At 68.3% G+C, this 55,776-nt stretch carries 48 protein-coding genes, 1 tRNA gene and 10 pseudogenes (1 of these 59 only partly in view); 31 read left to right on the forward strand and 28 right to left on the reverse strand.

The features are described 5' to 3' along the window. Nucleotides 1–3: 3 nt before the first annotated feature. Nucleotides 4–114, reverse strand: a pseudogene (locus tag IPZ69_RS47830) (hypothetical protein); the annotation flags it as partial. On the opposite strand from IPZ69_RS47830, the pseudogene IPZ69_RS18010 reads away from it, so the two are divergent. Continuing rightward, nucleotides 108–401: pseudogene (locus IPZ69_RS18010) on the forward strand (MarR family winged helix-turn-helix transcriptional regulator); the annotation flags it as partial. The pseudogenes IPZ69_RS47830 and IPZ69_RS18010 sit on opposite strands and share 7 nt — an antisense overlap. On the opposite strand, the gene IPZ69_RS46975 reads toward IPZ69_RS18010, so the two are convergent. From IPZ69_RS46975 to IPZ69_RS18025, 4 genes are all read right to left on the reverse strand, one after another. After that, nucleotides 402–527 (reverse strand): hypothetical protein, encoded by a 126-nt coding sequence (locus IPZ69_RS46975; RefSeq protein WP_268834720.1) that lies wholly within the window; start codon nt 525–527, stop codon nt 402–404. It abuts the pseudogene before it with no gap. A gap of 273 nt (nt 528–800) precedes the next feature. After that, complete coding sequence (locus tag IPZ69_RS18015; RefSeq protein ID WP_235455160.1) at nt 801–1,364, reverse strand: MBL fold metallo-hydrolase; 564 nt, start codon at nt 1,362–1,364, stop codon at nt 801–803. 80 nt (nt 1,365–1,444) lie between these two features. Beyond that, nucleotides 1,445–3,094 carry an amidohydrolase gene (locus IPZ69_RS18020; RefSeq protein ID WP_235455161.1) on the reverse strand — a complete coding sequence of 550 codons (1,650 nt, stop codon included), beginning with the start codon at nt 3,092–3,094 and terminating at the stop codon, nt 1,445–1,447. A 64-nt stretch (nt 3,095–3,158) separates the two neighbouring features. Further along, a complete protein-coding gene (locus tag IPZ69_RS18025) occupies nt 3,159–4,589 on the reverse strand; it encodes an APC family permease (RefSeq protein WP_235455226.1) in 1,431 nt (476 codons plus the stop codon). A 268-nt stretch (nt 4,590–4,857) separates the two neighbouring features. Here IPZ69_RS18025 and IPZ69_RS18030 point away from each other — a divergent pair, with 268 nt between their 5' ends. Together IPZ69_RS18030 and IPZ69_RS47835 are read left to right on the forward strand one after the other, a co-directional pair. Next, nucleotides 4,858–5,568: a TetR/AcrR family transcriptional regulator gene (locus IPZ69_RS18030; protein ID WP_235455162.1), complete on the forward strand. Its 711-nt coding sequence runs from the start codon at nt 4,858–4,860 to the stop codon at nt 5,566–5,568. 329 nt (nt 5,569–5,897) lie between these two features. Continuing rightward, on the forward strand, nt 5,898–6,515 hold the full coding sequence (locus IPZ69_RS47835; RefSeq protein ID WP_374293395.1) for a hypothetical protein: 618 nt from the start codon (nt 5,898–5,900) through the stop codon (nt 6,513–6,515). Here the strand turns inward: IPZ69_RS47835 and IPZ69_RS47840 are convergent. Then, nucleotides 6,406–6,837, reverse strand: a pseudogene (locus IPZ69_RS47840) (ATP-binding protein); the annotation flags it as partial. The gene IPZ69_RS47835 and the pseudogene IPZ69_RS47840 overlap by 110 nt on opposite strands. Between IPZ69_RS47840 and IPZ69_RS18045 the strand changes: the two are divergent. Continuing rightward, a complete protein-coding gene (locus IPZ69_RS18045; RefSeq protein WP_235455232.1) occupies nt 6,812–7,009 on the forward strand; it encodes a hypothetical protein in 198 nt (65 codons plus the stop codon). The pseudogene IPZ69_RS47840 and the gene IPZ69_RS18045 sit on opposite strands and share 26 nt — an antisense overlap. Here IPZ69_RS18045 and IPZ69_RS18050 read toward each other — a convergent pair. Together IPZ69_RS18050 and IPZ69_RS18055 are read right to left on the reverse strand one after the other, a co-directional pair. Next, nucleotides 6,973–7,257: pseudogene (locus IPZ69_RS18050) on the reverse strand (amino acid transporter); the annotation flags it as partial. The gene IPZ69_RS18045 and the pseudogene IPZ69_RS18050 overlap by 37 nt on opposite strands. 319 nt (nt 7,258–7,576) lie before the next feature. After that, nucleotides 7,577–8,107: a hypothetical protein gene (locus tag IPZ69_RS18055; protein ID WP_235455163.1), complete on the reverse strand. Its 531-nt coding sequence runs from the start codon at nt 8,105–8,107 to the stop codon at nt 7,577–7,579. Nucleotides 8,108–8,757: 650 nt separating this feature from the next. On the opposite strand from IPZ69_RS18055, the gene IPZ69_RS18060 reads away from it, so the two are divergent. The 5 genes from IPZ69_RS18060 (at nt 8,758) to IPZ69_RS18080 (ending at nt 13,905) form a co-directional block, all read left to right on the forward strand. After that, on the forward strand, nt 8,758–9,255 hold the full coding sequence (locus tag IPZ69_RS18060; RefSeq protein ID WP_235455164.1) for a DUF1877 family protein: 498 nt from the start codon (nt 8,758–8,760) through the stop codon (nt 9,253–9,255). Nucleotides 9,256–9,794: 539 nt separating this feature from the next. Then, a complete protein-coding gene (locus IPZ69_RS18065; RefSeq protein ID WP_235455165.1) occupies nt 9,795–10,421 on the forward strand; it encodes a hypothetical protein in 627 nt (208 codons plus the stop codon). A gap of 1,564 nt (nt 10,422–11,985) precedes the next feature. Beyond that, complete coding sequence (locus tag IPZ69_RS18070; RefSeq protein WP_235455166.1) at nt 11,986–12,498, forward strand: hypothetical protein; 513 nt, start codon at nt 11,986–11,988, stop codon at nt 12,496–12,498. Nucleotides 12,499–12,817: 319 nt separating this feature from the next. Beyond that, on the forward strand, nt 12,818–13,594 hold the full coding sequence (locus tag IPZ69_RS18075; RefSeq protein ID WP_235455167.1) for a heavy metal-responsive transcriptional regulator: 777 nt from the start codon (nt 12,818–12,820) through the stop codon (nt 13,592–13,594). Next, nucleotides 13,591–13,905, forward strand: coding sequence for a hypothetical protein (locus tag IPZ69_RS18080; protein WP_235455168.1), 315 nt, complete (start codon nt 13,591–13,593; stop codon nt 13,903–13,905). The genes IPZ69_RS18075 and IPZ69_RS18080 overlap by 4 nt, the downstream gene beginning before the upstream one ends. 148 nt (nt 13,906–14,053) lie before the next feature. Here IPZ69_RS18080 and IPZ69_RS18085 read toward each other — a convergent pair whose 3' ends face one another. Together IPZ69_RS18085 and IPZ69_RS18090 are read right to left on the reverse strand one after the other, a co-directional pair. Next, on the reverse strand, nt 14,054–14,803 hold the full coding sequence (locus tag IPZ69_RS18085) for a hypothetical protein (protein ID WP_235455169.1): 750 nt from the start codon (nt 14,801–14,803) through the stop codon (nt 14,054–14,056). Between the two features lie 349 nt (nt 14,804–15,152). Next, complete coding sequence (locus tag IPZ69_RS18090) at nt 15,153–16,133, reverse strand: quinone oxidoreductase family protein (protein WP_235455170.1); 981 nt, start codon at nt 16,131–16,133, stop codon at nt 15,153–15,155. Between the two features lie 33 nt (nt 16,134–16,166). Here IPZ69_RS18090 and IPZ69_RS18095 point away from each other — a divergent pair, with 33 nt between their 5' ends. The 3 genes from IPZ69_RS18095 (at nt 16,167) to gap (ending at nt 20,087) form a co-directional block, all read left to right on the forward strand. After that, nucleotides 16,167–16,898 (forward strand): TetR family transcriptional regulator, encoded by a 732-nt coding sequence (locus IPZ69_RS18095; RefSeq protein WP_235455171.1) that lies wholly within the window; start codon nt 16,167–16,169, stop codon nt 16,896–16,898. Between the two features lie 1,126 nt (nt 16,899–18,024). Next, nucleotides 18,025–18,981: a GlxA family transcriptional regulator gene (locus IPZ69_RS18105; RefSeq protein WP_235455172.1), complete on the forward strand. Its 957-nt coding sequence runs from the start codon at nt 18,025–18,027 to the stop codon at nt 18,979–18,981. Nucleotides 18,982–19,088: 107 nt separating this feature from the next. Beyond that, complete coding sequence (gene gap / locus IPZ69_RS18110; protein WP_235455173.1) at nt 19,089–20,087, forward strand: type I glyceraldehyde-3-phosphate dehydrogenase; 999 nt, start codon at nt 19,089–19,091, stop codon at nt 20,085–20,087. A gap of 482 nt (nt 20,088–20,569) precedes the next feature. Here gap and IPZ69_RS18115 read toward each other — a convergent pair whose 3' ends face one another. Next, nucleotides 20,570–21,538, reverse strand: a complete 969-nt coding sequence (locus tag IPZ69_RS18115) for an alpha/beta hydrolase (protein WP_235455174.1) — start codon at nt 21,536–21,538, stop codon at nt 20,570–20,572. Nucleotides 21,539–21,749: 211 nt separating this feature from the next. On the opposite strand from IPZ69_RS18115, the gene IPZ69_RS18120 reads away from it, so the two are divergent. Next, nucleotides 21,750–22,196, forward strand: a complete 447-nt coding sequence (locus IPZ69_RS18120) for a Ku protein (protein ID WP_235455175.1) — start codon at nt 21,750–21,752, stop codon at nt 22,194–22,196. 306 nt (nt 22,197–22,502) lie between these two features. Here IPZ69_RS18120 and IPZ69_RS18125 read toward each other — a convergent pair whose 3' ends face one another. Beyond that, the gene (locus IPZ69_RS18125) at nt 22,503–22,772 is read right to left on the reverse strand and encodes a replication-relaxation family protein (RefSeq protein WP_235455176.1); all 270 of its coding nucleotides are present in this window, start codon (nt 22,770–22,772) and stop codon (nt 22,503–22,505) included. 292 nt (nt 22,773–23,064) lie between these two features. Here IPZ69_RS18125 and IPZ69_RS18135 point away from each other — a divergent pair. The 3 genes and pseudogenes from IPZ69_RS18135 to IPZ69_RS18145 form a co-directional block, all read left to right on the forward strand. Beyond that, nucleotides 23,065–23,112: pseudogene (locus IPZ69_RS18135) on the forward strand (hypothetical protein); the annotation flags it as partial. A 230-nt stretch (nt 23,113–23,342) separates the two neighbouring features. Further along, nucleotides 23,343–24,734: an amidohydrolase family protein gene (locus IPZ69_RS18140; RefSeq protein ID WP_235455177.1), complete on the forward strand. Its 1,392-nt coding sequence runs from the start codon at nt 23,343–23,345 to the stop codon at nt 24,732–24,734. Nucleotides 24,735–24,836: 102 nt separating this feature from the next. Beyond that, nucleotides 24,837–25,217 (forward strand): WhiB family transcriptional regulator, encoded by a 381-nt coding sequence (locus IPZ69_RS18145; RefSeq protein WP_235455178.1) that lies wholly within the window; start codon nt 24,837–24,839, stop codon nt 25,215–25,217. Nucleotides 25,218–25,416: 199 nt separating this feature from the next. Here IPZ69_RS18145 and IPZ69_RS18150 read toward each other — a convergent pair. The 4 genes and pseudogenes from IPZ69_RS18150 to IPZ69_RS18165 form a co-directional block, all read right to left on the reverse strand. Then, nucleotides 25,417–26,237: pseudogene (locus tag IPZ69_RS18150) on the reverse strand (MFS transporter); the annotation flags it as partial. Between the two features lie 92 nt (nt 26,238–26,329). After that, a complete protein-coding gene (locus IPZ69_RS18155) occupies nt 26,330–27,220 on the reverse strand; it encodes an alkaline phosphatase family protein (protein WP_235455179.1) in 891 nt (296 codons plus the stop codon). Between the two features lie 331 nt (nt 27,221–27,551). Further along, nucleotides 27,552–28,220: a TetR/AcrR family transcriptional regulator gene (locus tag IPZ69_RS18160; protein ID WP_235455180.1), complete on the reverse strand. Its 669-nt coding sequence runs from the start codon at nt 28,218–28,220 to the stop codon at nt 27,552–27,554. Continuing rightward, nucleotides 28,217–29,512 (reverse strand): PucR family transcriptional regulator, encoded by a 1,296-nt coding sequence (locus tag IPZ69_RS18165; RefSeq protein WP_235455181.1) that lies wholly within the window; start codon nt 29,510–29,512, stop codon nt 28,217–28,219. Before IPZ69_RS18165 ends, IPZ69_RS18160 begins: the two co-directional genes overlap by 4 nt. A gap of 186 nt (nt 29,513–29,698) precedes the next feature. On the opposite strand from IPZ69_RS18165, the gene IPZ69_RS18170 reads away from it, so the two are divergent. The 6 genes from IPZ69_RS18170 to IPZ69_RS18195 all read left to right on the forward strand — a co-directional run bounded on the left by IPZ69_RS18170 (nt 29,699) and on the right by IPZ69_RS18195 (nt 34,915). After that, a complete protein-coding gene (locus IPZ69_RS18170) occupies nt 29,699–30,457 on the forward strand; it encodes an ABC transporter ATP-binding protein (protein ID WP_235455182.1) in 759 nt (252 codons plus the stop codon). Then, nucleotides 30,454–31,260 carry an ABC transporter ATP-binding protein gene (locus IPZ69_RS18175; protein WP_235455183.1) on the forward strand — a complete coding sequence of 269 codons (807 nt, stop codon included), beginning with the start codon at nt 30,454–30,456 and terminating at the stop codon, nt 31,258–31,260. Before IPZ69_RS18170 ends, IPZ69_RS18175 begins: the two co-directional genes overlap by 4 nt. Continuing rightward, nucleotides 31,257–32,147, forward strand: a complete 891-nt coding sequence (locus IPZ69_RS18180) for a branched-chain amino acid ABC transporter permease (protein WP_235455184.1) — start codon at nt 31,257–31,259, stop codon at nt 32,145–32,147. The genes IPZ69_RS18175 and IPZ69_RS18180 overlap by 4 nt, the downstream gene beginning before the upstream one ends. After that, nucleotides 32,144–33,265 carry a branched-chain amino acid ABC transporter permease gene (locus tag IPZ69_RS18185; RefSeq protein ID WP_235455185.1) on the forward strand — a complete coding sequence of 374 codons (1,122 nt, stop codon included), beginning with the start codon at nt 32,144–32,146 and terminating at the stop codon, nt 33,263–33,265. Before IPZ69_RS18180 ends, IPZ69_RS18185 begins: the two co-directional genes overlap by 4 nt. A gap of 5 nt (nt 33,266–33,270) precedes the next feature. Then, entirely contained in the window at nt 33,271–34,548 is a 1,278-nt protein-coding gene (locus IPZ69_RS18190) for an ABC transporter substrate-binding protein (RefSeq protein WP_235455186.1), read from the forward strand. A 142-nt stretch (nt 34,549–34,690) separates the two neighbouring features. Next, nucleotides 34,691–34,915: a helix-turn-helix domain-containing protein gene (locus IPZ69_RS18195; RefSeq protein ID WP_235455187.1), complete on the forward strand. Its 225-nt coding sequence runs from the start codon at nt 34,691–34,693 to the stop codon at nt 34,913–34,915. Between the two features lie 153 nt (nt 34,916–35,068). On the opposite strand, the gene IPZ69_RS18200 is transcribed toward IPZ69_RS18195, so the two are convergent. Further along, nucleotides 35,069–36,082, reverse strand: coding sequence for an amidohydrolase family protein (locus IPZ69_RS18200; RefSeq protein WP_235455188.1), 1,014 nt, complete (start codon nt 36,080–36,082; stop codon nt 35,069–35,071). Nucleotides 36,083–36,456: 374 nt separating this feature from the next. Between IPZ69_RS18200 and IPZ69_RS18205 the strand changes: the two genes are divergently transcribed. Then, nucleotides 36,457–36,530 (forward strand) — tRNA-Met (locus IPZ69_RS18205). Nucleotides 36,531–36,912: 382 nt separating this feature from the next. Here the strand turns inward: IPZ69_RS18205 and IPZ69_RS18210 are convergent. Next, nucleotides 36,913–39,264, reverse strand: coding sequence for a discoidin domain-containing protein (locus IPZ69_RS18210; RefSeq protein ID WP_235455189.1), 2,352 nt, complete (start codon nt 39,262–39,264; stop codon nt 36,913–36,915). An 849-nt stretch (nt 39,265–40,113) separates the two neighbouring features. On the opposite strand from IPZ69_RS18210, the gene IPZ69_RS18215 reads away from it, so the two are divergent. After that, nucleotides 40,114–40,407, forward strand: coding sequence for a hypothetical protein (locus IPZ69_RS18215; protein WP_235455190.1), 294 nt, complete (start codon nt 40,114–40,116; stop codon nt 40,405–40,407). Nucleotides 40,408–40,556: 149 nt separating this feature from the next. Here the strand turns inward: IPZ69_RS18215 and IPZ69_RS18220 are convergent, their stop codons facing one another. Together IPZ69_RS18220 and IPZ69_RS47845 are read right to left on the reverse strand one after the other, a co-directional pair. After that, complete coding sequence (locus IPZ69_RS18220) at nt 40,557–40,829, reverse strand: hypothetical protein (RefSeq protein WP_235455191.1); 273 nt, start codon at nt 40,827–40,829, stop codon at nt 40,557–40,559. A 28-nt stretch (nt 40,830–40,857) separates the two neighbouring features. Further along, nucleotides 40,858–41,166 (reverse strand): annotated as a pseudogene (locus IPZ69_RS47845) (transposase); the annotation flags it as partial. A 626-nt stretch (nt 41,167–41,792) separates the two neighbouring features. On the opposite strand from IPZ69_RS47845, the gene IPZ69_RS18225 reads away from it, so the two are divergent. Further along, nucleotides 41,793–42,170, forward strand: coding sequence for a nuclear transport factor 2 family protein (locus IPZ69_RS18225; protein WP_235455192.1), 378 nt, complete (start codon nt 41,793–41,795; stop codon nt 42,168–42,170). Nucleotides 42,171–42,697: 527 nt separating this feature from the next. Here the strand turns inward: IPZ69_RS18225 and IPZ69_RS18230 are convergent. Both IPZ69_RS18230 and IPZ69_RS47420 read right to left on the reverse strand, forming a co-directional pair. Beyond that, a pseudogene (locus tag IPZ69_RS18230) lies at nt 42,698–42,811 on the reverse strand (AMP-binding protein); the annotation flags it as partial. A gap of 50 nt (nt 42,812–42,861) precedes the next feature. Then, nucleotides 42,862–43,110: pseudogene (locus IPZ69_RS47420) on the reverse strand (enoyl-CoA hydratase-related protein); the annotation flags it as partial. Between IPZ69_RS47420 and IPZ69_RS47425 the strand changes: the two are divergent. Both IPZ69_RS47425 and IPZ69_RS18245 read left to right on the forward strand, forming a co-directional pair. Then, nucleotides 43,012–43,293, forward strand: coding sequence for a hypothetical protein (locus tag IPZ69_RS47425; RefSeq protein WP_235455193.1), 282 nt, complete (start codon nt 43,012–43,014; stop codon nt 43,291–43,293). The pseudogene IPZ69_RS47420 and the gene IPZ69_RS47425 sit on opposite strands and share 99 nt — an antisense overlap. Before the next feature lie 619 nt (nt 43,294–43,912). Then, complete coding sequence (locus IPZ69_RS18245) at nt 43,913–45,793, forward strand: dynamin family protein (RefSeq protein ID WP_235455194.1); 1,881 nt, start codon at nt 43,913–43,915, stop codon at nt 45,791–45,793. 521 nt (nt 45,794–46,314) lie between these two features. On the opposite strand, the gene IPZ69_RS18250 is transcribed toward IPZ69_RS18245, so the two are convergent. From IPZ69_RS18250 to IPZ69_RS18260, 3 genes are read right to left on the reverse strand one after another with little or no spacing between them, the layout of a single operon-like run. After that, a complete protein-coding gene (locus IPZ69_RS18250) occupies nt 46,315–47,124 on the reverse strand; it encodes a class I SAM-dependent methyltransferase (protein WP_235455195.1) in 810 nt (269 codons plus the stop codon). Continuing rightward, nucleotides 47,121–48,137, reverse strand: a complete 1,017-nt coding sequence (locus IPZ69_RS18255; RefSeq protein ID WP_235455196.1) for an aminotransferase class I/II-fold pyridoxal phosphate-dependent enzyme — start codon at nt 48,135–48,137, stop codon at nt 47,121–47,123. The genes IPZ69_RS18250 and IPZ69_RS18255 overlap by 4 nt, the downstream gene beginning before the upstream one ends. Then, on the reverse strand, nt 48,134–49,474 hold the full coding sequence (locus IPZ69_RS18260) for a radical SAM protein (protein WP_235455197.1): 1,341 nt from the start codon (nt 49,472–49,474) through the stop codon (nt 48,134–48,136). The genes IPZ69_RS18255 and IPZ69_RS18260 overlap by 4 nt, the downstream gene beginning before the upstream one ends. A gap of 106 nt (nt 49,475–49,580) precedes the next feature. Between IPZ69_RS18260 and IPZ69_RS18265 the strand changes: the two genes are divergently transcribed. Continuing rightward, nucleotides 49,581–49,820: a hypothetical protein gene (locus IPZ69_RS18265; RefSeq protein ID WP_235455198.1), complete on the forward strand. Its 240-nt coding sequence runs from the start codon at nt 49,581–49,583 to the stop codon at nt 49,818–49,820. A gap of 53 nt (nt 49,821–49,873) precedes the next feature. Next, a protein-coding gene (locus tag IPZ69_RS18270; RefSeq protein ID WP_235455227.1) for an IS5 family transposase occupies nt 49,874–50,772 on the forward strand; the annotation gives its coding sequence in 2 pieces (ribosomal slippage) (nt 49,874–50,234 and nt 50,234–50,772; 900 coding nt in all). On the opposite strand, the pseudogene IPZ69_RS18275 reads toward IPZ69_RS18270, so the two are convergent. Together IPZ69_RS18275 and IPZ69_RS18280 are read right to left on the reverse strand one after the other, a co-directional pair. Next, a pseudogene (locus IPZ69_RS18275) lies at nt 50,769–50,957 on the reverse strand (mycothiol transferase); the annotation flags it as partial. The gene IPZ69_RS18270 and the pseudogene IPZ69_RS18275 sit on opposite strands and share 4 nt — an antisense overlap. A gap of 79 nt (nt 50,958–51,036) precedes the next feature. Then, complete coding sequence (locus tag IPZ69_RS18280; protein ID WP_235455199.1) at nt 51,037–51,774, reverse strand: SDR family NAD(P)-dependent oxidoreductase; 738 nt, start codon at nt 51,772–51,774, stop codon at nt 51,037–51,039. A gap of 84 nt (nt 51,775–51,858) precedes the next feature. On the opposite strand from IPZ69_RS18280, the gene IPZ69_RS18285 reads away from it, so the two are divergent. Further along, on the forward strand, nt 51,859–52,500 hold the full coding sequence (locus tag IPZ69_RS18285; protein ID WP_235455200.1) for a TetR/AcrR family transcriptional regulator: 642 nt from the start codon (nt 51,859–51,861) through the stop codon (nt 52,498–52,500). A gap of 209 nt (nt 52,501–52,709) precedes the next feature. On the opposite strand, the gene IPZ69_RS18290 is transcribed toward IPZ69_RS18285, so the two are convergent. Then, on the reverse strand, nt 52,710–54,746 hold the full coding sequence (locus IPZ69_RS18290; RefSeq protein WP_235455201.1) for a S8 family serine peptidase: 2,037 nt from the start codon (nt 54,744–54,746) through the stop codon (nt 52,710–52,712). Between the two features lie 694 nt (nt 54,747–55,440). On the opposite strand from IPZ69_RS18290, the gene IPZ69_RS18295 reads away from it, so the two are divergent. Then, nucleotides 55,441–55,776, forward strand: the 5' portion of a protein-coding gene (locus IPZ69_RS18295; RefSeq protein WP_235455202.1) for a LodA/GoxA family CTQ-dependent oxidase. Its footprint extends 1,686 nt past the window's final position; the window shows 336 of its 2,022 coding nt (coding positions 1–336); it begins with the start codon at nt 55,441–55,443; its stop codon lies beyond the right edge, outside the window.

Consider the following 55,776-nt stretch of genomic DNA (forward strand, 5'->3'; position numbering starts at 1 on the left):
GCCCTAGCGTTCGAGGACGAGGGCGAGGCCCTGGCCCACGCCGATGCAGAGAGTGGCGATACCGGTGCCGGAGCCGCGGCGGGCGAGCTGGTGGGCGACGGTGCCCGCGAGCCGGCCTCGACCGGTCGACCATCGCCGAGGTGATCAGCCGTCTGTCGCGCCGCGGACCCCTCGACAAGGTGCGCGACCCGCAGGACGGTCGGCGCTTTCTGCTACGCCTCACGGACGACGGGCTGCGCACCCACCGCAAGCTCACGGTGCGCACGGCTCGGACGAACCAAGTCTTCCTCGCCCCCCTCTCCGCCGAGGAACAGACGGTGTTCTTCGACCTGATCCGCCGGGTCTCGGACGCGGCGGAGGGGCTCCGCAATCCGGCGGAGTCCCTTGTCGGCCGGCCCTGATCAGTCCTTGGACTGCGCGAACATCACCCACACCTGGCCCTTGGCGAAGTTCATGCTGCCCCAGACGTCGGCGAACTCGGCGAACCGCTCCAGAGCGGCTTCCTCGGTCGGCGACGATGCCGTCACGGATCTCCTCGGCCCGGTGGGCCTGAACCTCTCCCGAGTCCCGTGGTGAGGACCTTGGCCGCCAGGGAGATGACCATCTCTGGTCCGCTGCTGCAACCGCCTGCCCGCGCCAGTCAGTTGCGGGCCCTCGGCCTGGACACGGCCCACCCGCTCGTCGATCAGCTGGTCGTCCCCGACCTGGCCGACGCCGACGCAGCCGACTCGACTGTGTCGGGCTCGTTCAGCTGCCCGTTGTCGACGACGACGCCCGTTGGAGTACCAGGTCGTGGTGAGTCAGATCGGGATGTGGGTGGTGGGGGTGAACGGTGCACCGTGGCCGGGGATGATCAAGGCGGGCTTCAGGTCGAGGATCGCGCGGCGGGAGTCGGCGAGCAGGCCGCGGTCGGTGGCGAAGGGGTCATCGGCGGGGCCTTCGGCGTGCCACCACAAGTGGGTGAGAACGACAAGGCCCTCGGCTGTGCCGGCGACGGTGCTGATGTCCTCGCTGGTGTGGCCGGGGGTGCGCAGCAGGTGGATGTGTTCGCTGATGCGGTACTGGTCGGCGTCGCGGTCCTCCCAGATGTCGTCTTTGTAGATGGCCATGTGGTCGTGGTAGCGCGCCGCGGGGAACAGCGCGGCGTTCAGGGTGTGGTCGGGGTGGTGGTGGCTGAAGACGACATCGGTGACCTGCTCGGGGCTGACGCCGGCGGCTTGCAGGGGCTGGAGGATGAGCCCTCGGTCGGCGACCATGCCGGGGTCGACCACGACGAAGGTGTTGCCGTCGCGCAGGAGGGTGACGGTGCTGGCGACGCGGTCGTCGGCGTAGCCGGTGGTCAGGATGTGGACGGTGGCGGGCACGGTCGGGCTCCTTGGGGCCGGAGGGGTTGGCGGTGTGCCGCAGGGGCTTGACTGCCGCCGGGGGTGATGGTGAGCCTGGGTCAGGCGTCGGGGGCGGCGTGAACTCGGCGCCCCGCGACGAAGGTCTGCTGGACGCGTGCGGCGGCGATCTCGTCGGCGGGGTGGGCGAAGATGTCACGGTCCAGGACGGCGAGGTCGGCCAGCTTGCCGACGGTGATGGTTCCGGTGTCGTCGAGGTGGTTCACGTACGCGCTGCCGACGGTGTAAGCGGTCAGCGCGGCGCTCAGGGTGATGCGCTGCTCGGGCAGGAAGACGGGCCGCTTCGAGCCTGGTTCACGCCGGTTGACGGCGGTGTGCAGGGCGGCGATCGGGTCGGGGCTGGAGACGGGCCAGTCACTGCCCGCCGCCAGGGTCGCGCCGCTGTTCAGCAAGTCCGCGAAGGGGTACTGGCGGGCGGCGCGCTGCGGGCCGAGGAACGGGATGGTCAGTTCGTCCATCTGGGGTTCGTGGGCGGCCCACAGGGCCTGGATGTTGGCGGTGGCGCCCAGTTCACGGAAGCGGGGAATGTCGGCGGGATCGACGACCTGGAGGTGGGCGAGATGATGCCGGTTGTCGGTCCAGCCGTTGGTGCGGCGCGCGGCGGCGACGGCGTCGAGGGCTTCGCGTACGGCGCGGTCGCCGAGGGCGTGGAAATGGACCTGGAAGCCCTCGCCGTCCAAGTGGGTGACGAAGGAGGCGAGCTGGGCGGGATCGATGAAGGAGATGCCGGTGTTGTCGGAGGTGCAGCCACAGGCGGTGAGGTAGGGGCTGAGCAGGGCGGCGGTGTGGTTCTCCGCGATGCCGTCCTGCATGATCTTGACGGTGTGGGCGTTGAGCCGACCGAAGGCGAACTTCTCTCGGCGCTCAAGGAGTTCGGGCAGTTGGTCGAGGCCGCGGGCCCGGTCCCACCACAGGGCGCCGCGGACCCGGGCGGTCAGCGTGCCGTCGTGTGCGGCGCGCAGGTAGGCGGGGGCCGGGTCGGCGGTGGAGGCGTGGTCGCCCAGGAGCGCGTCCTGCCAGGCGGTGACGCCGTGTGCGTGCAGCACGCTCTGCGCGCGCAGCAGACCGTCGAGCTGCTCGTCGAGGGTGATGGCGGGGATGTGGTCGGCGACCAGGCGCATGGCTCCTTCCTGGAGCATGCCGGTGGGGTGGCCGTCGGGGTCGCGTTCGATGCGCCCGTCGGCGGGGTCGGGGGTGTCGCGGGTGATTCCGGCGAGCTGTAGGGCACGGCTGTTGGTCCAGGCGCCGTGGTGGTCGCGGTTGACCAGGTAGACGGGCCGGTCGGGGACGAGGGTGTCCAGGAGGTGGCGGTCGGGTGTGCCGCCGGGGAATGCCTCCATGGACCAGCCTCCCCCGGTGATCCAGACGCGGTCGGGGTGCGTGTCGGCGTACGCCCGGATCCGGGCCGTGTACTCCTGTGTGCCGCTCGCGCCGGCGAGGTCGCACTGGCCCATTTCGATGCCTGCACCGACGGGGTGGGCGTGGGCGTCCTGGAAGCCGGGGATGAGCAGGCGGCCGTGCAGGTCGACGATCTCGGTCCTGGATCCGATCAGAGTGTGGACCTCGTCGTGGCCGACCGCGACGATCCGCTCGCCGCGGACGGCGAGGGCGGTGGCACGGGGGCGGACGGGGTCGACGGTGTGGATCGGTCCGCCGGTGAAGACCAGATCGGCGGCGGTGTCGGCGTGCATGTGTGGATCTCCGGGACATTCGGCGGGGGACGGGGGGTTGCTCACGAGGTGGGTCAGGTGGCGGTCAGCCGGTCTGGTCCATGGGCAGGGCGATGGCGTCGGCGTCCGTACCGCGGCCGGTGGTGAAGTAGGCGGAGCGGCGGCGCCACTTCGCGTAGCCGGCCGCGACCAGGCCGGTGATGATGAAGAGGGACGGGACCAGCAGCATGAACCAGCCGTTGTCCGGGGTCGCCTGGAAGTGGTCGCTCATGGTCGCGTACTGCCAGGCGAGGTAGACGCCGAGCCCGAACAGGACCAGCGCGCTCAGGGCCGGGACGATGACCGAGCGCAGCGCCTCAACCGGGCCTTCGCGCAGCGCGCCGCGGAACCGCACGGCGCAGGCCAGGGCCGTGAGCCCGTAGTACAGGGCGACGATCAGTCCGATGGAGTTGACGGCGGTCAGGATCATCAAGTTGATCTTCGGGATGCCCACCGCGAGAACCGCCACGGCAGCGGACAGGGCCATGATCACGATCGTGCCCACGGCCGGGGATCCGAACCTGGGGTGGATCTTCGTCCACATCCGTCCCAGCGTCCGGTCGCGGCCCATCGCGAGCGCACCGCGGGCGGTCGGGATGACGCTGGACTGCAGCGAGGCGAACGCCGAACACATCAGTGCGGCCAGCGGCAGGGACGCCCACGGTTCCGGAGAGAGCTTGCCGCCGAGGAAGGAGAGCGCCTGCGGGCCCTGGGCGATCAGTTCGCCGTTGTCCATGACACGCTGGAAGGAGATCGCGGCGAACACGAAGAGCCCGAGCATGGCCACCAGTGCGATCAGCCCGCCGCGGGAGGCGTCGGCGGCGTCCTTGGTCTCCTCGTTCACGGTGAACGCCGCGTCCCAGCCCCAGTAGATGAACACCGCCAGGACCAGGCCCTGCGCGAGGGAGTGGAGCGAGCCGATCGCGAAGGGGTTGAGCCAGTTGAACGAGAACGACTGGTGCCCCGTGATCAGCGCCCACGTGCAGAACACCAGCAGCACGGTGTACTCGAAGGACAGCAGCCACCACTGCAGGCGGGTCGCCGACCGCACCCCCGTCACGGCGGTGATCGTGACCGTGACCAGGGCCACCAGGCCGACCGCGGTGCTGATGCCGGTCGAGCCGGGGTCGAGGGTGACGCCGAGCAGGCGGTGCAGGTGGGCCTTGTTGGCGAACTGCAGGATTACCGAGCCGGTGACCGCACTGGTGTAGGCCATGAAGACCACGTTGGCGACCAGTACGACCCAGCCCGTCAGGAATCCGGGCCAGGCGCCCAGCGTGCGTCCGACCCAGGTGTAGCCGTTGCCGCAGTTCGGCTCGGTGCGGTTGAGTCGCGCGTACGACATGGCGATCCCGAAGATCGGCAGGAATGCGACGATCAGCAGTGCCGGCGTCTGCCGGCCGGCGTACACCGCCAGGGCGCCCATGCCGATGCCGATGCTGGTGGTCGCCGCGGTACTGGACGCGGCGATGGCCATCCCGTCCCGCACACCCAACGTGCGTCGCAGCGTCGTATCGGAAGGCTCGGTCTCGGGAATGACAGCGGCCACAGCGCGCTCCTCGTGTGCCGATCCCGCCGCCCCGGCCCAGGCTGCGATGCTGGGCCCGGCGAGCAGACGGTGGTGAATGAGTGGTGTGCGCTGATGAAACAACCCTGCCATTATTACGTCAATAAGTTGTCATAAGGCTGGCCGGAGTGTCCGTGCCCTGCACGAGGGCCCCAATCCACCATGTCAGGAGGCTTTCATGGCTGCATCCGACCGCGTCCCCGTCGAGCGCCGGCGCCGACGCCCGACGCGCACCGGGACCGTGCTGAGCGAGGACCTGATCGTCGCGGCGGCACTCGAGCTGATCGAGGCGCCCGGCGCCAACGCGCTGACCGTGCGCCGTCTCGGAGCGGCGCTGGGCTGCGACCCCAGCGCCATCTACCGCTACTTCGCCGACACCGACACCCTGCTCCTCGCCGTCGCCGACAAACTGATCGGCGACTCCCTCACCGGGTTCACCTCCGGCAGCGACTGGGTCGCATCACTGCGGGACTTCGGGATGCGTGTCCACAGCTCGGTGCTGCAGCACCCGCGCCTGGCCGCCGTGCGCGCCTCCCGGGTGACCGCCGGTCCCGCCGAGTCCCGGGCCGTCGACACCGGGATCGGCATCCTCCTCCAAGCAGGGTTCGACCCCGCCCAGGCGGTGCGCCACTACCGCATGTTCATCGATACCGTCCTCGCGCACGCCGCTGTCGACGCGGACGTCCGCGATCTGACCGAGCAGCAGCGCGATCAGGCGAGCCAGGTCTGGCAGGAGGTCTATTCACAGCTGTCCGCCGAGCAGTACCCGAACCTCCACCAGGTGCGCGCGCACCTGTCCGCCATGGGCGGCTCGGCCTTCCCCGACACGCTGGACGCACTCCTGGCACACCTCGCCGCGCTGCGCCGAGGTGCTCCCGGCCCGACGTGACGACGAGAAAACCGCACCTGCCGGGCTACACCCATACCTTTCGCGGTCCGGCGCGCGGTGGCAGCTCGGGGGACGGCACCGACATGGTCGCGGGGCGCGATGAGCTCCGCGGCGTGGTCAGCCGTCCGGCAACGCGCGGAGCGTCCTTCCCGCTGCGGGCGTTGCCGGGGACGTACCGAGCGGACGACTCGACGGTGGCCCTTTCGCCGACCCCGAGGTCTCCCGCACCGGTGTCCTCGCCGTGCAGCGAGGGAGCCGAGTGCCACCCGCCGTGATGGTCGTCGCAACCGAGGCCGTCGGGTGACGTGTCAATTGGTCGAGGACGGTGCGTGGCCGAAGGCACGCGTTGTCGACCAGACGGGGACTGTGAACGGTACGGAAGCACGTCCGGCGGACCGACCACGGACGCATGCATCGGTCGAAGCCTCGTAGCGGCTGCGACCTCTGCTGGGTCACACCGCCACATCTCCCTCCCCAGCTGCGGCAGCCAGGCGACTTCTCCCGTCCTGCATGCGCTCGCCCGACACAGCAGGCCGCACTGCATCGAGGTGGTGTCCACCGTGGCGAGCGCGAGCCCGAGCCCGGCCACTCGGCGCAACCTGGACCAGTTCATCGTCGCCACCCAAGCCGTCATACGGTCCTTCATCGGCTCGCCGGAGGCGATGCTCGTGGGCAACCTCAGCTCGACCGTCGTAGCCGCAGCCGCGTGCTTGCGTGCTCACGCACCTGGGGGAGCGAGGCCTCGACCGGGAGGTGGGGCGCGACGCGGATACAGACTCGGGTTCGCCATCCGTCCCGTCGCTGTCGCGCCTCGTACCGGTCGGCGAGAGCCTGCACGATATCCAGCCCGCGACCGTGCTCGGTCGCATCGGGCGGCGCACTACCGGCGGGGCGTTCCACGGCGACGCCGTGGTCGGCGACCTCTATGTGGAGCGTGTGAGCGCTGAGCGAGAGGAGTACGGCGAGATCGGCTCGCCCGTGCCGGGCGGCGTTACCGGCCAGTTCACTGACGATGAGGACGCACGCGTCGAGATTGTCGCCACCGATGCCCCACCGGCTCAGCACTGCTGAGGTGAAGTGCCGGATGTCGCGGATCCTGCGGGCGTCGGCGGGGACAGCGATGTGGGCGCGGCATGTTTCGCGGGCAGGAGGGGCGGACGGTGTGGGACTGCCAGAAGCAGCCCATGGTGGGCGGTCGTGTCTGTCACGCGGACGCGGAGCGGGGAGATGGGGGGTGCTCGGCATGAAAGTCGCTGACGTGGAGGTCATGGGAGGCGCCTCCCGGACTGGTGACGAGGACTTGGAAGAGGTCGCCGCCGAAGTGGCGCTGACGGTGGCACGAGGGCCGGACAGGCACAGCCGGGGCGCGTGGGCCTCACTCGCACATCTACGAGAACTGATGTTCCGCAGGATCACGGAGCCGGTGACCGCACTGGTGTAGGCCATGAAGACCACGTTGGCGACCAGTACGACCCAGCCCGTCAGGAATCCGGGCCAGACGGTGCGGTTCAGCCGTGCATACGACATGCTGATCCCGAAGATCGGCAGGAATGCGACGATCAGCAGTGCCGGCGTCTGCAGGCCCGCGTACGCCGCCAGGGCGCCGATGCCGATGCCGATGCTGGTGGTCGCGGCTGTACTGGACGCGGCGATCGCCATCACGTCCCGCACACCCAGCGTGCGTCGCATCGTCGTATCGGAAGCCCGGTCCCGGGGATGACAGTGGTCACAGCGCGCTCCGTGGTGAAGGAGGGTGTATGAGATGCAACACCCCCTGCCACGCTTACGTCAATGCGTTGTCATAAGGAGCGCCTCAAGCCGTTGCGCCAGTGTCCGAAGCGCACCGAGACCGTCTGGAGCGAGACAATCCGGCTCGTACGCGCGCCCCGCGATCTGTTTCTCCGAGAACCGATCGATTGTTGGACATCGCCATCACAGCAGGCCGAAGCCTGCGCAGCCCCAGTGAGATCTAGTGAACGCAGTGGCGGTATCCGGGCGGGATGCGATGTCAGTCAACGTGCGAGGCGGCCGACCACCACAGACGTAGCTCCTTGCGGACGTCCGACGGCCGTAGTTCCCATCCCTGGCCCAAAGCGACCTCGGCCACGTATTGGGCGCCCACGCCACGGTAGTCACGAAGAGGGATTTCGCACTCTACGGGCGGCCGTGCCTTCTTGGGCTCGCGCGGGGCCGAGGCCAGAGTGGTCCAGTGGGCGACGCGTCGATCGACCCGGGCCCGGTAGTACTCGGTGTCTCCCTCGTGGCGCAACTCCGGCCAGGTTACGAACCAGGAACCCAGCCGGGCGATGCCGTCCAGTGTGTCGTTCATGAACCGCAGGTAGCCGCGTTCGAAGCTGTTGCTCACGGCCGCGATCGCGTCAGCGAACAGTCCAACGACGAAAAGCGCGGCCGCGGCCGCCAGCCACAGCGCGCAAAGCACCGGAAAGCACAGCAGGGTGGCAGCAAAGCGCACAATCAACTGCCAACGGGGCCGGGTCGGTTCAGGCGTCCAGGTCGCGGGGTCCTCGTAAGTTTGCATGGCAGGAATTCTGTCGTACGCACTCGGGCTGGATGTCGTTGGTCAGCCTGGATGAGAAACTCGGGACGTCCCCGCGGACTTCCCCGGGCAACCTTGACAGCCGCACGTGTCCGGGTACCAGATACGGCAATCCACGGCTCGGAACAAGTAAACTGACGGGTCATCGGGAGGGAACGCGAGCGAGGCCGCCCCCTCGTCAGGGTGCGGACGTTGTCGGGAAGACCTTCGAGCTGTTCCTGAACTGCTGGTTCTCCCGGGCGAGTTCGCTTCGATCACGGCTTCGCTTGCGGGTGGTGTGGTCCCTGGGGCCAGTGCTCGATCTGATGCAGTGCCAGGAGGGTGCGGCCCAGGATGGTCCGCTGCCGCTGGCGGCAGATCGTAATGTCGCAGCCGTTGCGTCTGCGGTTTTCTCCGGTGTGCCGATCGCGTACCCCTCGGCCCTCCCAGGGCCTGTTGCGAAAGCCCGTACGGATGTGTACCTGTCCGCAGTGGTCGATCTCGACGACACTCGGCGCTCGGGTGTGGGAGGGCGTCCTGGCAGAGCTGGGCATCCCGGCGTTCGGTGACGGGCATCGCGCCGTCAGTGCCGTCGAGTAGTTTCTCTCCGTTCGGCCCGAAGGCGGGCCGCCGAACTGGGAGGACTCGTCGCCGTGAGCATCCACATGCACATGCGCGCCGTCGCGGAATCCGAGATCCGGGACGACCACACCTGGCTTGCAGCGTTCATGTGGGAGGCTTGGGAGAACCACCCCGACGAGTACGCGGCGGGCATCGCCGAGTCGATCGACAAGGTCTGGGGCTCCGTCAATGACCTCTATGCCGCTGCCGATGTCCTCGATGCGGATGCCGACGACTCTTGGGAGCTGCCGATTTACGGCGGGCGGCCAGTGGCACACAGCGCCGATGCCGACCCTTCCAACCCGCCCCTGGGGATTCTGGAGCCGCCTGGGGTGTCACAGGCTGCAGGCTTCCTCGCACGTGTCTCGTTCGAAGAGCTGTGGAACGTAGCCGGTGCCAAGCTCGTCTGGGCCGGCTGGGACGAGGCGCAGGTCAGGCAGGAGTTCCTCGACTGTCACAAGGGCCTCCAAGGGTTCTATGGGCGGGCGGCTGCAGCAGGCCACGCCGTGGTCAGGGCGGTGTGGGCTTGAGACGTGGTCGTGTGCCGGTTACAGCCATTGGTTGATGGCGGCGACCAGCAATGTCGCTTCGTAGCGGACAGCAAGTTTGTCGTATCGCGTGGCGACGGCCCGGTGCCGCTTCAGCCGGTTGATGCCGCACTCGACGGCGTGCCGGGCCTTGGAGTCCTCCGGGCCGAACTTCGGTGGACGGCCGCAGCGGGAGCCGAGCTTCTTTCGGTTGCGGGCCTGGTCGACTCTGTCAGGGATGGTGCAGCGGACTCTACGTCTGCGCAGGTAGGCACGACTTTTCCGGCAAGCGTTCGGGTTCAGGCATGTCAGTACGGTCGCGCGGAATTCACCCGGCCGGGTGCAGAGCCCCAGGTCGCACGGGTCCCGTCCCCTCAGGCGCTTTGACTTGCAAGATTCGGTGTCCATTCGCAGGGTGTGCTGTCCAGGGGTGACTGAGTGCTCTAGTTGACCGGTGAGCGCTCTAGTTGGCCACAAGGGGTGCAGCGCTGAACCCGAATACGTCCGTGCACCCGCGACAAGGAGTACGGCATGATCCGTGGGTGATCATTGTCCGACCCGTCCTAGAGATCCCTGGCCATGAGGGCTTTGACCTATGGCCGATCTCAAACGCCGAGCCCTACTCCTTCCTCGCGCTCGATGGAGAGCTGACGCCGGACGACATCGGTACTGCGGTGATGACTCTAGCCGCCTGCAATGACGTCGATCCCGGAGACGACCGTCCACCGCGTCCCGCTGACCCGCTCGGCGGCTTCCTGCACGGGCTACTGACCATGGACCCCCTGTTTGCCGCGGGCGGGTTGCAGGTGATCGACACCGTCACCGGCACCCGTCTGGTGCCGGGCTGCTGCAGTGGACTGGAGGACCGAGGGGACTGGTGGGAAGTCCTCGACGGCGATGGTCGCACTGCGTGGTTTGGTCACGATCCCTCGCCCGCCGCCGAACGCGACGGCTCCACGGTCCGCCTGACCGTCGACTGCGGCGCGGACACGAGCCAGTGGATCGACGTGCCCACAACCGAGCTCCGCCACCTGCTGACAGGTGCTGAAAGGGATCTTGCCGATTTCCTGGACTTGGCTACCCGCTGGGCCACCCAGCACCTGCCTGATCACTCGGAGCGCGTCGGCAATGCGCTTGCCCGCGCTCTGACATTGCCGCCGCGAAACTGAGTGCGCACTTGGCCACTCGGGCCAAGTCGGTGCGCAGGCGTCATTCGTTGGGTCGAGCGGCCGATGGTCTTGACGACGGCCGGACGTCGTGGTTTGTCCGGAGCAAGGGGCTGCCCGTGTCACGCGTCGGCTCGAAGTGCTCGGTCAGGTCTCCGGCAACACGAGCCAGATCTCGGAGAGGCAGAGGCCGTGCTCGCGACTCACAACCCCGCATGGGCAGCCCAAAGTGGTCCGACGCCAATCGCAGGTGACGGTCCATGGGCCGTCCTTGCCTCCGCACTCTTGGCAGCCGACGGTTTCCGCTGTCCATACCCCTGTCGCGGGTCTTGTGTGACGACGGAATCTACCCACGTATCGGGTCTGCCAGGGCTGAACCGGCGGTGTGAGCGGGACAGTGCCGGGCGCACTCGTTGCGGCAAGAGCGGTGAATAGTGCGGTCAGGCCGGGGAGCAGGGCTTCGCCCGCTTCGGTCGGGGGCGCGCCTTCTCTTGCCCCCTGCACAGATCCATACCTCGGGGCCGCGGCCGCAACGGGTGGATTCGGGGCAGCGTGCCAGGGCAGCAGGGCGCGGGCGACGGCAGCCAGAAGAGCGGCGGCAGGCGGACTTACCGCGCCGGCGTCGAGGTGGTGGACGGTGGTCCGCAGTATGCGCTGAAGCCGTCTGTCCCGGTCCGTCGCCCGGGTCCGGGCCGTTGAGCGCCGCCGGGCCGGGAGCGGGGCGGTGAGACGGGCAAGGACAGCCAGCGCTGCCTCGGCGTCCGTCAAGGACAGGCGCCATTCGCCTGCGGCGAGGAGCTGCCGGGCGCGCCTGCATTCCAGGGTGAGAGCTCGTGTCAACAGGGGGCGGGGGCGCGAGGCTGCTGCCGGCCCTCCTTGCATGTCTGCCATGCATCCCCCTTCTCGCACTTTGAACACGAAGACGTACGCGACGTGGAACAGATCAGCCTTGCCCGGCCCAGCGATTCTTGCAGGTCGCGACCGTTCCTGGTCCATTCTGGGACGGGGCTGACAACGTGACAACGCCCCGTGGCTACCTCTGGTGTTCACCTGTGCCAACTAGAACGCTCATGGCCCAGCTACAACGCTCGGTCACAAGTGCTGTGACTGAGCGTCACAGTTGGCTGCCGCCTCGGCTCGGTGCCTCGTCTCGCCCCGAAGCTGCTCGCGGCTGGTGATCTTGGCTGGTGAACGCATTGCCGAGCGCGGTCTCCAGCGGGTTCGTTGCCACTTCGGCGAACAGCCCCACGAGGGCGCCCGTGATGTGGGCCGTCCATGCGTGCGTACCTTGTACACGGCGTTTGTAGGTCACCCTGTGCGGCACGGAGGCCAACTGGTTTGATTTATGCGCCTTTACTCTTGCCGTAGCTGATGCGGTGACTTCAAAGTCGTATCTCACGACCTTGGGGGTGGCCGCATGCGGCCTACGCGCGCTCGTCGGCTATTGGTCTTCGTCACGGGCGTGTGCGCCTTGCTCGCTCTGTCGGCCTGCGACGGCGACGCAGGAGGAGCCGCTCAACCTTCACCCTCCACAGCGGCATCGCGCACGTACACAAGCCAGTCCTTCATGGTGCCGCTCACGATCACCGTCCCCACCTCCCTGGGGATCCGGCCGGTGTCGGACACCCGCACGTTCCTGACGTGGGTGAAGTCCGGCAAAGTCCGATTCCTGCTGCCCGCGGTGGTGTACGGGCCAGGAGGCAACGGACGACCGGAGAAGCCGCCCGCCACCTACAAGGATTACGTGGCATACCTGCATGAGCAGGCCGGATACCACGCCAACTGGCGGGACGAGAAGACCACGACCGTCGGTGGCCGGGACGCCACGCTGCTGACTGGCACCACGAATGAGCCGATGGACGGATCATTCGGCTGTCCGACAGCCAAAGCGGACCCCGACAAGGACTGCTTCGGACTCCAGCCGGACTACGATTTCCGAGTAGCCGTCATCGACGCCCCCGGCAGGCCGCTCGTGGCATGGACCCTGATCGACCTTACTCAGGTCCACAACTCCCAGAACTCTTCGGCCACCGCCTTCCTACGGTTCGAAGAGATGCTTAAGACCCTCAAATTCCGATAACCCGGCAGGAACGATTCCGGCGACCAAATCCCGGTCACCCGTCGCAGGATGAATTGCGGAGCGTCGTGCGGCAAGCGTCCTGAGCAATATTGATGGCGAGTGTGGCCAACTGAAACACTCAATGGCCAACTGAGCACTCAGCCAAAGCTGTTGTGACCGAGCGCCGCAACTGGTCTGTCTGGCCAGGTGTGCGCTCTGCGGGGGTCGCGCTGCGTGGTGTGCGGGTCAGGCGGTGGCGAGACCGTTCCGGTGCGCCGGCCGCGCTGGGGTGAGAGTGGGCTTGACCTTCGAGTCGAGTCGAAGGTTTACCGTCGGCGGTGTGACGACCTACCGCATTTCGCAGCTGGCCGAGCGCTCCGGCGTTCCGGCCACGACGTTGCGCTTCTATGAGGACGCCGGGCTGCTCCCCGCCGAACGGACCCCCTCCGGGTACCGGGTGTACGGCGAGGACGCGGTGGAGCGCCTGGCTTTCATCTCTTCGGCCAAGCTCCTGGGCCTGGCGTTGGAGGAGGTCCGCGAACTCCTGGAGGTCCGCGAGGAAGGGGTGTGTGCCTCGGTTCGGGCGCGGATGCTTCCGCTGATCGCGGGCCGGATCACGGAGACCGACGGCCGAATCGCCGAGCTTCGGGCTCTCTCCGCCCACCTGGCTGGTGTCCATGCCGACTTGTCCGGCCCGGCGCCCCTGGGCACGTGCGGGCCCGACTGCGGCTGCACCACGAGCAGCCCGGCGCCGGCGGCCGGGCCCGTGCCGATCACGCTGTCGCCGACCCGCTTCTCCCCGGATGCCGAGCCGTGGCGGGACGCCCCGGTGGCCTGCACCCTCGGCGGCGCCGAGCTGAGCGAGCGCACCGCGCAGTGGCAGCAGCTGGTCGGCAAGGCCGAAGATCACGAGAAGATCCCGGACGGCGTACGCCTGACCTTCCCCGCCGGCGCCGAGTTGGCCGGGGAGCTCGCGACCCTCGCTGCGGCGGAGCAGTGCTGCTGCGCGTTCTTCGACTTCACCCTGCACCTGACCCCGACCGCGCTCCAGCTGGAGGTGCGGGCGCCCGAGCCCGCCGCCGGGATGCTGGCCGACCTCTTCGGAGTGACCGCATGACCGCTTCCTCCCCTCGTCCGTCCCGGCCCTGGGGCGCGCTCGGCGCCGGCGCGGCCGCGCTCGCCGCCTGCGCGGTGTGCTGCGCGGGCCCGATCCTGGCCGTCCTCGGCGGCATCGGCGTCACCTCCGCGATCGGGGCGCTCTGGATGCCTGCTCTGGCGGTCCTGGCCGTGGCCGCCGCGCTCGGCGTCCTGGTCGTACGGCACCGCCGCCGCACGACGTCCTGCCACACGGCACCGCCCCCGGCCGACCTCGGCATGCCCACCCTGGGCCCGCCACCCGAGGCGGACGGCAGCCACGCCGCTCGCTGAGCGGGAGCCGCATGCCAGGCCGAGCACGGTCGGCCTGTGAGGATGAAGGCGAGCGGTGTTGTGACCGTGCACGATAGTGGGCCCGTAGAGCGAGGTCCGCGGTCAGCCAAGGGAGAGATGCAAGGGATGCCGCAGGCGCCCCGTCAGGTCAGGGGGTGGGCGAGGCCTCGGTGAGTGCCATCCAGTCCCGGACCGTCTCCTGGTGCGAACTGCTTGCCGTGCTCGCAGCCACAGCTTCGGCGTCCAGGACGGAGCACGGTGTCCCGGCTCGGGTGAGCAGGGCGAGTGGCCACGCAGGGCCCGCGCACGCGCGCTCCCCGTCGAAGGCGGTCCAGTCCCAGGGGCCGTCGAACCGCCATGCCCGGCCGGCGATGTCGGCGACTTCATCGCCCGCCTGGAGAAACGCGTATGGACGCATCAGCAGTTCGAAGGTGAAGGGGATCCCGTCGCCAGGATGGATGGTGTACCCCGAGCCATCGAGATGGCTGTCGTCTGGGAACTCGCGATAGGACAGGCCTCGGCGCAGCACGGTCACGGTCTGGGTCGGGTGCGGCAGCCAGGCCGTCTCCAGCGGGGGATCGTGGTGGTCGACGGCCGTTACGTGCACCACGGTGGGCGGCACGCCGACCCGGCAGACGTCTCCGGCCTTCAGCTGTTCGGGCGGAGGGTCCGTTCGGAACAGTTCGGCAGTCACCGCCGGCGCGACGCTTCCGCCGCTGCCCACGCCGAGGGCGACGATCCCGTTCCAGTGCGCGAACTCGTTGTCGTTGTCGATTTCCCACCATGGCCATCGCACCGACACGTGGTCCCACGTGACACCCCGCTCGACCCTGGTAACCGTGAAGGGGCAGGCGACCGACAGCACGTCACCAACCCGGAAGTCCCCCTCATCAATCATTTGGCCAGGTTAGACGGGCCCCTCGGCGGCCCAAGCGGGCCTACCAGCCAGGGTGCTGCTCGGGCCCGTGGGCCACCTACCGCGCACAGTCACTGTGACTGAGCGCGGTACCTGGCCCGGATGGCCGACTCCGATGCTCAGTATCGGCCCGACGGCGACGCCGAACACAAGCTGGCCCGCCTGCTCGTGTCGAGCAGCGCAACCCGCGCCTCGACCGTGGGTCCACCCCGGCGTGAAGAGATCTGCGCAGCACAGGAGCGCTACTGCGCCGACTCATGCTGGGGATGCCGTGCCTTTCACTTGGCACGACGCCGGGCCGGCCGCAACAACATGTGGGATTGATTGGCGCTCATGGGGTGAGGACGATGCGGCCGTCGGTTGCGTGGTTCTCGAGCCGTTCGTGGGCGGTCACCGCGTCAGTCAAGGGGAGGACTTCGATCTCGGTGTCGGCCTGTCCGCCCGCGACCGCCTTCAGCGCGGCCTCGGCGGCGGGCTGAACGGCCTCGGGGTGAGCCGGCACGTACCCGCCGGCGTTGAACCCGGCGACGGTGATGTTGCCCTGCCAGATGCGGTTGCCGTCGATGCCGTGGTCCCAGTCGCCGCTGGCGTTCCCGACCAGCAGGAGACGGCCTGACGGTGCGAGCAGGTCCAGGCTCTGGGTACGGACGAGCCCACCGACGGGGTCGACGATGACGTCGAACTTCTCGCCGCCGAGCACGTCGGGCAGTTGAGCGGAGTCAACGATGGCGTCGTAGGGCAGCCTGCTGGCGGCCGCCGCGCCCGCCCTCTCGGAACGGACCGAGCCGACCACCCGGGATGCGCCGAGCTGTCGGGCGATGCCGGGGAAGGCGGCGGCCAGCCCGCCCAGCGCACCGTGGATGAGGACGCTTTCCCCCGCGGACATGCTGATGGCGCGGGTCAGCGCGATGTGGGCCATGAGCGCGTTGGGGACGACGGCGACCGCAAGGGCGGGATCGATGTCGTAGTCCTGCGTCGACACGACCCGTGCCTGGTCGCTGACGTACACGGACGCGTATCCGCCGGTCCCGTAGGAGGACAGCGACACCACCTTCTCACCGACGGTGAAGCCGGTGACGCCGTCACCGAGTGCACGCACGGTACCGGCGACCTCAAGACCGGGAACGTATGGCGGCTGCGGCAGCCCCGGGGCGTCCTTGAACAGGCCCTGCCGTATGCAGACGTCGATGAGTCCGACGGCGGCGTGGGTGACGTCGATCGCGATCTGACCGGGCCCTGGGGTGGGGTCCGGCAGGTCGGTGACGGTGAGTACGCGTGGTGCGCCGAACTGGGTGGCTTGTACGGCCTTCATGGTGGTTCCCTTTCCCATTTAACGCACGTCGTGATGCGTTATCTCGACCGCACCACCGTGCGGCAGTTAGCGCATCTCGGTGTGCGTTATGCTTTCGGTATGCGCGAAAGGGCTCGGTCGGCGGAAGACAAGACACGTCGCACGGAAGATCTGCTGAAGGCGGCGGAAGCGCTCGCGCTCGACCTCGGGGGCGTCCGGTACGTCACGCTGGCGCCGGTCACCGAGCGGGCCGGCCTGCACCGCACCGGCGTACGGCGTTACTTCGCCAGCAAGGAGGAGCTGCTCCTCGAACTGGCCGAACGAGGATGGGGACAGTGGCGGGACGCGATCAAGGGCGAGGTCGCCGGTCGCACTGGGCTCGGGCCCGCACAGACCGCTGCGGTCGTCAGCGAGACCTTGGTCGCACTGCCGGTCTTCTGTGACCTGTTGACCCACGTGTCGTTGAACCTCGAAGGCGACGTCGACATCGAACGGGCCCGCCGGTACAAGACCAACGCTTTTGCCGCGCACGATGAGATCGCCACCGCGCTGGATCGCGCGAGCAGCATGACGCTCGAACAGATCAGCAATCTGCTGGCCGTGGCGATCACGCTGGCCTCCGGCTTTTGGCAGGTGGCCCATCCGACTCCCACCCTCGCCGCACTGTACGAACAGGAGCCGGAATGGGGTCACGTCGCGCTCGACTTCGCCCCGCGGCTCAACCGGGCGCTCAAGGCGTTCGCCCTTGGCTTCGCCGAGACGATCACACCGGATGACGCGGCCTAGACAGCCAGACCGGCCAAGGTGTCGCTGCTGATGCTGATGGCCGAGTCCCGGCGCAAGGAGTCGGAGAACATCCGCCGCTACTTCAAGCGGGCCCCGGGCGATTTCGGAGCTGGTCAGCCTCCTCGCGCCCGGCGACGCGCACCGCTGACGTCCCCGGGGGCGAGCGGAGCTCAGCAAGTCGTCTGCTCCGCCTGGAGGGTGAAGTGGGTCCGGCCGTAGCCGTGGCCGTTGACCTGGAGCGCCACGGCGCGGGCCGCTCGCGGCCCGTGCGCTGAAAGTGCCGCATTCAGACCATGAATGTCCGCCGGGAGTGACAACCGGGACGCTCAGAAGTGATAGGTCGCCCGCTCATTTGCCAGATAGGACGCTCGGTCACAACAACAGCTCCGTCACACATGGTCGGCTGTTCACGCACTCGCGTATTCGATTTTATGTTCGATGTCGTGAGAGGTGGGAGGTGGACCTTGGTGAACGAGGAGGCGACGTAGGTCGGGCGGCCGTTGGTGATGCATGTGCGCTGCCCGGACCGGCTGCCAGACGGCCCCACGGCGTTGGCGGCCTCCGGCTGACCTGGACCGACGAGACCGGCTGGGCCTACGCGCCGCTCGGCGCCAACCTCCGCATCCAAGGGCCGCACCGGCGGCTCACCCCACTGCGTCGGATCTTCGCGCGCTCGGATGATGTCGCGGAGGTTGCCGAACGACTGGTGCGGGACTGGCGCACACTCACCGGTGACTACCACGAGGAATAGAGCGCCGCGGACAAGACAAGGGCGGCGATCGCTGACTTGCGAGGTGCGTCTCCACCGCCTTCCCAGGGCGTCACGAAACTCGATCACCGTGGGTTCGGCTATGGCAGTCTCAGAGACTAGATGTGTCTCCGCCGATACGAGCAATACGTTGACGCGAGCAGAGGCTTCAGTCGTCGATCCGGGCGAGGGTCTGCCTGGGGAAGATCGAATGTGGCCTTTCCATCGGCGGGCAGCTGCCGGATGGACCTCTCTTTCTCCTTGCTCGTCCGTAACGTCACGTCGTAGACGGGAGCGTCACCGGAGTTCCGTACATGGAAGTGGCGAACCCTTTGCGGGCGCTTCGTCTTGTCGTCACGCCCCACGTAGCCTTTTCCTGTGCCAGTCTCCCGCCTGCATCGCGTCGCCGTCCTTGTGCTCGATGGCGCGAAGCCGCTCGACGTCGGAATTCCCGCGCAGGTTTTCACGACCCGCGCGAGCATGCCGTACGAGGTGCGGGTGTGCGGCGCGACACCCGGTTTCGTGACCGGCGGCGATGGCCTCGCGTACTACGTCGCCCACGGCCTCGACGCCCTTGCGTGGGCCGACATCGTCTTCGTCCCCGGCTACCGGTTCCCGGACCGCGACGACCCGCCGCAGGCCGTCGTCGACGCACTGATCGCCGCCCACGACCGGGGCGCGCGTCTCGCCGCCATCTCGACGGGCGCCTTCGCACTCGCCGCCACGGGCCTGCTCGACGGCAGGCGCGCCACGACGCACTGGCACTACACGCGGGCACTCGTGGCCAAGCATCCGCTCGTCCAGGTCGACGAGAACGTGCTGTTCGTCGATGAGGGGAGCGTGCTGACCTCGGCCGGTGCCGCCTCCGGTATCGACCTGTGCCTGCACATCCTGCGCGGCGACCTCGGAGTGGCCGCGTCCAACCACGCGGCCCGGCGTCTGGTTGCGGCCCCCTACCGCAGTGGCGGCCAGGCCCAGTACGTGCCACGCAGCGTCCCCGAGCCTCGGGGCGAGCGGTTTGCCGCCACCCGCGAGTGGGCGCTGCACCGGCTCGGCGAGCCGCTCACCCTCGACATACTGGCGCGGCAGGCGGGGGTCTCGCCGCGCACGTTCTCCCGGCGCTTCGTCGAGGAGACCGGCTACACGCCGATGCAGTGGGTGATGCGCGCCCGCATCGACGTGGCCCGTGAACTGCTGGAGCGGTCGCAGCGGAGCGTCGAACAGATCGCCGCCGATGTCGGTCTCGGCACCGGCGCGAATCTGCGGCTGCACTTCCAGCGCATCCTCGGCACCACCCCGAGCGAGTACCGGCGCACCTTCACCCTGGGCGAGTAACCCGCCCGGCACCGCGTGGCGGGATCCTTTTGAACCGTGGCGATCCCGCCACTGTCAGCGGCGCTGGCCGCGGGCGAGCCTTGTGGCGAAGAGAAGGGACATCACTCATGACTCGCATCGCCATCAACGGATTCGGCCGCATCGGACGCAATGTGCTGCGCGCTCTGCTCGAACGCGACAGCGACCTTGAGATCGTGGCCGTCAACGACCTGACGGAGCCCGCCACTCTCGCCCGGCTGCTCGCCTACGACAGTACGGCCGGTCGGCTCGGGCGCCCGGTGACCGTCGACGGGGACGCCCTCGTCGTTGATGGCCGTCGGATCACGGCGCTGGCCGAGCGCGAACCGGCGCAGCTGCCGTGGGCCGAACTCGGCGTCGACATCGTCCTGGAAGCCACGGGCCGCTTCACCTCGGCCAAGGCAGCCCGCGCCCACCTCGACGCGGGCGCGAAGCGGGTACTTGTCAGCGCGCCGTCGGACGGTGCCGACGTCACGCTCGCGTTCGGGGTCAACACCGACGCCTACGACCCGGCTGTGCACACGATCGTCTCGAACGCCTCCTGCACCACCAACGCGCTCGCGCCGCTGGCCGCGGTCCTCGACGAACTCGCCGGTATCGAGCATGGGTTCATGACGACGGTGCACGCCTACACGCAGGAGCAGAACCTGCAGGACGGTCCGCACCGCGACGCTCGTCGTGCCCGGGCCGCCGGCGTCAACATCGTGCCGACCACGACCGGTGCCGCCAAGGCGATCGGCCTGGTGCTGCCGAACCTGGACGGCAAGCTGTCGGGTGACTCGATCCGCGTACCGGTGCCGGTGGGCTCGATCGTCGAACTCAACACGACCGTCGCCCGCGACGTGACGCGTGACGACGTGCTGGCGGCGTACCGCGCCGCGGCGGAGGGGCCGCTCGCCGGCATCCTTGAGTACTCGGACGACCCGCTCGTGTCGTCCGACATCACAGGCAATCCGGCCTCTTCCATCTTCGACTCGGCCCTCACCCGCGTCGACGGCCGCCACGTCAAGGTGGTCGCCTGGTACGACAACGAGTGGGGCTTCTCCAACCGCATGATCGACACGCTTGAGTTCCTCGCCACCCGCTGACCGGACGCCGGGAAGGTACCGCGCCTCCGGCGACCGCGCCGGCCAGCACAGGTAAGGTCCCAGCGTTGGCAGGCACCGTGCCGACGGCGCTTTCCGGATTGGCGCCGGGTGAGACGGAGACGGCATGACGATTGCTACTGGCTCGCGTCAACCTTCTGAATTGACCGGCCTCTTGAATGCCCGGCCTTCTGCAGCCGCTCGCTGAGCGGCTGCAGGTACTGGTCGCGGACCGTCGGTCCGTGACGGACCTCCGCCACTACTTCGGGCGCGGCTGACGCGGTCACGGCCGCGGACCTGGTCGCCGTACAGACCTTGTCCGTCACCGTGCATCCTGGAGGGTCCCCTCGGCGCGCAGCTGTCCGAGCACCTGCGCGCCGTTCCCACAGATATCGAGATGCGGCACCGAAGCGAGCACAGCCGAGCCCACCTCGCCACGTAGGGCGCTGTCAGTGACTTTGAAGCCTCCGTGGCCGCAGAATAATCTATGCTCGGCCGGTTCCGAGGGCGTTGCGCAGGAACAGGGTGGCCTGGTCGATGGCTCCACGGGCGGCTTTGGACTGACTTAGCGAGTTGAGCAGCATGAAGTCGTGGACCGTGCCGTCGTAGCGCACTGTGGTTACTGGAACGCCGGCTGCTCGGAGCTTGGCGGCGTACGCCTCACCCTCGTCACGCAGCACGTCGGCCTCGTCGACGATCAGCAGGGCGGGTGGCAGGCCGGAGAGCTGCTCGATGGTGGCGTTGTTGGGAGACGCGGTGATCTCAGCGCGCTGGTTCGGGTCGGTCGTGTAGGCGTCCCAGAACCACTCCATCAGCTTGCGGCTCAGGTAGTAGCCGGTGGCGAACTGGTCGTAGGAACCGGTGTTCATGGCTGCGTCCGTGACCGGGTAGTACATGGACTGCTGTACGAACTTGACGTCACCGCGTTCCTTGGCCATGAGGGCGAGTGCGGCGGTCATGTTTCCGCCGACCGATTCCCCGGCCACTGCCATGCGTTGTGCGTCCAGCCCCTTGGACGCTCCCTCGCGGATGATCCACTGCGCTGCGGCGTAGCCCTGCTCGATGGCCACGGGGTAGTGGGCCTCGGGCGACGGCGTGTACTCCACGAAGGCCACCGCCGCATGTGCGCCAACCGCCAATTCGCGCACCAGGCGGTCGTGGGTGCCGGCGTTGCCCAGCACCCAGCCGCCGCCGTGCATGTACAACACGACGGGCAGCGTTCCGGTGGCGCCCTGCGGTTTGACAATGCGTAGCCGTACGTCGCCCACGGTGGCAGGTACGGTGACCCACTCCTCGTCGACCGGCAGCTTGTCGACCGGTGCGGCCTGGAGGTCGTCGAGGACCTTGCGCGCTGCGGTCGGATTCAGCTCGTACAGGAACGGATGTTGCGAGGTTGCGTCGGCGAGTTCCTGTGCCTCGGGCTCAAGAACGATGGAGGCGGTCTGAGCAGCCATGGGAATACTCCCTGGAAAGTCCGGCAAGCGCATGGTGACGAGCGCAGGCGGCTGACGAGCATCGCGGTGCGCTCAGGGTGTGGGGCGGCCAGTGGAGCCAGCGCCCTGATTCAAGCCCCCGATGGGGCTGGATCCAGCATAGTCACGCATTCTCCGTCGCTGCATTCCAAGGAACTGCCTGCGCCGTCCCGCACGCTGGGTGCGCGGCTCGGTGACGACCGGTCTGGTCACGGTGCCGATCAACGTGGTCAGCGCGACGGAGGACCACAGCATCCACTTCCACCAGTACCACCTGGAGGACATGGGCCGGGTTCGGGTGCGCAAGGTCTGCGAGCTGGAGGACCGCGAGGTCACCCAGGACGAGATCGGCAAGGACTACGAGCTGACCCGCACCCAGGTCATCCCGATCACCGACGAGGAACTGCGGAACCTGCCGCTGCCGACGGCGAAGGCGATCGAGATCCAGGGCGTCGTGCCGCTGGAGACGGTGGCCCCGCTGCGAATCGGGGAGGGGTACTACCTGCAGCCGAGCAGGCAGGTCGCGGCGAAGCCCTACAGGCTGCTGGTGCAAGCACTCGGCCGTTCAAACAAGGTGGCTGGGGCTGAGTATGAGCGGAGCGGCCGGGAACGAATGTCTCCACGGGTGCGTACGCCGTGATCTGGTCGTCGTCAGAGGTATCCTCTTCCCAGATTTTCACGGAGTCATTGAAGAACCGGCCGATCTCGAACGGCTCAAAGTGAACCGTGTACGTGATGAGGAATTCCCAGGTGCCGTCGGAGCGCGGGTTAGCGCTCTCAACGATTCGGTCAGTCCCTATCTTCGCCATGATGGTCACCTCTCCATATCGGTGCTTCGTGGGTTACCGCTCTGGTTAACCCGTGGGTCAATTACGCCTCACGCCGGTACCTCAGGTCATGCCCCTCGTTTTCGGAACTTGACGGTCCCGCGATCGCTTGTTGCGCCTCAGCGGTCCGGCAGGGCATGCCCCGCCCATCGTCTGGCGGCGGTGCGGTCGGTGATCAGCTTCGGCGGCCGCCGCTCCCGCAGCTCGGGCCCCTCGGAGGCGACGTCCACGCCGTACTGCGTGGCGAACCACACCCGCGTGCGTCCGGCCTGCGGCAGGGTGACGCGGTCGACCAGGCCCTCATCACTCAGCTTGGCCAGACGCCGCCGGGTCTGCCCGATCCGCACCCCAGGTGCGATCGTCAGGTGCATCTGCTCCGTCGTCGTCATCCGGTACTGCGCCGGTCTGGTCCGGTGCCGCGCATACGGTCCAGGCCAGCAGCTGCCCCGCCCGCGCCACCGACTGCCGTCGCGACGGTGGGTTCACGTCGTCGCTGAGTAACGTCGCGGCGTTGTGGTGCGGCACGCCGGTGACAGCGCGGCTGGACGACCCGGACAAGATCTGCGCGGCATTGGAGTCCACGGTGGCTGACCTGCTGAAGGCCCAGCCGGTGACCGCTGCGGTGAGCCCGGAGGAGCAGGATCCAGCCACGATCTCGGCTTCTGGGCCTACGGGGAGTTCAAGGGCCACGATCTGCAACACGCGGGTTACGTCATGAAGGTGGGCTGACCCGCCGCTCGGCAGATGCCACGTCGCAATAACAGCTACCCGGCCCCCTCCACGCGCGTGCAGCCGACAGACGACCGGCTCCAAGACCGCGCCCCGCGCCCGTACACGTCCCGATCCTCGGTGCGCGACACCTGGGGAAACGGCGGCCTGGTTGCCGTAGCCGGGGCGACCAAGGCTTAAAGCCGAGCAGTACCGACACTCCTCTCCGACGTACGGAAAGAAGCCCCCGCATGAACGTCAACGACACCACCAGCGCCGCCGTTCTCGAACAGCTCCGCCGCCGCCCCGCAGATGAACGGCGCATCCTGTTCACCGGCGCGACCATCGTCACCATGGACCCCGGCCTCGGCGTGATCGACCGCGGCGACCTCCTCGTCGAGGGCGACACCATCACCGCCGTCGGCCCCGGCCTCAGCGCCCGTGACGCCGTGGTCGTCGACGCCACCGACACCATTCTCAGCCCCGGCTTCGTCGACACCCACCGGCACGCCTGGGAGGCTCAGCTGCGCCGGATCATGCCGGACGTCGACGACCTCAGCGGCTACGTCATGTCCACCCTGGCCGGCTACGCCACGGTCTACCGGCCCGCGGACATGCACATCGGTACGAGACTGGCCGCCCTCACCGCGATCGACAGTGGTATTACGACCATGCTCGACTTCTCCCACAACTCCCGCACCCGAGAGCACTCCGACGCCGCCATCGAGGCCCTTCGCGACACCGGCATCCGCGGCGTGCACGCTTCCATGGGCCCGCACTTCGGCGACTGGGACCGGCAGTGGCCCGGCGACCTGACGCGCATCAAGGAGCAGTACTTCAGCAGCGACGACCAGCTGCTGACCCTGCGTCTGGCGACGCTCGCCACCGACGAGATCGCCGGAATGGCGCTGGCATATGGTCCTGAACTCGCTCGCGTCGCAAAGGACTTGGGTATCGGAGTGAGTGTGGACGCCGTCTTCGGCGCGTCCTCCTCCGAGGCGGTCCTGCGCTGGGCGAAGGACGGCGTCCTCAACCCCGACGTCACCCTCATCCACGCCACCGGACTGACCCCGGAGGCGTGGAAGGCGATGGGGGAGACCGGCACCACCGTGGCGCTCGCCCCCACGTCCGACGCACAGATCGGCCTGGAGAGCGCGATCCCCGCCGTCGACGAGGCACTGTCCGTCGGCATCCGCCCCGGACTGAGTATCGATGTCGAAGTCGCCCTGGCCAGCGACATGTTCACGCAGATGCGGGCCCTGCACGCCATTCAGCGAATGCGCGCCGTTAACGCAGCCTACGGCACCGGCCAGCAGCCCCACCGCATCACCACCCGCGATGTCCTGGACTTCGCCACCCTCCAGGGCTCCCGCACCAACGGCCTGGCCGCCGTCACCGGCTCACTCACCCCGGGCAAGAAGGCCGACCTGCTGGTCATCCAGGCCGAGGACCTCAACAACATGCCCCTCAACGACCCGATCGGCACCGTCGTGCTGGGCTCCGATGCCCGCAACATCAGCGCCGTGCTCATCAACGGCGAGCCCCGCAAATGGAACGGCCACGTCCTCGACGTCGACCTGTCCGCCCTGCGCCGCGAGGTCTACGCCTCGCGCGAGTACGTGCTGAACACCCCCACTGCGTGAGCATCCCCCTTCGTCGTCCCCGGCCCTGGGGCTGTCCACCGAGGGGATGGTTGCCGAGATGACGAGGTTCCCTGTGCGGGGGTGGTTGTCGTACGGTCTCGAATGCGTGTCCCGCGCGTGGGGGAGCGGGTCGGGCCGGTTCGGGGAGAGGACGGCATAGGGGTGGGCACGGATGGGGAGTGGGGCGAGCACGCGGCCTGCCGCGCGGCTGATCCGGAGGAGCTGTTCGTCGAGGGCGCTGCGCAGAGCAGGGCGAAAGCAGTCTGCACCGGGTGTGTGGTGCGGACCGAGTGCCTTGCTCATGCCCTCGACAATCGGATCGAGCACGGTGTGTGGGGCGGCATGACCGAGCGGGAGCGGCGGGCCCTTCTGCGGCGCCGGCCGACGGTGACCTCCTGGCGCACCCTGCTGGAAGCAGCACGTACAGAACATGCCCGACAGTCACGCCCGGGCGACGACGAGCGCTCGGCCGCAACGGGCTGAACCGCGGCAGCCAGAGGCCGGCCTTTCTGCGCAGCGAGTAGGGCTGTGGGCAGGGACTGGTTGGCGACCGCCGGCCTGCTCGCCCGACAGCGAGTCCACGCGCTCGTCACCCTCGCCCACGTCTTCCTCGCGCAGGACCGGTCTGGTGACGCTCTGCTCAACGTCGCCTCGACACTCGCCTAGGCCCCGGTGTCCAACCTCGGCGGCTGATGCGGTCGGCGAGTGCGCCGAGCGGGAAGGCGAGCGTCAGGAAGACAGCGGCGGTGCCCAGCGGTAGCAACGGGAACAGGTGGGCAGGCAGGGACTCTTCGCGCTGGAGCAGCAGATGGAGGAAGGAGTCGCTGACGGTGGTCAGGCCGAGCAGGGCCGCGCACACGGTGAGTCGGCGCAGCTGCGGGCGGCGCAGCAGCCCGAGGGTATCGCGCAGCGTCGGCCGCTCTCGCTCGGACGGCTCTGCGGGACCGGCGGCGGTGATGTGGCGGGGCACGAAGAGCACCAGCACCAAGACCCCGAGCACGGCGACACAGCCGCTGACCGCGAAGACCGCGTCGTAGCCGTCGACAGTGGCCCGTAGCACGGCGAAGGCGACGAGCGGGCCGAGCAGCGCGCCGGTGGTGTCCATGGCGTGGTGCACGCCGAACGCCCTTCCCCGGCGCTCGGGTTCAGTCGTCAGGGAGATCATCGCGTCCCGGGGAGCGGTGCGCGGTCCTTTGCCGGTGCGGTCGGCCGCGAGCACGGCGCTGATCACGGGGAGGGTGTGAGCGAGCAGCAGCAGCGGCTTGCACAGCGCCGACAGGCCGTAGCCGACGCCTGCCACGATCTTGTGGCGGCGGCCTCCCCGGTCGGCGAGGTGGCCGCCGGCCAGCCGGACCAAGGTCCCGACGCCATTGTTGATGCCGTCGAGGAGGCCGTGCCCGAGGGGGACAGGCCGAGGCCCGCCACCACATAGAGCGGCAGGACGGCCGTGATCATCTCCGAGGAGATGTCCGTGATCAGGCTGACCGCACCCAGGGCCAGCACGGTGCTGGGCACGGCGGCCGGCCGTCGCCCCGGACGGGTGTCCGGGGCGACGACGGGCTTGGTGCTGCGGGAGTCCGCGAGCTACACGGGCGTCAGTTCCAGATGCCGGTGATGTCGGATGCCGTGGCGGCGTTGCCCGCGTGCGTGGTCAGACCGGCCAGGTCCTCGACGGTGCGCAGCACGTTGTAGTGGTTGTAGGCCGTGGAGCTGGAGCTTCCGGGCGCGACGTGCTGTCCGTAGAGGACGGTGGGGATGCGGTTGCCGGACAGCTTGTTGTCCTCGTCGAAGGTGACGGCGAGGATGCTGTTGTGGCTCTGGGCCCAAGTCGCGTAGGCACCCAGGTTGTTCTTGATCCAGGTGTCGCCCGTGGAGACCGAGCAGTCGTGCATGTCACTGCACAGGTTCGGCACCACGAAGGAGACCTTCGGCAGTGTCGTGTAGTCGGTCGGGAACTGTGCCATGGTCATGGCGGTGTTGGTGGGCACGTTGGAGAAGCCGAACCACGGGTTGTGCTTCTGCGCGTACTTGCCGCTGCTGCACACCGTCGAACCCTGGCTGGGCAGCGACTCGTTGTAGCTCTTCCAGGTCTTCCCGGCGGCGATCAGCTCGGAGGCGAGGTTGGGCGCGGAGATGGAACCCACCGGGACGCAACTGTCGTCGGTGCGGCCCTGGTTGGAGCCCGAGAAGAGCATGTAGTAGTTCGGCTCGCTGGGGTGGGTGAGGCCGTAGGACTGGGTGAGGTTGGCGCCACCCGCCTTGAGGGTGTTGTTGATGTACGGGGCGCTGGAGCTGCCGATGACCTGCGAGTAGGCGTGGTTTTCCATCACCACGACCACCACGTGGTCGGGGGCCGGGAGAGCGGCGGCCTGAGCGGGGGAGGTCGTGGCGGCCCACAGACCGATCGACGTGGCGGTGAGGGCGACAGCCCCGGCGAGTGCGGCGAGCGGGCGACTGGTGCGCTTGGGAGCCTTGACGGCGGTCATGACGGTCCTCCGGACAGAGGTGACGGTCGTGTGGGGAGCGGCGCGGCAACCCTAGAAGTCCCAAGCACGCCCTGCGTGAAGGGCAGACGAACGGTGGACTCCGCCAAGCAAAGGTCACGCACAAGTCACGTAAAGCGAAGGCCTGTTGAGCAGGCGTCGCCTCCCCTCGGCCAGGTCCTGGCCGTCCTTGCTGCATCCGCACACGACTCCGTCGGCAGCGGGCAACTGCTGGACGTGCCGACCACGGCCCAGTTCCAGGGCACGGGTGGTCGTGCGGCGCTCGATGTCACCAGAGTGGCGTGCAGGTGGTGCTCACCGTCCGCGTCGCGGTTCAGCCGGGCCGAGTCGACAGGTGGGTGAGGATGCCGCACACCTCGTCCACGATCTCCCGGGCCTCTGTCTCGTCCGCGCAGTCGCCCAGCTCGCGCGCCGCCCCTCCGATGACCGTGGTCAGCACGATCACCCTGACCCGGCCTGCGCGGTGCCGCTCGTCGACCTGTAGCAGTCTGGCGTTGCGCCGTACCCATGCCCGGTCCCATTGGCGGCGCAGCGCGTCGAAGCCCGCCGGGCCGTCGTCCTCGGCGAGGAGCCTGCCGAGTGGCCGGTTGTTCCAGATACCGTCCAGGTAGGCCCGTGCGCCCGCGGTGAAGACGGCGACGGGGTCGTCCACCCCGTGGCTGCGCGCCGCGGCCAGCGCTGTCGCGGTCCGGCGTTCTTGCTCCTCCCGGAACTCCTCCCACAGCGCCAGATACAGCCCGCGCTTGCCTCCGTAGTGCTGGAAGAGGCTGCCCACGGGGATGCCGGAGTGTGCCGCTATCTCGGCGAGGCCGGCATCGGCGTAGCCGCGCTCGGTGAAGACCTTCAACGCCGCGTCCAGGAGCGCGCGTCGGAGGGGGAGCTCCGGCTTGCTGGGTTCTTCCGGCAAGCGGGATGTCCCGTGCTCGTCGGGCCGATGACGTGCCGCCACGTCGGTACCAGCAGGCTCCACGAAGCCGCTCATCGGCAATCCCCACCTTCCCCGGCCTCGTCGCGGATGGCGAGGGCGACCAGCAGTTCCAGGAGGTCTGCGATCCGGCGTGGATTGCATCCGGTGCGTTCCTCGATGCGGCGCAAGCGGTAGTGCGCCGTGTTGTGATGCACCCGCAGTCGGTCGGCGGCCAGTCGCAGGTTCAGATCCGCCTCCGCGAACGCCCGTATGGTGGCCGCCAGCGTGCCACCCCGTCTGCGATCCTCGTCCAGTAGCGCACGCACCCGGGGATCGACCAGCTGGCGGGCGAGGTCGTCGGCACGCAGCGCCAGGTAGTCGAAGGGGGACAGCCGCGGCAGCGCCGCCACCCCGCCACCATTCGGCACCAGGTCGAGGGCGGCCCTCGCCTCCTGGTAGGCGCGCGGCAGTTCGGCTGCGCCCCGGGCGACCGTGCTGATGCCCATGGACAGCACGGTTCCCTTGCGGCCGAGCCGCTGCTGCACGCCTTCGAAGTGGCTGCACATGTCCTCTTCGTCCATGCCGGCGCGCATCACGGGTACGGCCACCACCTCGCCCTGGCGCACGACGACGAGTGTCCTGCTGGCCCAGACGCCGGCGACGCTGATTGCCGCGCTCGTGGCGTAGCCGCTTTGCGCGGAGGCCAGGTCCCCGCTGGAAATGTCGCTGTCGCAGACCGCCACCACCACCATCATCGGCGAATGCGGCCCGATGCCGTACGCCTGCGCTGCGGCCAGCAGCGGACCACGCGTCGGTGCCACGCCCGCGAGGAGCTGCTCCAGCAGGTCCCGGCGTTCGCGGTCCGCGTCCGCGACGACGTGCTGTTGGTACTCCACATAGGCCTGCGCCGCGTGCGTACTGGCGTAGTCCACGTACCGCATCATGGGTGTGACGAGGGACAGCGCGGCCTGGTGTGCCGCTTCCGAGGCGCCCACGCTGGCCACCATCGCGTCCCAGAAGACCTGCCGGCCGACCCGGAAGGCGCTCATCCAGTCTTCCAGGGCGAACCCCGCTCGTGCTCTGCGCATGGCCGCCGCCCGGCTGAAGGCCAGGTCCTCCGGCGCGATTTCCCGGTCGTCGGCCAGTGCTGCCAGCTTGATGCGGTAGTGCGTGAGCACCTGGTCGCGTACGTCGTCGAAGAACGGCTCTTTCTGGAGCGCGTACGACGGGATCTCGGCACGCATCACGGTAACGGCGGTCTCCACCACGTCCTCGACCCGCTCCTCGACGGCGCGCAGGATCCGCCGCCGCTCTTGGAGCAGCGGTTCGGACAGACCTGGGGTGCCCAGGGTGAGACCGCGAGGCATGCGCAGATCGTTGCCGTCTCCTCGTGTCCCGTCAACAGGTGCGGTGGGGGAGATGTCGGCGGCATTGTGCGCCGCGCACAGGTCGGCGGACCCGAAGTTGGGTGCTCGCAACCAATGTGCGCCGGGAAGGCCCCCACCTACTGTGACGCTCGCCCACATCCCAGCACGTCGGAAGGGGCGTCACTCATGCTGACGGTCGACGGTATCACCGTGCGTTTCGGCGGAATCACGGCACTGGACGGTGTCGCGTTCACCGTCGAGCCGGGCACCGCCGTGGGGCTCATCGGGCCGAACGGAGCCGGCAAGACCACGTTGTTCAACTGCCTCACCAGGCGCTGTACCCCCGATGCGGGGACGGTGTCGTTCGACGGTGTGGACCTGCTCGCCCTGGCGCCGCACGCCGTGGCCGAGTGCGGCATCGCCCGCACCTTCCAGAACCTGGGCCTGTTCCCGCGGTTGACGGTCCGGGAGAACGTCATGGTCGGCGCCCACAGCCGGGGGCGTACCGGACACCTCGCGGCGGCGCTCCGGCTGCCCCGCGTCCGGCGGGAGGAGGCGGAACTGCGTGATCGGGCGGACGAACTGCTGCGGCGACTGGGCCTGGAGGACCTCGCCGACCATCCCGCATCCGGGCTGCCGTTCGGCACGCTCAAACGCGTCGAACTGGCCAGGGCCCTCGCGGTTCGGCCCCGGCTGCTGCTGCTCGACGAACCCGTCAACGGCCTCAGCCACGGCGAGGTCGGACAATTCGCGGATCTGGTCCGGTCGGTGCGCCGGGACTTCGACGTCACGCTCGTGGTGGTCGAGCACCACATGGGGTTCGTGATGGGACTGTGCGACAAGGTGGTGTGCCTCGATTTCGGGCGCAAGATCGCCGAGGGCCCGCCGGAGGACATCCAGCGCGATCCGGTCGTCATCGAGGCGTACCTGGGGGTGGCGGCGTGAGTGGGCCTCCCATCGACGGCACCGAGGCGGGGGAGACCGCGGAGCGGGACTTCCTGAAGGTTTCCGGCCTGCGTGCCGGATACGGCCAGGCCCGAGTGCTCCACGGCCTGGATTTCTCCGTTGCACGGGGCGAGGTGTGCGCCGTCCTCGGGCCCAACGGCGCCGGCAAGACCACAACCCTGAGAGCCCTGTGCGGCATGATCCGCGGCCGCGGATCGGTGACCCTGAACGGTGCCGAGTTGCTGGGCCGTTCCCCGGAGCAGGCCGCCCGGCTCGGTGTGGCGCACGTGCCCGAGGGCCGTGGCACCTTCAACGAGCTGACCGTCGAGGAAAACCTGCGTATCGGCGCGCACCTGCGCACGCGGGGCCGGTGGCGTGGCCGCGGCGAGCGTGCGGCCGTGGCGGCGGACCTGGAACGGATCTACGAGTACTTCCCCAAGCTGCGCCAGCGGTCCCGGCAGGCCGCGGGCAGTCTCAGCGGCGGCGAGCAGCAGATGCTCGCCATCGGCAGGGCGCTGATGCTGCGGCCCGCGCTGCTGCTGCTGGACGAGCCGTCCCTGGGGCTCGCGCCCTTGGTCACGCGTGAGCTGTTCGAGATCGTCCGCACCGTCAACCAGGAGGAGCGCACCACCGTGGTCGTCGTCGAGCAGAACGCTCAACTTGCGCTGGACATCGCGCATCAGGCCCACGTGCTGGAGGCCGGCCGCCTGGTGCTGTCGGGGTCGGCCGCGCAGATCCGTGAGGACGGGCAGGTCGCCGAGGTCTATCTCGGAGTTCCGGCCCGCTCCGGGCAGGGCGGGTGAGCACGTTGACAGATCTGCTCCAGCAAGTGGTGGAAGGGATCGGCTCCGGAGCGGTGTACGCCAGCCTGGCACTGGCCCTGGTGCTGATCCACCGGTTCACGGGGATCGTCAACTTCGCGCAGGGCGAGCTCGCGATGCTCTCCACGTACGTGGCCTGGCAACTGATGGCGTCCGGAATGCCGTTCTGGCTGGCCCTGCCGGTCACGCTGGCGGTGTCCTTCGTCGGCGGCATGCTGGTGGAGCGTCTCGTCATCCGCCCTGTGCAGGGTGCCCCCGAACTGACGGTGGTCATCGTCACCGTGGGCCTGTTCATCTTCGTCAACGCGGCGGCCGGTCTGATCTGGTCGTTCACCGTCAAAGCCTTCCCGCAGCCGTTCCCCGACGGCGGGATCGACCTGGCAGGGGTGCGCATGGACTGGTCCACCGTCGGGATCATCGGCGTGGTGGCCGTTGTGATGGGCCTGCTGTATCTGCTTTTCCAGCACACCTCGATCGGCCTGGTGATGCGGGCGGTCGCCTGCAACCCCGAGTCCGCCCGGCTGTCGGGCATCCGCGTGAGCCGCGTGCTGATGCTGGGCTGGGGGCTGGCCGCGACGGTCGGTGCCGTGTCGGGCGTGCTGGTCGCTCCGGTGCTGTTCCTGGAGCCGAACATGATGGGCGGGGTCCTCATCTACGCGTTCGCCGCGGCCACCCTCGGGGGCTTCGACAGCCCGGTGGGCGCGGTTGTCGGCGGCCTGTTCGTGGGAGTGGCCGAGACGCTGGCGGGCGCGTACGTGGACGTCATCGGTCCCGATCTGAAAGTCGGTGTGCCCCTCGTGATCATCCTTGCGGTACTGCTGGTGCGCCCCCAGGGCCTGTTCGGACGGGCGGCGGTGGAACGGGCATGAGATCGATGACCGCGGTCCTCGACCGCACCCGGCACGGGCGGTTCGCGCTCGCCGCGCTGCTCGCGGCGGCCGTCGCCATGGCGGTGCCCTTCTACTTCGCCCCCTTCCAGGTCTTCCAGTTGACCATGGTGCTGGTATACGCCGTGGCGCTGGCCGGACTGAACCTGCTCGTCGGTTTCGGCGGACAAATCTCGCTCGGCCACGGCGCGTTCTTCGCGGCCGGCGCCTACACTGCGGCGATCATGCTCGACCGGTTCGACACCGGTCACCTGGCCACCCTGCCGGTCGCGGCCGCGGCATGCTTCCTGCTGGGGCTCGGCTTCGGGGTGCCCGCGCTGCGGCTGCGCGGGCTGTACCTGGCGCTGGTGACCCTCTCCTTGGCTGTGTTCCTGCCGCCGCTGCTCAAGCGGCTGGAGGCCGTCACGGGCGGCTCCATGGGCCTGACGGTGGAAAAGCCGCAGCCGCCGGCCTGGAGCGGTCTGGCGGAGGACCAGTGGTCGTACTTCGTCGTCCTCGCGGTCTCGGCGGTGGCGCTCCTCGTGGCCCGCAACCTGCTGCGCTCCCGTGTCGGGCGCGCGCTGCTCGCGGTGCGGGACAACGAGAGCGCGGCCGAGGTCATGGGCGTGCGGCTGTCGCTGCACAAGACTTTCGCCTTCGCATGGAGCGCGATGTTCGCGGGTGTCGCCGGGTGCCTGTACACCTGGGTGATCGGCTTCGTCTCGCCGGACTCGTTCAGCTTCGTCCTGTCCATCACGCTGCTGGCCGGCTTGGTGGTCGGAGGGCTTGCATCGCTGTACGGACCGCTGCTCGGCGCGGCGTTCGTGATGTACGTGCCGAGCGTGGCCCAGGACCTCAGCGAGGCGGCACCCGGTGTGGTGTTCGGCCTGCTGATCATCGCGGTGATGTTCGTGGCTCCGACCGGGCTGGCCGGTCTGGCGAGCCGGGCTGGGGGTGCCGTCGCCCGTCGCCGCGCCGGCGCAGCCGCATCCGACCGATCGTCGGTGGCGGAGCCTCCGCCCGAGTCCACGTCCGAACCGTCCGCGCCCCGCACCCCCGTGGATCCCGAATCTGTCGAGGCCGAACCCGTGGGCGCACCGCCCCGCACGGAAAAGGAATGAATCACATGCGAAACATCACCGCTCTGCGGGCAGCCGCGGCAGCGACCGCCGCGCTGCTCACCGCGACGGCCTGCAGCACCCAGCGAGGGCAGGACGACCAGGGCACCGTCGCCGGCGGCACGTGCAAGGGCCAGCAGACCACGGGTATCACCGACAAGACCATCAAGCTGGGCGGGATATACCCGCTGTCCGGGCCGGCGTCCGCGTACGGCACGATCAGCAAGGGCGTCGCCGCCTACTTCAAGTACGTCAACGACCACGGCGGCATCGGCGGCCGCAAGGTGGATTTCGTCGTCCGTGACGACGGCTACCAGCCGCCCAAGGCGGTGGAGGAGGCCCGCCGGCTGGTCGAGCGGGAGAAGGTATTCGCCGTCTTCCAGACCCTGGGCACACCCTCCACGGCGGCCGTGTGGGACTACCTCAACCAGCAGAAGGTGCCGCAGCCCTTCGTCGCCACGGGCGCCTCCGTCTGGGGCACGGACACCAAGCACCCCTGGACCATCGGTTGGCAGCCCAACTACGTTGCCGAGGCACGGATGTACGCCAAGTACCTCAAGGACGAGAAGCCGAAGGCGAAGGTCGCGGTCCTCTACCAGAACGACGACTTCGGCAAGGACCTGCTCGGCGGTTTCAAGAAGGCTGTTGCCGGCAGTGGCGTCAAGGTGATCGCGGAGGAGAGCTACGAGGTCACCGACCCGTCGGTCTCGGCGCAGATGACGAGCCTCGCCCGCTCCAAGGCGGACGTGCTGCTGGACGTCACCACGCCCAAGTTCGGCAGCCAGGCCCTTGCCGCCGATGCCAAGAACACCCAGTGGAATCCGGTGCACATTGTGAACAACGTGTCCTCGTCCGCCGCGGTGCTCAAGCCGGTCGGCTTCAAGAACGTCCAAGGGGTGGTTTCCGCCACGTACTTCAAGGACCCTGCCGACCCGCGGTGGGCGCAGGACCCGGAGGTGAAGACGTATCAGGACGCGATGCACGAGTACGCACCTGATGCCGACCCGGCCAACCAGTTCAATGCCTACGGCTGGGCCGTCGCATCGAGCCTGCACAAGGCCCTGGACGCGATGAAGTGCCCAACCCGCGAAGGGCTGCGGGACGCGGTGCGCAACCTCAGGGACGTGAAGGTGGGCATGCTGCTGCCCGGGGTCACCCTGTCCACGGGGCCGGACGACGCCTTCCCGATCGAGACGCTGCAGTTGATGCGATTCAAGGGCGAACGGTGGCAACTCTTCGGCAAGCCCGTGGACACTCGCAAGGAGTTCGGTCCGCTCACTGATTGAGCGTGGGAGGGTCCGGGGGCGGATTTGGCCGCCCCCGGACGCCCGTGACATACCGACTGGTTAGTATCTCCGTGTTGCAATTTGCAGCGGCCCGCTCCTGCCCCACGGGCACAGGGACCGTCGATGGCATACCGCTGCTGCGATGAGCAAACCGACTGCGGCGGCCCGACGCCTCCTGACCAAGCGCGACGACCAGCGGGAGGCCACCGGTCGCAGGTTCTTGGACGCAGCGCTGGAGATTCTCGCGGAGCAGGGCTACCGCCGGCTGACGGTGGCGAAGGTCGGCGACCGTGCGGGAGTCGGCCGTGGCACGGTCAACTATCGCTTCACGTCCAAGGCCGGGCACGGCCCGGGTGCGCCCGGATAGGCGGACTGGAGGGGAGCTCCGCTGTGACGCGGAAGCGATGGTGCGCAGCCGCACGCTGCCGGCGGACGTTGTCCGGGTTGGGTTCGATGCGCTGGTTGATACCGACGCGGAAGTCCACGCCGACCGTGGCGGCCTCCCCGAGCAGGTTTCTCTTCACAGGCCGAACAACTCTGCTGCGTTGTCATGGCACACCGCCCGCAGCCACTCCTCTCCAAGATCCAGCCGCTCCAGGGCGTGCAGCTGGTGCACATAGGGATAGGGGAGGTTGGGGAAGTCGGAGCCGAGCAGGATGCGGTCGCCCAGCCCGGTGAGCCGGGGGAGGGCCCTGCGGGGGAACGGCATGAGCCCCTCGGCGAAGTCGGTGAACGCCATCGTCGTGTCCAGCCGGACCTCCTCGAATTGCTCAGCGAGGCCGAGAAACTCTTCGTATTCGGGCATCCCCAGATGCGCGACGATCAGCCGCAGCCGGGGATGCCGCGCCAGCACCCGAGCGATCGGCTTGGGGCCGGTGTGTTTGCCAGGGGCGGGCCCGGAGCCGCAGTGGATCACCACAGGGATCCGGGCCTCGGCCAGCAACCCCCATGTCTGCTGAAGGAGTTCGTCGGCCGGGTCGTACGCGCCCACCTGCACATGCGCCTTGAAGACGCGTGCGCCCGACTCGACGGCCTCCCGGACGTATGTCTCGACGCCCGGTTCGGGGTAGAAGGTGGCGGTGTGTAGGCAGTCGGGGGTGCGGCGGGCGAAGTCGGCCGACCAGCCGTTCAGCCACCGGGCCATGCCCGGCTTGTGCGGGTAGAGCATCGCGGTGAAGGCCCGTATGCCGAACTCCCGCAGCAGGGACGTCCGTTCCGCCTCCTCCGTCCGGTAGGTGATCGGCCACTCGCGCCCACCGGTCAGGGGTCCGAGTGAGTCGAAGTAGTCCCAGACCTTGTGCAGGACGCGCTCGGGCATGAAGTGCGTGTGGACATCGACCAGCCCGGGCAGACCGAGTCGGCTCCAGAAGCGCCGGACCTCACGGGTTTCCTCGCCCAGAGGCTCGTCACTCAAGGCATCTGGCGAATTCGTGGCTGAGTTCGGCCCCCTTGGCGACCTGGCATCGTGCGGGCGGTTGGGTGCGGCTTGTGCGCAACCGGCAGGGTCGACAGGTGCACTGGGGTGATCGTTCATGTCGCCCACGATCGGCCTGGGTGAGGTGGCGGGTCTACTCCTTTCCGTAAAGGGCCCGTGAGGGATCAATCACCCGGGTCGTAGGGATGACGTGCAGGCCAGGCTTCTAGCCAGTGTGATGCGCCAGAAACCCCTGATGGTTAGCCAGGTCCGCTTGGCTGCTGGGTGGCGCGACACGCGCCAGGTAGTCGGCGAGGGAAGTGAAGATCTCGTCGGCAAGCCCCCCAGCTGCTGATCACCTCGACGTCGTCCATGCTCGACCTTTACCAACTGAACCCGGCCCAGCGTCGGCTGACTGGAAGCGGCGGGCCTGCCCGACGCACAGCAAATTCGGCTGCCTGCGAGACAGGGGTGGCGTAGGGTGGAGCTACCGACGCGGGGTGGAGCAGCTCGGTAGCTCGCTGGGCTCATAACCCAGAGGTCGCAGGTTCAAATCCTGCTCCCGCTACGAGAGCCGAGGGGCCCGGCAGGAATGCCGGGCCCCTCGCCGTTTCCGCCCCCTCCGGCCCATCCGCAGCTGACAGGTGTGCGGCCCCGGCTCGGCGGTCACTCGTATGACCTTGTCGGTGCGCCGCTCGGGGCCGCTCTCTCGTAGGGCTCCAGAACGAAGCCGAGCTGGTCACGCGGGCCATGCAACAGCGGATTGAGCGCGCAGGTCATCTCGCCCAGCGCGCTGCAGCGGTGGTGACGGTGAGCCAGGTGGGCACGCTTCCCGAGCAGCCGCACGTCAAGGCCGCGCAGGCGCACCCTCACCGAGAGCGAACTGGACCCGCCGCGTGTGCATTGACTGTCCCGGCCGGGCGAGGGGTCGCCCGGCCGGATCCTCGGTCTCAGCCGATCGTCAGCATCCGGGCCTTGCTCGGCACCCCCTGGGCGTCGAGCGCGAACAGCATGTACGTCCCCGGCAGAGCGACGCCCGGGTCAGCCGGGATGTCGACCTGGTACGAGGTCCCGGCCGTGGCACGGAACGGCAGTGGCACACGGCGCTGGTCGTTGTCGGTGGAGTGGGTCGCCGCACTGGCGCGTACCAGGGCGAAGGAGGTGACCGCCTTGTCGGTGGTTACCGACAACTGAGTGCCGTTTTCTGCCCGGGCGGGCACCTGACCCGTGATGGCCGGCCGGGGCCTTTCGCTGCCGTCCGCCTTGAGCAGATACGGCGGGGTGAAGATCGCACCGTCCAGGTGGTTCGTGGCGCAGTCCCCGCACAGGCCCCCGCCGCCCGAGAAGATCCGGCCGTCCGGCAGCAGATTGGCGACGCTGTGGTAGTTGCGCGGCACGGCCATCGCCGCGGCGGGCGTGAACTTCCCGGTGGCCGGATCCCAGATCTCCGGGGTCATGACGGACGTCGCGTCGCTGAACGGAACGGGGTACGACTGTCCGCCGAACACCGCGACCCTCCCGTCAGGCATCACCACGCTGTTGCTGAACGCGCGCGCGAAGCGCATGTCCCCGGTACGGGCGCTCACCGGCTGTCCGCCGCCGCTCGCGTCGACGGTATAGGCACGGCTCGTGGCCTTGGCCTTCTCGTAGGCGGTGGCGCCGCCGAGGGTGAGCAACTTGTCGATGTCGTACGCGACCGCGTTGCCGTTCATGGCGTCCTGGCTGTCGGCACGGGTCCCGGCCGGCGCGATGGTCCCGGCGCCCGCCGTGGTGATCCAGTTCATCTGCTTGCTCGGACCGAGCTGCAGCACCCGGCCGTCCGAAGTGGCGTACAGCCACTCATGGTTGTCCGCCCGGTAGGGACCCGCCGGATCCGCGGTCATGGTCGGGGCTACGGGAACGCCGGGCAGGGTGCGCCACGTTCCCGTGGCAGGCGACCACACTTCGGCGTTCTTGCCGCCCGCGCCCCCGCTCCAGGAACCTCCCAGGACGAAGGCGTCGCCGTTGGACAGCAGGGTCATCGCCTGGTAGCCCCGGGGTAGGTGCATGTCCGCAGTCGACGTCCAGGCGTCCGTCGCCGGGTCGTAGATGCTGGCACGCTCCGCGTTGCTGCCGCCGGTGACCAGGACGCGCCCGTCGGACAGGATGGCGATCCCCGGGCAGAACATGTCGTGCCCGGTGTTGTCGATGCGCCGCTGCGAGACCTGACCAGTCGTCAGGTCCATGATTGCGGTCTGGGTGTAGCCATTGCTGCCGCCGAACCGGTCGACGCCGTACGCCGACCAGGCGAGCAGTTTGTTGTTCGGTAGGACGGCTGTGGCCACCGGGACCAGGGGGAAGCCCTTCACCGGACCCCACGCACCCGCTTGGGCTGGATCCGCCGGCCCGGCCAGCCGGATTTCGGCCGCCGAGGACCAGGGGCCGCGGCCGCCCGCCTCGGTGGTGGCGGTCAGGCGTACATACCGGGCCGTCACCGGCCGAATGAACGAGGCACCCTTGATCGTGTCGTCATCGGCCCAGGTGCCGGAAGCCACCGGGGCACCGAAGGACGCGCCGTCCGAGCTGGTGGTGACGATGAAGGCGCCGATCCGGCCGTTCGCGGAGCCCTGGCGCGGCTGATAGGTGAGCTGGGAGACGGTGCGGGGCCCCTTCATGTCGATGGTGATGCTGTGCGGCAGCGGAGCGGGGGTCCCCGACCACTTGCTGTGCCAGATGGTGTCGGCATCCCCGTCCAGCACGTTGGCAGCGCGTCCGTCCTCCCCGGCGCCCTCCTCGTCGCTTGCCGTGGCGGTCCATCCCTCGCGCGACAGGTCGACGACACCGGCGGTGGAGCCGGGATCGCCGAGCAGGTCGAGCTCCGCCGCGGACGTCCACGGACCCCGTCCGCCCGCTTCGGTCAGCGCCGTCAGCCGCACATACCGGGTGCCCTGTGCGGCGAAGGACAGCGTCTTGGCCGTGGCGTCGTCCGCGAGAGTGCCGGAGGCCACCGGCTGGCCCCACCCCCGGCCGTCGCTGCTCAGCCGGATCTCGTACTTGCCGATACGGCCGTTGGGGCTGACGGCCCGCGGCCGGTAGACGATCGCCGACACCACAGCGGTGCGGTGCATGTCGATGGTGATGCTGTGCGGCAGCGGAGCGGGGGTTCCCGACCACTTGCTGTGCCAGATGGTCGCGGTATCCCCGTCCAGCACGTTGGCGGCGCGTCCGTTCTCCGCGGAGCTCTCCTCGTCGCTGGCGGTCACCGTCCACCCGTCCCGGGGCAGCACCGGTGCGGCGGGTTCCATCGCGGATGCCGGCGCCACGGCGTGGTGTGGCGCGAACCCCGCACCGGTAGGGCCCGACACCCCTGAGCTGTCCGCCTTTGCGTCTTTCTGGCCGAAGCCCGCCAGGGGGAGCAGGGCGGTGGCCACGGCCAGCACCGCGACGAGAGTGAGAGTGCGGGAACTTATCAGGAAACGCCATGGCTTGCGGGATGAGCCGGGTCTGCGAACACGCGGTATCGGCACGGTGATGGTCTCCGAAGGTGAGAAGGCGCCTTGCGGCGCAGCCAGATGACGACCATCAACGGCTGTGTGATGCCAGGGCGTACAGACGGTTCTGAGCCAATAAAGGCAATTAGGTGCACCTGGGTTGGGCCGGAGTCGGCCAGGGTCGGCTGGCTGCTGGCGCTCAGCGCGATTACTTGACCTGCTTCCTGGCCTGAAGTCCAGGGATTCCGGCCTGGGTCGTCCGACCCTTCCGGGGGCTTCCTGCTTCAACGCGCTGCGCGGGCACGTGTGCCCGTCTTACCGGCACTCCACAGGCGTTTGGCGTCGCCACCCGTCCGGTGGCGACGATCCGGCGTCCTTCGAACAGGACGTTTCGGCTGCGTTGTGGTCGCGGTGGCGCACTCGCCGCACGTCCACCTCCTTGACGTGCAGGGGCGCACCTGGCCCTGGGCGACCGGGACTCCGCCTTCGAGGCCCTCGAAGAAGCCTGGAACGTCGCTTCCGAGATGGCCCGGGTCCACCCGACGAGCCAGGAACTGATGCGTGTGCTGACCTCACTGCACCGTCGCAGCAACCCGAGGCTGACACGGCTGGCCAAGCGCGCGGGCGTGCCCTACTGATATTGGGCCAGCCCGGCGGATCAGGAGGGGATAGGGTCTGACCGTGATTGATGTCCAGGTTCGCAGTGAAAGCGGCACGGTCGAGGCCTGCGCCAGGCACGGCGTGGCCTGGAGTCCGGAACTGGCCGGGCTTGATCAGTCAGCGTTTCCGATGCTGGGGCACTTGTTGCCGTACGCGGACACCATGTTCAATCACCGACAGGTGGCCACCCTGCTGGAAGAGATATCGCGGCTGCCTCCGGGAGTGGTCACCGATGAGTTCGCTCGCGAGCTCATCGAGCTGAGCCAAACCGTTCTCGACGGACAAGGGCTGTATCTGTGGTTTGTCGGAGACTGAGCCGACACGTCGACTCAGTAGCTGATGAGGTGGGCTTTTCAGGTCAGGTCGCCCCAAGACCGTGCGCATCCTTCACCGGAGCGGCATGGTCATCCGTTCTGGGCGTGGCAGCTACCAAGACTGTATGAACGACCGTTGACGAACGTGGATCATCCCGCGTCATACAAGGCGGAGCACCGTTGGCGATCGTCCGCCTTGAACGGCTCCAGGACGGCGTTGGGGTGGCGGTCGCGGGCGGAGGCCAGCAGTTCGTCGAGGTCGGTGTCGCGGAAGCGGCGCACGGTGTTGCGGTCGAGGTTCAGACGGCGGGCGACGGCGCTGATCGTCCAGCGTTTCTCCAGCAGGCGGTGGATGTCTTCGTAGCGGTGGCGGGTGCGTTCGATGATCTGGGTGCGGGGCAGTTCCGCGGGCGGCAACAGCATCGTCCTCCTGGACGCGTTTGCGTAGGCAGTCGCGGTGCTGGTGGCAGGTCTTCTCCACCGCGGCGGACAGGTTCTGCAACAGGTGCCAGCGATCGGCGACTTCCAGGGCATGAGGAGCGGCTTTCCTGATCGCCCTGGCGTAGGCGGTGGCCCGGTCCCGGCAGATGATCTCGGCGCCGGGATGCTCGGTGAGCCAAGCCGAGAACGTCTCGGAGGTCCGTCGGGCAGTACGTCCACGACCCGGCCAGCCTCGACGTCGACCAGTACGGTGCCGCAGGTGCAGCCCTTCCGGAAGGCGAACTCGTCGACCCCCAGCACCCGCGGCGCGGTCCGGCACCGTCGGGGCGGTCAACAGTCTGAGCAGCCGGGTCCGGCCCGCGACCAGCCGCGGGCGGCGGCACAACCGCGATCGACCGCAGCCACCCCGTCAGCCCGGTGCTGGAGCGGCGGTGCCGCTCGGACAGGCCCGGCACCTGCTCGACGAAACGTCTTGCGGGAACAGCTCTTCCGATCACAGAAGTCCCGGCGACACGCAGCCGGACTATGACCCGACGAGGCGCCAACAGCCTTACATTCAAGGCTCGTTGATACGTGCTAAGTATGCGCCTCGCCTGTTTCCGGCAGTCCGGGCACCGGCCTGGGCGAGCGGTGGAGACGGCCTCCACTACGAGGACGTCGGAGGAATCGCTGACGCGCTCCACTCGCACATCGATCCCGGGAAACAGCACAGCCTCGACCGTCTTGCTTGCCATGCCGGGACATACTCTGCCGAAACGATCCCTCGCTCACCTCCCTGACCTGGGGATTCATGGAACTCCGGTCAGAGCCTCGAACACGCTCAGGTGTGCTCCTCGCCCCAGTTCATTGGGTCTTGAAGCATGTGGGGAGGGTGGGGAGCGACGAGCGGGCCCTGGCTTGGGTGTTCTATGGGCGCTTGTCGGTAGGGGCTGTCAGGATGCGGCCATGGATCCTTCGGAGATCGTTTATGCATTGTGGGAGCGCATGCAGGCCCGGGACTGGGCCGGGTTGCGTGACTTGCTGGCTGAGGACCTGGTGGTGGAGTGGCCGGTCAGCGGCGAGCGGATCGTAGGGCGGGCGAACTACGTGCGCATCAACGCGGAGTATCCGGAGGGGTGGTCAATCCGGGTGCTGCGGGTCGTTGCCGACTGCGACCAGGTGGTCTCCGAGGTGGAGGTTCCGCACGAAACGATGGGGGTGCATCGGGTGGCATCGTTCTGGACTGTGCGGGAGGGGAGGGTCGCGGCTGTCCGGGAGTATTGGAGCGAGTTGGGCTCGGACCCGTCGCCGGAGTGGCGGGCCGCTCTGGTTGAGCGGTTGTGAGAGAGCTGGCCGACACATGAGTGGGGCCCGCCGACCGTTGGGCCGGCGGGCCCTGGTGACCAGTGACGGTCAGGCTGGATGGTCCGGGTGGCCGTCGCCCGCGGTCCGGTTCATGGGGTCCTGCGCAGGGGGACGATGTCGGGAATGGCCGTGGGAATCGAGGGCCGGGCGGCTTCCGGAATTCCGTCCTTGTAATGGTGACGTAGTTTCTTGGATGTAGCCGCGACGCTTGCGGCAGAACGCGATCCGCTGATCGATGGTGAGGTTGTCGGCGAATTGTTTCCGGAGAAGGACGATGTCTCCAGGGGTGTTGATCCGGTTGGCTTCCCTGCACTTGGTGAGGAAATAGCCCGTGAGGGCGGGAGCGGTGTTCCGGTCTCATGGAAGCCCGGCGAGGGGTTGGTGCTGCGGGGTCAGTCGGACCCGCTCGGGATGCGTGTGCTGGCCGCAGACGGCGCTGATGTTCGTTCGGTGGCACCGTCGCCTTCGGAGACGCCGAAGTCCTCGACGTCGGCCCACCAGGTGGTGCGGTCCACGATCCGTACGAAGCCGTCGGTGTCCTTGAGGCCGATGTCGCCGGTGCGGAACCAGCCGTCGACGAGGGCGGCTGCGGTCGTCTCGGGGAGGCCGAGGTAGCCGGTGCAGCGAAGAACGCGGTGTCGGCGGCGGTGATGAGGTCGCAGGCGAGGACGAGTTCGAGGCCACCGGCCACCGCCGCGCCTTCGACGGCGGCGATGAGCGGCTTGGTTCGGCGGGCGCGGGTGAGCCCGGCCAGTCCTCGGCCGGCGACCCTGGGTACTCCTTCGGTGGGAAAGGCTTTGAGGTCCATGCCGGAGCAGAAGTGGCCGCCCGCTCCGGTAAGGACGCCGACTTCGAGCGCTGGGTCGTTCTCCAGCAAGGTGAGCGCGGCATCGACGGCGTCGGCGAGAGCCTGGTTGATGGCGTTGCGGACGTGGGGCCGGTTGAGGGTGATGACCAGGACGCCGCGCGCCGCTCGGTCAGCACCGGTGGCTGCGTGGTCTCGGTGGCAGCGGATCTGGTTGCTGACCTGAAGGAGCTGAAGGATTTCTTCGCTGCGGCCGCAGCTGCGGGCGACGCGGTGATCAAATTCGAGTCGGCTTGAGTCGGGCGCCGTCACACCGTGGTGGTGTCGCGTTTGACAGCGCGCCGCCCGCCATCCGGACGCCCTCTGCTCCATCGAGTTGATGCCCGCCTCGGTCTCACCGATGGCGGCTCTGCGGCTCTCGACTTGTGGCTGCGACACTTCCGCCGGTCCGCCGGTCCGCCGGCTTCCGGCTCCGCCCCGGACCCTGGCCCGGGGACCGTCTCGTCGCCGTCGAGAATGTCCGTCATCGTCTCCCAGGTGATCTCCAACCGGGACAGCACCATCTCCTGCTCGGCCAGGTCCGACGACGAAGGGCAGCGGCGCACGGCACTGCTAGCTCACCGCAGAAGAGCCGTACCCATTCCGCACTCACGTACCCATCGGGCCCCACTCCACCGGGGAATTCCGTGAATGCTCACACCACCTCGCCGACCTGGGCTATACCTGTGCCGTGACTGTGCCGAGGGACGTCGACGAAGTACGCAACGAGTTACGCGCTGTTCTCGATCGGTGCGAGGTGTGGCTTCGCGCCGCGTCAGCTGCTCCTGAGACTCCGGCGGAGTGGCCGGAGGAGGTCCTCAGCGACGCGGGCACGATGACACGGCTGAGGACGCGTGCGGCCTCAACCCTGATCAACGTGGCGCTGCTGGGTGCTTTCTCGTCCGGCAAGAGCTTCCTTCTCAGTGGCCTGCAGGGCGGGCTTGAGCTGGTCGAGGTACCGACCGCCGACGGTCACACGGCGGACAAGTTCGTGGGCCTCCTACCTTCATCCCCCGTCCCCACCACTGCGTGTCCCGCCAGTGTGGTTCCGGTGGACGACCAGTCCAGCTTCGACGCGTCGGGTACTGGCTATCTGCGGGTGCGTTTCACGGATTCCGCCGAGGACAGGTGGGAGGAGGTGGGGAACTCCCCGGCCCCCTCCGTGGTCGCGGCGTATGCGATGCAGGATGCGGATGTGACCGACCGGCTCAGGTCTCACCGCGGACGTGAGGTGGCCGAGCTCGAGATCATGCTCGCCAGCGCCAAGCTTCCGGCGAAGCTCTACGACCTGCCCGGCTATGGTTCCCCGAATCCGGTCCACGACATGATCGTCCGGGCCGCGATGGCCGACGCGGACTGCTTCATGTATGTGTCGCATGCCAGCCGCACCCTCTCGGAACGTGACCTTGATCTGATCCGATTCCTGTACGACCACTACCTGTTGTCGGGGAAACGGGTGGTGTGGGTGGTCACCGCCATCGACGCGGCAGCCAATCTCGACCACCGGAACGTCCCGGAGTGGAAGGCGACGATCGCCCGCAACAACACGTACCTGCGAGACAATTTCACGCTGCCGAACGGCCAGCCGGATCTCGGCTTCATCGGTGAAGGCTTCCTGCCTGTCTCCCCCGCTTCGGAGGCACGTGCGGACAAACTCGGCGCAGAGGGAGCGGAGGCCGCAGCACAGCGGCAGCGAGCCGAAAGCCGCATGGAGACACTGCGCCAGGCGATCGAGGACCTGATCAGTACCGGGACCGGCGCCCGGCACATCGCCGCGGTGGCGACGGAGGCCCGGATCCTCATGGCCCCGCGGCAGCAGGCGCTTACCGTGCGGCTGCGCGACGAACGCCTTGAGATCGACGAGCTCAAGGAGCTACTGAAGAGCGAGCGGCAGCGACTGGAGCTCCTCGACACTGCATTGCCGCGCATGCGCGAGGACCTTGAGCGCAAACTCCACAACCGCATCGCGCGGACTGTTCGCCCCTTCACCCGACTGTCCGCCCATCTCCACGCCGAGCTGGACGACGTCATCAGGGCCACGGACCTCAACAGGCCCACCAAGGCGAACCAGATTCAGGTGTCGAAGGCCCAGGCGCTCCGTACATGGATCGAGGGGCCTGCGGGTCCGGCGACGCTGTGGACCGAGGAGTTCGAGGGCTTCAAGAAGGACCTGGTCCAGGCGGTGGACCAGGTCTTCGGCGACAAGGATCTAGCGGGACGGCTTCCGGACTTCACTCTTGACGTGAACAGCCTCTCGCTTCCCCAGCAAAGCCGGCGTTCGACCACCCGTCACGACGTGGTGCAGCGGGCAGCGGCGCTGGTCGGCATCGTCACACCCGTTGCAGCCAGCGGGGGCTGGCTGTACGGTCTGGCCGCGGCCGGCACGCTCTTCCCGCCCGCCGGCCTTGTCGCCGGGGTCGCCGCTCTGGTCTACATCGGTGTTCAGCGCCGGAAAGGCCGGATCAGTTCCCTGCAAGTTCTCCAGGACGAGTGGATCGGCGCGATGGACGCCGAAGTTGCCGCGATCAAGGACCAGTTCACGCTGGCAACAGGTATTCAGGGAACCGATGTCGTCGATCATCTGATGGACAATTTGGCGCAATACCGGGAGCAGCTCGAACAGTCCCGCGACCGCATCAGCGAGCGCATCAAGAACCCTGAGAACCAGGTCCGGCAGGGACTCATCGACCAGCTCGAACCGCTGTGCGCCGAAGCGCACACTCTCGTCGAGTCCCTCCGGGCTTTGGAAGCGCTCTGACCGGGCGGCGACATGCGCGTCGCGACGCCCCCGGCCCGGGCCGAATCCCGAGCGGGGCGTCGTGAGTGCGCCCTGGACAACTACCACCCCAGCGCGGCTCCCTCTCTGATCCAGACGGTGAACAAGGCGCCGGTCGTCGCGACGCTCTCCTCCAGCGCGAACCCGTCCGGCTGGGGGGCGGACCCCACTGCAGCCAGGTCCGAACAGTAAGGGCGGCGTCGTCTGCGACGGCCGTGAGGACGGCGCCTCCCACGTCGTGGCGTGCAGGCTCACGACCGCGACCAGGGGAATGGTGACGGCGGCCGTGCCAAGCGGCTGTGATCAACGTGTCGGGATCGCCCAGCGTGACTGATGATCAGGTCGGTCTTTGAATGGTAGTGCTATGCGATCAGACGTTGAAGCTGCTGCTCCCGCACCTGTGCGCGCTGGTAGTCAGTGAAGTCCGGGACGCGGGGACGACTGCGAGGGTCACCGCTCGTGCGGCCTTCGACCAGGCATGTTGCCTGGAATGCGGTGCTGGCTCAGCTCGAATGCGTGACCGGTGTCGGCGGCGGATCGCCGATCTGGCCGTTGGCGGTTTGGGAGCGGCAGAACAGGAGTTGCTTCGGCGAGGTGCTCGTGAACGGGGATTGATCGTAGTCTCCGTAGCGCTGCGCGACGTCGAGACCGGCCAGCCGGCAGAGCGTCAAGAGTTCTTCGGGAAAGAAGCAGCGCATGCTGACCTTCTTGGTGCGTACGCACACGCCGTCGTGTAGGTAGTCCAGCGTGAAGCGCAGCACTTGGGCGGCGGCGTCGTAGCTTGTCGTCGCTCGCACCTCGAGCCTCGCCCCGTTCCGGTCCACGACCGACTTGTGGTGGTAGGGCGACTCGGGGAGCCGGGACAGCTTGGCCATGTCGGGGTTGAACACGTCCAGGATCAGCATGCCGCCTGGTCGCAGCATGTTTCGCGCCGAGGTGAGGAACGCGACCACGGAATCCAGGTCGTGCAGGTGCTGCATCGCGTTGGTCGCCGAGAACACCAGGGCGAAGCGCCTGTCGGAGCGGATGTCTCGGCAGTCCTGTTCCAGCCACTCGACTGGCAGTCGCTCGTCCTCGGCCCGCTGACGGGCGCGCGCGAGCATCGAGGGCATGATGTCGAGCCCTGTGACATCTACGCCCGCCCGCGCGATCGGCAGGGTGATGCGCCCGGTTCCGCAGGCCACCTCCAGGACCGGACCGCCCGCTCGGATCGCTTGGCCGAGGAAGAGGGGGATGTCGTGGGTGCGCGCGGTGAACTCCTGATCGTAGAAGTCCGCATCGTCGTATACGGCCAGGTCCTTCAGTGGTTTCATCGTGCCACCGCCGGGGCCGGGCCGAAAGCGTCGGCAAGGCTGGTCAGGATGGACCCGGACCAGTTGCTCTCCCCGAACACGCTGGTCGGCATGGCGAGCACGCCGCACCCGCGCTGGAGTGTCTCCGCCGGGATTTCAACCGGGAAGAAGTAGTTGCCGGGACAAGTCCGGCTCGCCGTGGGGATCGCCCCGAGCACTTCGTCCGGCAACCGTTCGAACAGCCGCTCAGCCCGTGCGGCCAGTTCGTCGACGACCTGCTGGGGCACGTCGCTGTGCTCGGTCAGCAGACGGTCGGCGAGCCTCAGCTGTGCCGACGTCGGCGGATCCGCCCGGAAAGCTTCGGTCAATTCGGCTTGCGCCGGACCCAGCAGGACCACGCCGAACGTGCGTGGCCACAGCCATCCCTTGGTGACCGAATGCAGCAGGACCGCACGACCGGTGTCCAGCAATCGCCGTGTGCCGGCAGCGAACGTGGCCCCCAGGTCGTAGACACTGTCGATCAGCACGTGGCGGCGTGGTGATTCCCGCAACCACGCAATCACCTCGGCGCATTCGGCATCGGACAGGTATCGGCCGAGCGGCTTGCTGGGGTTGGCGAGCAGCAGGTATTCGGGCCGGTGGTCGGCCGGCGACCTCGGCAGGACCGGCGCCGGTAGCGTCGGGTAGGACGCGGGCGCCAGGCCCGCAGCGCGGGCCAGTTCGAAGTAGACCGGGTACACGTCGCTGGGCAGCCACAACCGCGCTTGCACGGCGCGCAGCCAGTGGAACAGCACACCGAGCCCGTGCCGGACCCCTCGACAGACCATGGCGTGGCCGGACCACTCTTCCGGCAGCTCGAAGCGCCGCAGCCAGGCACGGGCGAGATCGCACCGGTGCACCGTACTCATGTCGGTCGGCGGTTCCGGTCGCGTCGGAGCAAGCGCCCGGTACACGTTGGTCTCGGCGGCGTCCAGAAGCGACGAGGAAGCACTGAGTTGCCGCTGCCGGAATTCCTGGAACTCGTCGAACCTCATGCCGCCGCACCTTCGGGCACGATCTCGCTGGCCCGGTCTTCCAGGGAGGCGTAGCAGCGTCCGTCGGCCATGACGTTCCAGCTGCGTGCGATCCCGTTGGTGCGTTCCCAGAGCAGGCTGGGCTCGGTGTAGGCGGCGATCCGCATCGGCCGTCCGTCCCAACTGCCGTGGTAGACCGGCGCGCCCCAGGGCAGTCGGCTCGCCAGTTCGAAGCCGTGCTGGTCGGCGAACCGGGTGACGATGGACAGCGAAACCTGGTGCTCTCGGCTCCAGACGTTGGCGGCGCGGTCGAAGTAGAGCGACTCGGTGCTGGTGGATACGTAGAGCTCTTTGAAGCAGACTTCCTCGACGCCGAGAGCCGCGGCCCACGAAAGGTAGTCGGCAAGCCCGGCGGCGTCGGCAACGCCGCCGTGCTGGAGCACGCAGATCAGCCTCATCCGCAGGCCCGGCCAGCGGTCACGTTCCACGCGCCAGGTGTCGATCACAGAGCTCACCGGTGTGCGCAGCATCATCAGCCGCTCGTTGGCGTCGTCGTCGTGGTGGTGCCGGGAGACCGCCAGCACGCTCAGGCCCGCGGCGCTCAGGGCTGCAAGGCGGCCGGCGCGGTCAGCGTGCCGGCCTTTCGCCAGGGTGTGCGCGTTGGTGATCAGGACGACCTTCGGGAGGGCCGCCGAGCAGGCGGACACCAGTCGCAGCTGCTGTTCGAAGGGTATGAGCGTGGGCTCCCCGCCGCCGGTGATCACCGCACGCTCGGCACCCGCCGCACGGGCGCGCTCCAGCCAGTGGGTGACCGCGTCCCACGGGACCCGTGCCGGCGCTTGGTCGCTGGAGATCGAAGCCGCGGAGAAGCAGAACGAACACCTGGCTTGGCAGGCGGAGGCGACCGGCAGAAGTGAAACCGAGCGCGGTCGCGTGTCGGCGTAGCGGCGCTGTGCCGATCCGTGCAGGTGCAGGGAGGCCGCCATCGCATCCTCGACGGTTGTCGGGCGCAGAGCGAACTCGTCGCCTTCTTGGTCGAGTTCGTGGACTGCTGACAACCGGATGCGAGCCTCGTGCAGTTCCATGCCGAGGCCGGTCGACACGTTGGGCACCAGCTTGTCGGGGTCCACCATGGTTTCCAGCACCAGCAGCCGGTCGCCCTCAATGGCCAGACGGTCCAGCAAGCGTCGCGCCTTGCCGATGCCGATTCCCAACTCCGCACGGGTCAGCAGGTGGAACCGGTCGGGATAGGTACTCTCCGGAATCCCCGCCTTGCCGTAGGCGAACGCGTACTTGTCGAAGCCCTTCGCGAAGTTCGACAGCACGATGACGTGGAAGCGCTGGTCGCTATGGTTCATCCCGTCATCATGCATGAGCGGGTCAAGATGTCATGGACCGAACTGCAGGCGGAACGCGGTGCTCCGATCCGATCCGTCGTCAACGACACGGCCCAGCCCTGTCGCGGTGTACGACACGGCCGTCGGCGACCTGGAGACCGTCGACCAGCCCGGTGTGGCGAGGACCTGTCCTTCGTCACGAGCACCCGATCGCACGCCGATGCTGATGCTGCCGGCGTCGCGATGGCAGAGCGGCTCCACTGATGGGCTGTCGGTCGGCCGCGGTGATCCCGACTACATTGCCGAGCAGGCCGAGGACTTTGAACGCCGCTGGACCGCGCTGACCCGGTATCACGCCGCAGCTTAGGCCGTGTCCGGCGGATTTTGGGACTGCCCCAGCCTTGGTTCGTTGGCATGCTCATGGGGTGCGGAGATCTCACAAATGAAGAATGGGCCCGGCTGGAGCCGCATCTACCGAAGTCCGGTCAGAGCGGGGGCCGTTGGGAGAGTCATCGCAGGGTGATCAACGAGGTTCTGTTCCGGCAGCGCACCGGGGTACCGTGGCGGGATGTGCCTGCGCGTTTCGTTCGGTGGAAGACCGTGTACGAGCGGCATCGGCGCTGGTCAGCGGATGGCACATGGGACAAGCTCTTCGCGGCTGTCCTCGCCGATGCTGACGCGGAAGGCCGCATCGACTGGTCCATGGTGAGCGTGGACTCCACCTCCTGCCGGGCCCACCAACACGCCGCGGGAGCACGTAAGAAACCCCCGCGGCTTCCGGGAAAAGACACACGCCCCTGCAGCACCGCCCCGATGAGGGCCTGGGACGCTCACGGGGCGGCCTGACCTGCAAGATCCACCTTGCCGGTGAGGGTGGACGCCGCCCACTCGCCTTGCTGATCACCCCGGGGCAGTGGGGCGACGCTCCGCAGCTCATCCCGGTCATGGAGCGTGTCCGTGTCGCCCGCCGGGATGGCGGGCGACGGCGGACTCGGCCTGGCCGCCTCGGCGGAGACAAGGCTTACTCATCCCGTCGCAACCGCCGCTACCTGCGGCGATGCCAGATCAAGCACACGATCCCCGAACCGAAGAACCAGCGGGCCAACCGACAGCACAAAGGCAGCAGGGGCGATCGGCCCGCTGGCTTCGACAGGACGATGTACAAACGCAGGAACGAGGTGGAGCGGACGATCAATGCCCTCAAGAGCTTCCGGGCTGTGGCGACGAGGTTCGACAGACGCGCCTGCGTCTTCTACGGCACCGTCACCGTTGCCTCGATCCGACTTTGGCTCCGATCGAGACCCACCGGAGAGAGCTAGTAGTACCCCTTCGCCCCGTCAAGCAGCTCCCTCACGATGTCCGCATGCCCCGCGTGCCGTCCGGTCTCCTCGACGAGATGGAAGAGCATCCAGCGGAGGTTGGCGTTGCCGGAGCGACAGCCGGGGTGGCGGCCGGCGTCATCCCAAGAGGCCGCGGCCACGATCTCGTTTCTTCGGGCGCACTGGCCTCGTACGACGCACACGCGCGGCCGGGAGCGCGCCCCATCGCTTCGCGGGAACCGGACGCGCACCACCGGCCGTCGTTCAGGCCCGGGTGTAGCCGCCGTCGGCGAAGAGTTCGGCGCCGGTGACGAACGACGAGGCGTCCGAAGCCAGGAAGAGAGCGGCCTCGGCGATTTCCTCGGCGTCGGCCAGCCGCCCCAGTGGCACGACGGCCTCGGCGAACTGGTCGACGTCCGGCCCCGCGGCGCCCAGCAGGCCAGGGGTCCGCGTGGGTCCCGGGCTGAGCACGTTGACTCGGAATCGGCGCTCCCGCGACTGCCGGGCCCAGTTGTGCACGAGGTTGCTCACCGCCGCCTTCGAGGCGCTGTAGACCTCGAGTTGCTCATTGGGCCGCACGCTGTTGCTCGAGCCGACGACCAGGATGGAGGCGTTCTCCGCCAGCAGCGGAAGCGCCTTCTGAACGGTGAATAGTGGGCCCTTGACGTTGACGGCGAGCGTCAGGTCGACGTTCGCCTCGGTGTGGGCGCCGAGCGCGGCGTCCGCGACGATTCCCGCGTTGGCCACCAGCACGTCGATGCGTCCGGCCTCCTCGCGGACTCGCGCGTAGAGCGCGTCCAAGTCGGCCAGGACCGAGACGTCGGATCGTACGCCGGTGGCCGCAGGGCCCATCTCCTTGACTGCCGCTTCGAGGCGGTCGATGTCCCGGCCGGTCACGAAGACCCGTGCGCCCTCCCGGACGAAGCGGTGGGCGATGGCCAGCCCGATCCCGCTGCTCCCTCCGGTGATCACAGCCACCTTCTCCTGCAGCACGCCTGGCATGTCGAACCCCTTCAGTTGTGGAATGGATCGTCCATAACGTAGCCAGTAATGGACGATCGAGTCAAGAATCGATAGGCTGAGACCATGCCGAGACCACGCGCATTCGACGAACGCCAAGTCCTGGAGCGGGCCCGGGAACAGTTCTGGGCGACCGGCTATGCAGGAACCCGGATGGACGACATCGCCCAGGCGACCGGCCTGGGCAAGGGCAGCCTGTACGGCGCATTCGGCGACAAGGGCAAGCTGTTCCACCGCGTGTTCGGCGACTGGTGCACCGCAGTCGTCGAGGTGGCCGAAGGGCGGCTGGCAGGTGGCCCGGACGCAGAGGCCTTGGCCCGGCTGTCGGGATACGTGCACCTCATGGCGGAGAACACCGCCTCAGACACCGAGCGCCGCGGGTGCCTGTTGGCCAAGGGCGCGGCGGAACTGGCCCAGCACGATCCGACGGTCGCAGGACGGTCGGCCGAGACCATGACGGCACTGCTGACCCTGCTGCGGACGGAGATCAGCGCCGCCCAGCGCCACGGCGACATCGATAGCGCTGCGGATCCGGAGCGGTTGGCGGCACTGCTGTTGACGGTGGTCCGCGGTATCGAGGCGGTAGGCAAGGCCGGCCTGGACCCGGAGACGCTGCGGAACATCGCAGACACCGCACTGGCGGTCCTGCCCATGCCCGAGGGGCAGAAACGCCTCGCAACCGGGCGCAGTCCGGCCCGCGAGAACTGACTTGGTGCCATCACGGCCACATGATCCGCCGGACAGTGCCAAGTGACAGGCCCGCGCAGACCGATTGCGCACCAGAACATGCGTAGCCTGAATGGAATGCCTGACGTGCTGTGACGGGCGTGATCGTCCTGGACTGGGGGGTGGATGGCGGTCGGCCCGTGACCACCGTCGTCCCGGCCCGACGGGCCGGGACGTTGCCTGTATGGGTGTCAGAGAATGCGCCAGGCGACTGCGTATGGCTGGGCGAATCGGGTGATCCGGTGGGCGCGGATGACGACCTCGGCTTCCCCGGCGGGGATGTCCCGCCACTGGATCTGCTCGACGTTGTTGATTCGGTCGAAACCCGGGTCCGTGCCCATGTTGCCGTGGCGTTCCTGACCGCCTGCGCGGACGATCAGGTCGAGGTCGTTCTGCAGGGCCGGGCCAGGGGGGTCCGTCCAGACAAGGGTGATCTTCAGGGTATGGCCTGCTCCCTGCGGAATCGGGATGTGGAACTCGCGTTCCTCTCCCTGCTCCAGTTCCTTGGCGTCGGTGAAGCCCGCCCGGTCGCCATCGGTCGGGAGGACGACGGCGCGTTGGAGGTTGACGATGCCGAAGCCGGAGTTGTTGTTCGGGGAAGGGCCTGCCTCGGAGGGGATGTACTGGCCCTGGAGCTCATCGGCACCGTTGATCAGCATGGCTTTGATGAGTGCGGCGGTGGGCTTTGGGGTGCCGTTCTTCACCAGCGTCTCGCGCAGTACCGCCACGCAGCCGGCGACCAGCGGGGTGGCCATGCTGGTGCCGCTGTCGAACATGAACGCGGGATCTGTGGAGACCCCGAAGCTCCCGTTGTCGGGTGCCACTCGCGAGCGCGTCGACAGGATCGATGTGCCAGGGGCTACGACATCGGGCTTGAACCGGCCCTCTGCTGTCGGACCGCGGCTGCTGAAGGCCGCCATCCCGGCGGGGTTGTCCGCCATCTTGTTCCCGTGGATCGGCGGGGCAGGGAACTTGATCGGTCCGTTGAGCAGCCTGCCGTCGTAGGTGAAGGGGATCTCGGGGCGGTTGCTCTCGCTGGCGCCGACGGTGATGACGTTCTTGGCCGCCGTTTCGTCGCTGACGGATCTCAGGTTGATGCGGCCGTCCCCGTCCCGGTCCGTGCCGTCGTTGCCCGCGGCGAAGCAGATGACGAAGTCCTTGTGGTCCCAGACCATCTGGTCGGCCTCGCCTGCCGCCGGGCCGTAGGGAAGCCCGGGGGTGACCGGACCCCATGAGTTGGTGTGGATCCGTACCCCGTCCTCCGCGAAGGGCGGCTCGAACAGGTCGAGCAGATTGTCCGGGATGCCGGCGAGAGATCCGTTCTCGGTCATCACCGACTGGAGAACCAGTCGCGCCTCGGGAGCCGTACCGGTGATGGCGCCGCCCATGGGCTCCGACATCCCGTCTCCGAGGACCGAGCCCGCCACGTGGGTGCCGTGACCGCTGGGGTCGTCCGCCCGTGCGGGGCTCGTGCGTCCCAGGGCGATCAGCCGCTTGACCCGGCCGGTGAAGGCAGCGTGCACATTGGTGGTCGAACCCTTGTCGAAGCCAGTGTCGGCGACGCACACGATCTGGCCCTCACCCCGGAACTTCGTGCCGTTGAGGGACACCTGGGCGTGCATCAGCGTCCCCGCGACGGTGTTGTACAGCACCCGCTCCGGGACTTCCTCGATCTCCTTCACCTCATCGAGCGCGGCCAGCGCGGGCAGGTCCTCCTCACGGACCGTCATACGCACCTTGCCGCGGCTGGGCCGTACGTCGCCGGGGCTGACTCCGGCCGCCGCCGCGACCCGGTCCCGTACGCCGTCCACGCTCGCATCGACGTCCTCGTGCAGGACGACGTCGACGGTGCGAGTCCCGCTGCCCGCCGCATCAAGGGGATCGGCCAGCGCGGCGACACTCGAACGCAGCCGGGTCGACTGCAGTGGCCGGCCGATCTTGAAGCCGTTGAAGTACACGTCCGCCCAGGCCACGAACGGCAGCGCGCGCACGGCATCCAGGTCCGTTGCCCGGTAGCCGCACAGGTAGGTGTCCTCCGGAACATACTCCTGGACCACCACCCCGAGCGCCGCCAGTTGTTCCTTCTCCTCAGCTGTGGGCGGATGCGTGGTCTGGACGAGCAGATAGTTGGACGCAGAGGCGTCCTCGGACGTCAGCGATGCGGTGGCCAGCTCGTCAGCCTGGACCAGCGGATCCACCGTGACGCCGTTGATGGTGATACGGGCCATGCGGAACTCCCGGAGGGGGTGGGGAAGGCGCGCACCTGGCAGCCATGGCAACCCCGGCACTGGCCATACGGACGCCCACATGGCCGAAGCCGGTGAACCGGTGGCACGCCAAGCTGCGTGGTTACTTCCGTTTGGCCACCACGCTAGGCGGGTGACTGTCCACCTGCATGTCGAGCCTGGATGGAGGCCCCCATCCGGGCTCGCCATTACTCCGGAGGGCGCTCGAGAGCCTGCCGTGGCAGCCATCCGGCTACTGCGCTTGGCGCGTTGGCCCCGAACGGCCGAGGAGTTCGCTTGCCGACCGAGGTGACGGCGGTGGCGAGGTGTTCTGCCCTTGCCGACGCCCAGGCCGAGGAAGACGTCGATGTCGCCGGTGCCGATTACTTGCGGACCCCTCCATCTCGCTTTTGTCCGGCCTGCCGCGGCACCGAGCCGCCACATCCACGTTGCGGTCACCGGGTCGATCCGGCGTCTCGACGCACGCCGACTTGCCTTGAATCGTGCGCCTCGCGGATTCGGCAGGCGTCGACAGCACGGGAGAGCGGTGTCATCCCGTTCCGGGCTCGGCTGACGTATCTGGGGGTATGAAATCGTGCACCCAATGTGACGATGCGCAGTCAATTGCGACAGACGGTGACTGGAATCTGGTCAACATTGCGTTCGAGGGGGAAACCTCTGAGTGAAAGGTTCCTCGATGCAAGACCAGCAGATTGTGCAGGTCAAGATCCATCCCGCCATCGGCATCGCCCGGGTCGGCAACAGCGGTGGCCAGCCCTTCATCGGTCCGGAGTCACCAGACCAGAAGCCCCTGCCGCTCGGCCGCTACAAGGACGAGTGGGGCGCCGTCATCAAGCAGGCCGCCCGCTTCCGGGTCTACGGCTACAACAAGGCGGGTGAGGTGGTCAGGGAACTGAAACTCAACGAGGCCGGCGTAACCGAGATCAAGTGGTCCGTTCACCTGGCCAACAAGAAGGCCGCCTGGTACCAGTTCCACGTCCCGCTCGACATCCCCGAGGCCGAGCGGCTCGAG

Source organism: Streptomyces olivochromogenes, from assembly GCF_021538895.1.
Lineage (GTDB): Bacteria > Actinomycetota > Actinomycetes > Streptomycetales > Streptomycetaceae > Streptomyces > Streptomyces olivochromogenes_A.

Excerpts from the sequence above, each read along its gene's own strand:
- IPZ69_RS18080 (WP_235455168.1), top strand. The coding sequence starts at position 13,591 with ATGACCGCTTCCTCCCCTCGTCCGTCCCGGCCCTGGGGCGCGCTCGGC.
- IPZ69_RS18185 (WP_235455185.1), top strand. The coding sequence starts at position 32,144 with ATGAGATCGATGACCGCGGTCCTCGACCGCACCCGGCACGGGCGGTTC.
- IPZ69_RS18250 (WP_235455195.1), bottom strand. The coding sequence starts at position 47,124 with ATGAAACCACTGAAGGACCTGGCCGTATACGACGATGCGGACTTCTAC.
- IPZ69_RS18140 (WP_235455177.1), top strand. The coding sequence starts at position 23,343 with ATGAACGTCAACGACACCACCAGCGCCGCCGTTCTCGAACAGCTCCGC.
- IPZ69_RS18125 (WP_235455176.1), bottom strand. The coding sequence starts at position 22,772 with ATGACGACGACGGAGCAGATGCACCTGACGATCGCACCTGGGGTGCGG.
- IPZ69_RS18160 (WP_235455180.1), bottom strand. The coding sequence starts at position 28,220 with ATGAGCGGCTTCGTGGAGCCTGCTGGTACCGACGTGGCGGCACGTCAT.
- IPZ69_RS18155 (WP_235455179.1), bottom strand. The coding sequence starts at position 27,220 with ATGACCGCCGTCAAGGCTCCCAAGCGCACCAGTCGCCCGCTCGCCGCA.
- IPZ69_RS18195 (WP_235455187.1), top strand. The coding sequence starts at position 34,691 with ATGAGCAAACCGACTGCGGCGGCCCGACGCCTCCTGACCAAGCGCGAC.
- IPZ69_RS18090 (WP_235455170.1), bottom strand. The coding sequence starts at position 16,133 with ATGAAGGCCGTACAAGCCACCCAGTTCGGCGCACCACGCGTACTCACC.
- IPZ69_RS18225 (WP_235455192.1), top strand. The coding sequence starts at position 41,793 with ATGGATCCTTCGGAGATCGTTTATGCATTGTGGGAGCGCATGCAGGCC.
- IPZ69_RS18165 (WP_235455181.1), bottom strand. The coding sequence starts at position 29,512 with ATGCCTCGCGGTCTCACCCTGGGCACCCCAGGTCTGTCCGAACCGCTG.
- IPZ69_RS18115 (WP_235455174.1), bottom strand. The coding sequence starts at position 21,538 with ATGGCTGCTCAGACCGCCTCCATCGTTCTTGAGCCCGAGGCACAGGAA.
- IPZ69_RS18170 (WP_235455182.1), top strand. The coding sequence starts at position 29,699 with ATGCTGACGGTCGACGGTATCACCGTGCGTTTCGGCGGAATCACGGCA.
- IPZ69_RS18200 (WP_235455188.1), bottom strand. The coding sequence starts at position 36,082 with ATGAACGATCACCCCAGTGCACCTGTCGACCCTGCCGGTTGCGCACAA.
- IPZ69_RS18280 (WP_235455199.1), bottom strand. The coding sequence starts at position 51,774 with ATGCCAGGCGTGCTGCAGGAGAAGGTGGCTGTGATCACCGGAGGGAGC.
- IPZ69_RS18045 (WP_235455232.1), top strand. The coding sequence starts at position 6,812 with ATGAAAGTCGCTGACGTGGAGGTCATGGGAGGCGCCTCCCGGACTGGT.
- IPZ69_RS18145 (WP_235455178.1), top strand. The coding sequence starts at position 24,837 with ATGCGTGTCCCGCGCGTGGGGGAGCGGGTCGGGCCGGTTCGGGGAGAG.
- IPZ69_RS18020 (WP_235455161.1), bottom strand. The coding sequence starts at position 3,094 with ATGCACGCCGACACCGCCGCCGATCTGGTCTTCACCGGCGGACCGATC.
- IPZ69_RS18085 (WP_235455169.1), bottom strand. The coding sequence starts at position 14,803 with ATGATTGATGAGGGGGACTTCCGGGTTGGTGACGTGCTGTCGGTCGCC.
- IPZ69_RS18025 (WP_235455226.1), bottom strand. The coding sequence starts at position 4,589 with ATGGCCATCGCCGCGTCCAGTACCGCGGCGACCACCAGCATCGGCATC.
- IPZ69_RS18220 (WP_235455191.1), bottom strand. The coding sequence starts at position 40,829 with ATGCTGTTGCCGCCCGCGGAACTGCCCCGCACCCAGATCATCGAACGC.
- gap (WP_235455173.1), top strand. The coding sequence starts at position 19,089 with ATGACTCGCATCGCCATCAACGGATTCGGCCGCATCGGACGCAATGTG.
- IPZ69_RS18260 (WP_235455197.1), bottom strand. The coding sequence starts at position 49,474 with ATGAACCATAGCGACCAGCGCTTCCACGTCATCGTGCTGTCGAACTTC.
- IPZ69_RS18095 (WP_235455171.1), top strand. The coding sequence starts at position 16,167 with ATGCGTTATCTCGACCGCACCACCGTGCGGCAGTTAGCGCATCTCGGT.
- IPZ69_RS18070 (WP_235455166.1), top strand. The coding sequence starts at position 11,986 with ATGGTGCCGCTCACGATCACCGTCCCCACCTCCCTGGGGATCCGGCCG.
- IPZ69_RS18030 (WP_235455162.1), top strand. The coding sequence starts at position 4,858 with ATGGCTGCATCCGACCGCGTCCCCGTCGAGCGCCGGCGCCGACGCCCG.
- IPZ69_RS18290 (WP_235455201.1), bottom strand. The coding sequence starts at position 54,746 with ATGGCCCGTATCACCATCAACGGCGTCACGGTGGATCCGCTGGTCCAG.
- IPZ69_RS18190 (WP_235455186.1), top strand. The coding sequence starts at position 33,271 with ATGCGAAACATCACCGCTCTGCGGGCAGCCGCGGCAGCGACCGCCGCG.
- IPZ69_RS18055 (WP_235455163.1), bottom strand. The coding sequence starts at position 8,107 with ATGCAAACTTACGAGGACCCCGCGACCTGGACGCCTGAACCGACCCGG.
- IPZ69_RS18255 (WP_235455196.1), bottom strand. The coding sequence starts at position 48,137 with ATGAGGTTCGACGAGTTCCAGGAATTCCGGCAGCGGCAACTCAGTGCT.
- IPZ69_RS18285 (WP_235455200.1), top strand. The coding sequence starts at position 51,859 with ATGCCGAGACCACGCGCATTCGACGAACGCCAAGTCCTGGAGCGGGCC.